Annotated in this window: 55 protein-coding genes (1 of these 55 running past the window's edge); 15 read left to right on the forward strand and 40 right to left on the reverse strand. The window is 39.6% G+C overall.

What is annotated here, in order from left to right; translation table 11 throughout:
- Nucleotides 1–125 precede the first annotated feature (125 nt).
- From acnA to M3Z76_RS01705, 3 genes are all read right to left on the reverse strand, one after another.
- A complete protein-coding gene (gene acnA / locus M3Z76_RS01695) occupies nucleotides 126–2831 on the reverse strand; it encodes an aconitate hydratase AcnA (protein WP_293920354.1) in 2706 nt (901 codons plus the stop codon).
- Nucleotides 2832–2975: 144 nt separating this feature from the next.
- A complete protein-coding gene (locus tag M3Z76_RS01700; protein WP_293920357.1) occupies nucleotides 2976–3593 on the reverse strand; it encodes a hypothetical protein in 618 nt (205 codons plus the stop codon).
- Nucleotides 3594–3634: 41 nt separating this feature from the next.
- A complete protein-coding gene (locus M3Z76_RS01705; RefSeq protein ID WP_293920360.1) occupies nucleotides 3635–4465 on the reverse strand; it encodes a DUF2785 domain-containing protein in 831 nt (276 codons plus the stop codon).
- 254 nt (nucleotides 4466–4719) lie between these two features.
- Here M3Z76_RS01705 and M3Z76_RS01710 point away from each other — a divergent pair, with 254 nt between their 5' ends.
- Entirely contained in the window at nucleotides 4720–6591 is a 1872-nt protein-coding gene (locus tag M3Z76_RS01710; RefSeq protein WP_293920363.1) for a right-handed parallel beta-helix repeat-containing protein, read from the forward strand.
- A 93-nt stretch (nucleotides 6592–6684) separates the two neighbouring features.
- Here the strand turns inward: M3Z76_RS01710 and M3Z76_RS01715 are convergent, their stop codons facing one another.
- The 14 genes from M3Z76_RS01715 to M3Z76_RS01780 all read right to left on the reverse strand — a co-directional run bounded on the left by M3Z76_RS01715 (nucleotide 6685) and on the right by M3Z76_RS01780 (nucleotide 22702).
- A complete protein-coding gene (locus M3Z76_RS01715) occupies nucleotides 6685–7032 on the reverse strand; it encodes a hypothetical protein (RefSeq protein WP_293920365.1) in 348 nt (115 codons plus the stop codon).
- 146 nt (nucleotides 7033–7178) lie between these two features.
- On the reverse strand, nucleotides 7179–8621 hold the full coding sequence (locus tag M3Z76_RS01720; protein WP_293920366.1) for a DHA2 family efflux MFS transporter permease subunit: 1443 nt from the start codon (nucleotides 8619–8621) through the stop codon (nucleotides 7179–7181).
- A gap of 376 nt (nucleotides 8622–8997) precedes the next feature.
- A complete protein-coding gene (locus M3Z76_RS01725) occupies nucleotides 8998–10677 on the reverse strand; it encodes a DUF6138 family protein (RefSeq protein ID WP_293920367.1) in 1680 nt (559 codons plus the stop codon).
- Between the two features lie 97 nt (nucleotides 10678–10774).
- Nucleotides 10775–11632, reverse strand: a complete 858-nt coding sequence (locus M3Z76_RS01730) for a YwqG family protein (protein ID WP_293920369.1) — start codon at nucleotides 11630–11632, stop codon at nucleotides 10775–10777.
- A gap of 21 nt (nucleotides 11633–11653) precedes the next feature.
- Nucleotides 11654–12490: a CbrC family protein gene (locus tag M3Z76_RS01735; protein WP_293920372.1), complete on the reverse strand. Its 837-nt coding sequence runs from the start codon at nucleotides 12488–12490 to the stop codon at nucleotides 11654–11656.
- The gene (locus M3Z76_RS01740) at nucleotides 12487–13227 is read right to left on the reverse strand and encodes a WGR domain-containing protein (RefSeq protein WP_293920374.1); all 741 of its coding nucleotides are present in this window, start codon (nucleotides 13225–13227) and stop codon (nucleotides 12487–12489) included. The genes M3Z76_RS01735 and M3Z76_RS01740 overlap by 4 nt, the downstream gene beginning before the upstream one ends.
- Before the next feature lie 134 nt (nucleotides 13228–13361).
- Nucleotides 13362–13796, reverse strand: a complete 435-nt coding sequence (locus tag M3Z76_RS01745) for a hypothetical protein (protein WP_293920375.1) — start codon at nucleotides 13794–13796, stop codon at nucleotides 13362–13364.
- 84 nt (nucleotides 13797–13880) lie between these two features.
- A complete protein-coding gene (locus tag M3Z76_RS01750) occupies nucleotides 13881–14273 on the reverse strand; it encodes a nucleoside deaminase (protein WP_293920376.1) in 393 nt (130 codons plus the stop codon).
- Nucleotides 14266–15387 (reverse strand): radical SAM/CxCxxxxC motif protein YfkAB, encoded by a 1122-nt coding sequence (gene yfkAB, locus M3Z76_RS01755; protein ID WP_293920378.1) that lies wholly within the window; start codon nucleotides 15385–15387, stop codon nucleotides 14266–14268. The genes M3Z76_RS01750 and yfkAB overlap by 8 nt, the downstream gene beginning before the upstream one ends.
- Before the next feature lie 62 nt (nucleotides 15388–15449).
- Complete coding sequence (locus M3Z76_RS01760) at nucleotides 15450–17249, reverse strand: dynamin family protein (RefSeq protein WP_293920380.1); 1800 nt, start codon at nucleotides 17247–17249, stop codon at nucleotides 15450–15452.
- A gap of 225 nt (nucleotides 17250–17474) precedes the next feature.
- Entirely contained in the window at nucleotides 17475–19139 is a 1665-nt protein-coding gene (locus M3Z76_RS01765) for a sensor domain-containing protein (RefSeq protein ID WP_293920383.1), read from the reverse strand.
- Nucleotides 19140–19460: 321 nt separating this feature from the next.
- Nucleotides 19461–20453: a cyclophilin-like fold protein gene (locus M3Z76_RS01770; RefSeq protein WP_293920386.1), complete on the reverse strand. Its 993-nt coding sequence runs from the start codon at nucleotides 20451–20453 to the stop codon at nucleotides 19461–19463.
- An 11-nt stretch (nucleotides 20454–20464) separates the two neighbouring features.
- The gene (locus M3Z76_RS01775; protein WP_293920389.1) at nucleotides 20465–21529 is read right to left on the reverse strand and encodes a PQQ-dependent sugar dehydrogenase; all 1065 of its coding nucleotides are present in this window, start codon (nucleotides 21527–21529) and stop codon (nucleotides 20465–20467) included.
- A gap of 12 nt (nucleotides 21530–21541) precedes the next feature.
- The gene (locus M3Z76_RS01780) at nucleotides 21542–22702 is read right to left on the reverse strand and encodes an MFS transporter (RefSeq protein ID WP_293920392.1); all 1161 of its coding nucleotides are present in this window, start codon (nucleotides 22700–22702) and stop codon (nucleotides 21542–21544) included.
- Nucleotides 22703–22821: 119 nt separating this feature from the next.
- Between M3Z76_RS01780 and M3Z76_RS01785 the strand changes: the two genes are divergently transcribed.
- Nucleotides 22822–23697 (forward strand): LysR family transcriptional regulator, encoded by an 876-nt coding sequence (locus M3Z76_RS01785; protein ID WP_293920395.1) that lies wholly within the window; start codon nucleotides 22822–22824, stop codon nucleotides 23695–23697.
- 193 nt (nucleotides 23698–23890) lie between these two features.
- Nucleotides 23891–24163: a DUF1450 domain-containing protein gene (locus tag M3Z76_RS01790; RefSeq protein WP_293920397.1), complete on the forward strand. Its 273-nt coding sequence runs from the start codon at nucleotides 23891–23893 to the stop codon at nucleotides 24161–24163.
- Nucleotides 24164–24307: 144 nt separating this feature from the next.
- Here M3Z76_RS01790 and M3Z76_RS01795 read toward each other — a convergent pair whose 3' ends face one another.
- Nucleotides 24308–25297, reverse strand: a complete 990-nt coding sequence (locus M3Z76_RS01795; protein WP_293920400.1) for a YhdH/YhfP family quinone oxidoreductase — start codon at nucleotides 25295–25297, stop codon at nucleotides 24308–24310.
- 106 nt (nucleotides 25298–25403) lie between these two features.
- Between M3Z76_RS01795 and M3Z76_RS01800 the strand changes: the two genes are divergently transcribed.
- The 5 genes from M3Z76_RS01800 (at nucleotide 25404) to M3Z76_RS01820 (ending at nucleotide 31126) form a co-directional block, all read left to right on the forward strand.
- Nucleotides 25404–25826: a MarR family winged helix-turn-helix transcriptional regulator gene (locus M3Z76_RS01800; RefSeq protein WP_293920403.1), complete on the forward strand. Its 423-nt coding sequence runs from the start codon at nucleotides 25404–25406 to the stop codon at nucleotides 25824–25826.
- 4 nt (nucleotides 25827–25830) lie between these two features.
- Nucleotides 25831–26067, forward strand: a complete 237-nt coding sequence (locus tag M3Z76_RS01805) for a hypothetical protein (RefSeq protein ID WP_293920404.1) — start codon at nucleotides 25831–25833, stop codon at nucleotides 26065–26067.
- A 213-nt stretch (nucleotides 26068–26280) separates the two neighbouring features.
- A complete protein-coding gene (locus tag M3Z76_RS01810; protein WP_293920406.1) occupies nucleotides 26281–27867 on the forward strand; it encodes a catalase in 1587 nt (528 codons plus the stop codon).
- A 442-nt stretch (nucleotides 27868–28309) separates the two neighbouring features.
- Nucleotides 28310–30136 carry an asparagine synthase (glutamine-hydrolyzing) gene (gene asnB / locus M3Z76_RS01815; protein ID WP_293920409.1) on the forward strand — a complete coding sequence of 609 codons (1827 nt, stop codon included), beginning with the start codon at nucleotides 28310–28312 and terminating at the stop codon, nucleotides 30134–30136.
- A 24-nt stretch (nucleotides 30137–30160) separates the two neighbouring features.
- Nucleotides 30161–31126 carry a C39 family peptidase gene (locus M3Z76_RS01820; protein ID WP_293920412.1) on the forward strand — a complete coding sequence of 322 codons (966 nt, stop codon included), beginning with the start codon at nucleotides 30161–30163 and terminating at the stop codon, nucleotides 31124–31126.
- A 47-nt stretch (nucleotides 31127–31173) separates the two neighbouring features.
- Here M3Z76_RS01820 and M3Z76_RS01825 read toward each other — a convergent pair whose 3' ends face one another.
- The 11 genes from M3Z76_RS01825 to M3Z76_RS01875 form a co-directional block, all read right to left on the reverse strand.
- On the reverse strand, nucleotides 31174–31806 hold the full coding sequence (locus tag M3Z76_RS01825; RefSeq protein ID WP_293920415.1) for a GNAT family N-acetyltransferase: 633 nt from the start codon (nucleotides 31804–31806) through the stop codon (nucleotides 31174–31176).
- A gap of 247 nt (nucleotides 31807–32053) precedes the next feature.
- Nucleotides 32054–32644, reverse strand: a complete 591-nt coding sequence (gene leuD, locus M3Z76_RS01830; RefSeq protein WP_293920417.1) for a 3-isopropylmalate dehydratase small subunit — start codon at nucleotides 32642–32644, stop codon at nucleotides 32054–32056.
- Nucleotides 32645–32657: 13 nt separating this feature from the next.
- Nucleotides 32658–34064 (reverse strand): 3-isopropylmalate dehydratase large subunit, encoded by a 1407-nt coding sequence (leuC, locus tag M3Z76_RS01835; protein ID WP_293920419.1) that lies wholly within the window; start codon nucleotides 34062–34064, stop codon nucleotides 32658–32660.
- Between the two features lie 15 nt (nucleotides 34065–34079).
- Nucleotides 34080–35180, reverse strand: coding sequence for a 3-isopropylmalate dehydrogenase (gene leuB / locus M3Z76_RS01840; RefSeq protein WP_293920420.1), 1101 nt, complete (start codon nucleotides 35178–35180; stop codon nucleotides 34080–34082).
- Between the two features lie 138 nt (nucleotides 35181–35318).
- Complete coding sequence (locus M3Z76_RS01845) at nucleotides 35319–36860, reverse strand: 2-isopropylmalate synthase (protein WP_293920421.1); 1542 nt, start codon at nucleotides 36858–36860, stop codon at nucleotides 35319–35321.
- A gap of 2 nt (nucleotides 36861–36862) precedes the next feature.
- The gene (ilvC, locus tag M3Z76_RS01850; protein ID WP_293920422.1) at nucleotides 36863–37876 is read right to left on the reverse strand and encodes a ketol-acid reductoisomerase; all 1014 of its coding nucleotides are present in this window, start codon (nucleotides 37874–37876) and stop codon (nucleotides 36863–36865) included.
- 50 nt (nucleotides 37877–37926) lie between these two features.
- Nucleotides 37927–38442 carry an acetolactate synthase small subunit gene (gene ilvN / locus M3Z76_RS01855; RefSeq protein ID WP_293920424.1) on the reverse strand — a complete coding sequence of 172 codons (516 nt, stop codon included), beginning with the start codon at nucleotides 38440–38442 and terminating at the stop codon, nucleotides 37927–37929.
- Complete coding sequence (gene ilvB, locus M3Z76_RS01860; RefSeq protein WP_293920425.1) at nucleotides 38439–40193, reverse strand: biosynthetic-type acetolactate synthase large subunit; 1755 nt, start codon at nucleotides 40191–40193, stop codon at nucleotides 38439–38441. Before ilvB ends, ilvN begins: the two co-directional genes overlap by 4 nt.
- Before the next feature lie 391 nt (nucleotides 40194–40584).
- On the reverse strand, nucleotides 40585–42255 hold the full coding sequence (ilvD, locus tag M3Z76_RS01865; protein WP_293920426.1) for a dihydroxy-acid dehydratase: 1671 nt from the start codon (nucleotides 42253–42255) through the stop codon (nucleotides 40585–40587).
- A 261-nt stretch (nucleotides 42256–42516) separates the two neighbouring features.
- On the reverse strand, nucleotides 42517–43833 hold the full coding sequence (locus M3Z76_RS01870; protein ID WP_293920428.1) for a D-arabinono-1,4-lactone oxidase: 1317 nt from the start codon (nucleotides 43831–43833) through the stop codon (nucleotides 42517–42519).
- Nucleotides 43821–44999: an alanine racemase gene (locus M3Z76_RS01875; protein ID WP_293920430.1), complete on the reverse strand. Its 1179-nt coding sequence runs from the start codon at nucleotides 44997–44999 to the stop codon at nucleotides 43821–43823. Before M3Z76_RS01875 ends, M3Z76_RS01870 begins: the two co-directional genes overlap by 13 nt.
- A 378-nt stretch (nucleotides 45000–45377) precedes the next feature.
- Here M3Z76_RS01875 and M3Z76_RS01880 point away from each other — a divergent pair, with 378 nt between their 5' ends.
- Both M3Z76_RS01880 and M3Z76_RS01885 read left to right on the forward strand, forming a co-directional pair.
- Complete coding sequence (locus M3Z76_RS01880) at nucleotides 45378–45920, forward strand: cysteine hydrolase family protein (protein ID WP_293920431.1); 543 nt, start codon at nucleotides 45378–45380, stop codon at nucleotides 45918–45920.
- 85 nt (nucleotides 45921–46005) lie between these two features.
- Nucleotides 46006–46263, forward strand: coding sequence for a GlsB/YeaQ/YmgE family stress response membrane protein (locus M3Z76_RS01885; protein WP_293920432.1), 258 nt, complete (start codon nucleotides 46006–46008; stop codon nucleotides 46261–46263).
- A 44-nt stretch (nucleotides 46264–46307) separates the two neighbouring features.
- Here the strand turns inward: M3Z76_RS01885 and M3Z76_RS01890 are convergent, their stop codons facing one another.
- The gene (locus M3Z76_RS01890) at nucleotides 46308–47018 is read right to left on the reverse strand and encodes a lytic transglycosylase domain-containing protein (protein ID WP_293920433.1); all 711 of its coding nucleotides are present in this window, start codon (nucleotides 47016–47018) and stop codon (nucleotides 46308–46310) included.
- Nucleotides 47019–47182: 164 nt separating this feature from the next.
- On the opposite strand from M3Z76_RS01890, the gene mscL reads away from it, so the two are divergent.
- The 4 genes from mscL to M3Z76_RS01910 all read left to right on the forward strand — a co-directional run bounded on the left by mscL (nucleotide 47183) and on the right by M3Z76_RS01910 (nucleotide 50862).
- Complete coding sequence (mscL, locus tag M3Z76_RS01895; protein WP_293920435.1) at nucleotides 47183–47563, forward strand: large conductance mechanosensitive channel protein MscL; 381 nt, start codon at nucleotides 47183–47185, stop codon at nucleotides 47561–47563.
- A 154-nt stretch (nucleotides 47564–47717) separates the two neighbouring features.
- A complete protein-coding gene (locus tag M3Z76_RS01900; protein WP_293920436.1) occupies nucleotides 47718–48833 on the forward strand; it encodes a methionine biosynthesis PLP-dependent protein in 1116 nt (371 codons plus the stop codon).
- Nucleotides 48833–49990 (forward strand): aminotransferase class I/II-fold pyridoxal phosphate-dependent enzyme, encoded by a 1158-nt coding sequence (locus tag M3Z76_RS01905; RefSeq protein ID WP_293920437.1) that lies wholly within the window; start codon nucleotides 48833–48835, stop codon nucleotides 49988–49990. The genes M3Z76_RS01900 and M3Z76_RS01905 overlap by 1 nt, the downstream gene beginning before the upstream one ends.
- A 62-nt stretch (nucleotides 49991–50052) precedes the next feature.
- Nucleotides 50053–50862 carry a nuclease-related domain-containing protein gene (locus M3Z76_RS01910; protein ID WP_293920439.1) on the forward strand — a complete coding sequence of 270 codons (810 nt, stop codon included), beginning with the start codon at nucleotides 50053–50055 and terminating at the stop codon, nucleotides 50860–50862.
- Between the two features lie 126 nt (nucleotides 50863–50988).
- On the opposite strand, the gene M3Z76_RS01915 is transcribed toward M3Z76_RS01910, so the two are convergent.
- The 4 genes from M3Z76_RS01915 to M3Z76_RS01930 form a co-directional block, all read right to left on the reverse strand.
- Nucleotides 50989–51597: an SCO family protein gene (locus tag M3Z76_RS01915; protein WP_293920441.1), complete on the reverse strand. Its 609-nt coding sequence runs from the start codon at nucleotides 51595–51597 to the stop codon at nucleotides 50989–50991.
- Nucleotides 51598–51707: 110 nt separating this feature from the next.
- Entirely contained in the window at nucleotides 51708–51836 is a 129-nt protein-coding gene (locus M3Z76_RS01920; RefSeq protein WP_293920442.1) for a YvrJ family protein, read from the reverse strand.
- 67 nt (nucleotides 51837–51903) lie between these two features.
- Nucleotides 51904–52122, reverse strand: a complete 219-nt coding sequence (locus M3Z76_RS01925) for a DUF2922 domain-containing protein (RefSeq protein WP_293920443.1) — start codon at nucleotides 52120–52122, stop codon at nucleotides 51904–51906.
- Nucleotides 52123–52142: 20 nt separating this feature from the next.
- On the reverse strand, nucleotides 52143–52361 hold the full coding sequence (locus tag M3Z76_RS01930) for a DUF1659 domain-containing protein (RefSeq protein ID WP_293920444.1): 219 nt from the start codon (nucleotides 52359–52361) through the stop codon (nucleotides 52143–52145).
- A 131-nt stretch (nucleotides 52362–52492) separates the two neighbouring features.
- On the opposite strand from M3Z76_RS01930, the gene M3Z76_RS01935 reads away from it, so the two are divergent.
- Nucleotides 52493–52918 carry a DUF2621 domain-containing protein gene (locus M3Z76_RS01935; RefSeq protein ID WP_293920445.1) on the forward strand — a complete coding sequence of 142 codons (426 nt, stop codon included), beginning with the start codon at nucleotides 52493–52495 and terminating at the stop codon, nucleotides 52916–52918.
- A gap of 40 nt (nucleotides 52919–52958) precedes the next feature.
- On the opposite strand, the gene M3Z76_RS01940 is transcribed toward M3Z76_RS01935, so the two are convergent.
- The 6 genes from M3Z76_RS01940 to M3Z76_RS01965 all read right to left on the reverse strand — a co-directional run.
- A complete protein-coding gene (locus tag M3Z76_RS01940; protein ID WP_293920447.1) occupies nucleotides 52959–53441 on the reverse strand; it encodes a CcdC family protein in 483 nt (160 codons plus the stop codon).
- A gap of 23 nt (nucleotides 53442–53464) precedes the next feature.
- Nucleotides 53465–53824: a response regulator gene (locus M3Z76_RS01945; RefSeq protein ID WP_293920450.1), complete on the reverse strand. Its 360-nt coding sequence runs from the start codon at nucleotides 53822–53824 to the stop codon at nucleotides 53465–53467.
- An 18-nt stretch (nucleotides 53825–53842) separates the two neighbouring features.
- Nucleotides 53843–54553, reverse strand: a complete 711-nt coding sequence (locus M3Z76_RS01950; RefSeq protein WP_293920453.1) for a cytochrome c biogenesis CcdA family protein — start codon at nucleotides 54551–54553, stop codon at nucleotides 53843–53845.
- A 112-nt stretch (nucleotides 54554–54665) separates the two neighbouring features.
- The gene (rarD, locus tag M3Z76_RS01955) at nucleotides 54666–55571 is read right to left on the reverse strand and encodes an EamA family transporter RarD (protein ID WP_293920454.1); all 906 of its coding nucleotides are present in this window, start codon (nucleotides 55569–55571) and stop codon (nucleotides 54666–54668) included.
- Nucleotides 55572–55604: 33 nt separating this feature from the next.
- Nucleotides 55605–56168 (reverse strand): GNAT family N-acetyltransferase, encoded by a 564-nt coding sequence (locus tag M3Z76_RS01960; RefSeq protein ID WP_293920456.1) that lies wholly within the window; start codon nucleotides 56166–56168, stop codon nucleotides 55605–55607.
- Nucleotides 56169–56336: 168 nt separating this feature from the next.
- Nucleotides 56337–57671, reverse strand: the 3' portion of a protein-coding gene (locus tag M3Z76_RS01965; protein WP_293920457.1) for an ABC transporter ATP-binding protein. Its footprint extends 438 nt past the window's final position; only the last 1335 of its 1773 coding nucleotides appear in the window; its start codon lies off the right edge, out of view — the gene reads right to left on this strand; its stop codon occupies nucleotides 56337–56339.

Raw genomic sequence — 57671 nt, forward strand, 5'->3', positions numbered from 1 at the left:
CTCTTGGCTAACCTCTACTTCTGTCTTCGGGGTTCGGGACTTGCACCCTATAGTTCATGCGCATGCTGGGCGCACATGAAAAAGTGTGCCTCCAACATATTGGAGACACACTTTTAATTTTGCTATTATTCAGCTGCTTTCGCACGTAATACCATTTGTAGGATACCACCGTGACGGTAGTAATCTACTTCTACTTCTGAATCAAAGCGAGCTAATACGTCGAATGTTTTCACAGTGCCATCTGGAGATGTCGCTGTCACTGTTAAAATATCACGTGGTTTTACCGCGTCTGTAATGTTAACAGAGATTGTTTCTTCACCAGTTAAGCCTAATGAATCAGCAGACTCACCATTTAAATATTGTAATGGTAATACGCCCATCATTACTAAGTTTGAACGGTGAATACGCTCATAGCTTTGTGCGATAACTGTTTTCACGCCAAGTAAGAATGTACCTTTCGCTGCCCAGTCACGAGAAGAACCCATACCGTAGTCATTACCAGCAAGTACGACTAAGCCAGTACCTTGCTCTTGGTATTTCATACATGCATCATAAATGTATTCCACTTCGCCTGTTGGCCAGTAAGTAGTGAAGCCACCTTCTGTACCTGGAGCGATTTGGTTACGGATACGGATGTTTGCAAACGTACCACGCATCATTACTTCATGGTTACCACGACGAGAGCCGTAAGAGTTGAAGTCGCGAATTGCCACACCGTTTTCGATTAAATATTTACCTGCTGGTGTATCTTTACCGATTGCACCTGCTGGAGAAATATGGTCAGTTGTAATTGAATCACCGAATTTCGCCATCACACGTAAGTTATCAAGACCTTGGATTGCACCTGGCTCTTTCGATAAACCTGTGAAGAATGGTGGGTTTTGAATATACGTTGATTTGTCATCAAATGTATATAATGATTCAGTTGAAGTTTCAATTGCATTCCAAGCTTCATTCGCTGTGAACACTGTTTCGTATTCTTTTTGGAATAGTTCACGTGTTACAACTTGGCTTAATACTGCATTTACTTCTTCAGTTGATGGCCAGATATCTGCGAAGAATACATCATTGCCGTTTTTGTCTGTTGCAATTGCATCTTTTTGTAAGTCGATATCAACTGTACCAGCTAATGCATAAGCAACTACTAATGGTGGTGACGCTAGGAAGTTCGCTTTTACTAATGGATGTACACGACCTTCAAAGTTACGGTTACCAGAAAGTACAGATGTTACGAATAAATCATTGTCTTTAATTGCATCTTCGATTTCTGGTAATAATGGACCAGAGTTACCGATACATGTTGTACAGCCATAACCAACTGTGTTAAAGCCAATTTCATCAAAGTACTTTTGTAAGCCAGAAGCTTCTAAGTAACCTGTTACTACTTTAGAACCTGGTGCTAAAGATGTTTTTACCCATTTCGCAGGCTTGATGCCTTTTTCTACCGCTTTTTTCGCTACTAAACCAGCTGCGATTAAAACGTATGGATTTGATGTATTCGTACAAGATGTGATCGCAGCGATTGCTACAGCACCTGTTGGAATTTCTACATCGCCTTCTGCAAATTTCGCTACAGAAGTTTTAGCAAACTCGTCTTCTGTTAAACCGAAGCCTTGTGTACCTTGTGGTGCTACAACAGAACCACGGTATGTTTCCTTCATTTTTGATAAAGGAATTAAATCTTGTGGACGTTTAGGACCTGATAGGTTTGGCTCGATATCTGCTAAGTTTAGCTCGATTACATCTGTGTAAACTGGCTCTAACTCAGGTTTGAACCACATATCATTCGCTTTTAAGTAGCCTTCAACAACCGCGATATGTTCTTCATCACGACCTGTTAAACGCATATAGTTTAATGATTCGTCATCGATTGCGAAGAAACCACATGTTGCACCGTATTCTGGTGCCATGTTTGAAATTGTTGCACGGTCAGCTAATGGTAATTTCGTAATACCAGGGCCGAAGAACTCAACGAATTTCCCTACTACGCCGCGTTGACGTAATACTTGTGTTACTTTTAATGCTAAGTCAGTTGCTGTTGCACCGTTTGGTAGCTCCCCAACTAATTTCACACCGATAACTTCTGGAATTGGGAAGTATGACGGTTGACCAAGCATACCTGCTTCTGCTTCAATACCACCTACACCCCATCCAAGAACGCCAAGACCGTTGATCATTGTTGTATGAGAGTCAGTACCTACTACTGAATCTGGGTATGTTTCGAATGTGCCATCTGCATTTTCTTTCACGTGCACAACTGGCGCCAAGTACTCTAAGTTTACTTGGTGAACAATCCCTGTTGCTGGTGGTACAGCACGGAAGTTGTCATATGCAGTTTGTGCCCATTTTAAGAAATTGTAACGCTCAGCATTACGCTCGAATTCTAAATCCATGTTTGCTTGTAATGCAGCAGCATTACCGTATTTGTCAACTTGTACTGAGTGGTCAATTACAAGGTCAACTGGAATCGCTGGGTTAATTTTAGCTGGATCGCCGCCCATTTCTTTCATCGCTGAACGTAATGAAGCTAAATCAACTACTACAGGTACACCAGTGAAGTCTTGTAATACTACACGTGATGGCTTGAATGGTACTTCAGCTTCTGTATTAGCATCTTTACCCCATTTAGCTAATTCATTTACGTGCTCTTCTTTAATTACATAGTTGTCATATTGACGTAAAACAGATTCTAATAATACTTTAATTGAATAAGGAAGGCGTGAAACGTTTGCAATACCGGCTTCTTCAATTGCAGCTAAACGGTAGTAGTTATATGTCTTACCATTTACTTCAAATGAAGCGCGGCTGTTGTGTAAATTCTCTTGTGCCATTTTTATTCCCCCTATATTTTCTTTTGAAAAGATTATTTATGGTAAAGCTTCTTTTCTCCAATTCTTATGATAGCTTACTTTGATACATAAGTAAATTACATTAATATTATGTTTTGCGATAAGTTTTTTTTATGACTATAGCCATTAGCATAATTTCATATAATGCATTTCTAAATAATTACAGGAATCTTCCACATCATAAAAAAGCTTAAAAAGCTGCTTTGCTTTCCCCATAGCATTTGTTAGACAGTAATCAAGCTCTAATGCTAAATCTGAGTTATTGGTCATTTGCTCTAACAAGACAGATTTCATCTTTACAAGCATATACTCTTGTCCTTGTTGTATACTCGTCAATAACATGGAAATGATTTGAAACTCATCTTTTTTTATATAAATATTTTGCTTATACCAATCAAGTACTTCCAATGTGATGGTCACTGCAGCAATAAAAGTGTACATTTCATTATGCATAACTTCATACTTATAGTGCTTCATGAGCGGGCGCTTCAGTAATTCTTGAAAAAGTACACTTGTCGGATTAGAAACCTTGCTTTTGTTAGGACAAACATGCAGTTTTGTGTTTTCTGTCGAGAAAAATAGCCAATTATTGAATATCATGCGCCATTCCACATTCTCTGTAGGTTGATGTTCTAATAAAGGTAATAAATATTGAAAGGTATCATATACTTGAAAAAACTGATCGATTTGTCCCTCTTCAATCGAAAAAATTGTATGATATTTTTGAATAGATTTACGTTCCATCTGGCACATCCTTTCTCTTTCGAAATATGCTTGTTTTCGCATTATAGTTTTGTCCATTTCCCAATAAAAATCGAAACAACGCCTTGTAATTGCGGCATTTTATGCGAAAACTTCAATGTGAAGTACAATGCACGCATAAAACGTAAAACATTCATTCTTGCATCAAAAAACTGCATCGTATAGCCTTCATTCTCACGCTGTAAAGCTAGCTTATCAAACACCTGTTCAACCCATTCAATACATACTTCTTCTGGGAAGTCAGTTTTTACTAGCTGCTCAAAAATTTGTGCTAAGCGATCTTCCTCTTCATTTGCATAAACGGTTCCTTTCCAAAATGTCACTTTGATGCCTTGTAAAAGAACAGGTACTAATTGTGGTTGGAAATGCGGATGAGTTATCATCATTGCAAATAAATCTGCTCCATGTGCGACACTGTGTGCCCAGCCTTGCCCCTCAACAAAGCCACGTACATCCTGTTCCCTCTCTAAATAACGGCTTGCTTCTGTCATAACAAATTGCGCCTCCTCAGGCGTTAAAAAGGAAAGTTGGCCATCGTAATACAATAAATAAACAAGCCAAAGCGCTGAAAATGAACGTGTAAACACACTATCTGCATCGCCATTTGCAATGTTTTTAAATAGGTAGTCTTTCGTTGGCAACAGGAGTGCTGTACGTGCAAGTTGTTCCGTTAAAAAAAGCCCCTCTGTCATCAGTTCACCAAAAAGGCGATAAACAATTTTGTCGTGATGCTCTTCGTTTGCACTGCCAATATGCTGCAATAACTCCGTTAGTACTTCCTCCCTATGCGTTTGCATATATTGTTCTCTCTGCAAGGAATCCATTTGCAGCAATGCTTCATAGATTGTTGTCATATTGCGCCTCCATGTATATCTACTTCTATTTTAATAGATACCTAATTATTTTCATAGTTCAAATTAAATAAATTTTTGAATTTTTAGATTTTTATCCACTATTTCCCTTAGTTCAATAATGTTTTTTTATTACGAAAGTAATGTGTACTTAACAAGCAGGTATATTGAAATATTTTTCGTCATTCATATGAAAAATTTTTACTATTTTTGGTTACACTAACAAGGAAAATATATTGAAATGAGGTTTCCTTGCTATGCTACATAAAGTATCTGCTTCTAAATTTTCTTTTTATCAAACATTATCAACTGCATTAAAAAGAGCACAACATAACGATTGTCTTCAGTTAATGCCTGGTCAATACCATATGCCTTTATTCTTTCAGCAATCACTAAGATTGAAAGGGAAAAAAGCAACAATTACTGGCTCTATAACGGTTCCCAAAGGCGTAATAGTGCATTTTGAACATATAACGTTTCAGCAAAACAGCCAAATTCTAATTGAGGGAACTGCCCTATTTCATCAATGCCACTTTATAGAAACTGAAACAATCACAGCTAATTGCGGGCAGCTAAAAATGACTGCCTGTACCATTACAAATGCACCTATTTCCATAACAAATAACAGCGATGCCATGCTAAACAATTGTCACTTTTCAACATGTCACACGTCATCTATTATAATAACTCATGCACAAATCGAACTTGTTGATTGCCATTTTGAAGATGCCTTACATGCTGTTGTGTTAAAAGAGCATGCGAAAGCAAACATTATACAGTGCCATTTTACGAAGCAACGCCATATCCAATTGCTAGTTCAAAATAATAGCGAATTATTTATACGTGATAGCACAATTGAAAATGGTTATACTAGTGCGCTACGCGGCGAAATGCACTGTCGAATCAAACTCCAAAACACCCTTATCCAGCATCACCTAATGACACAAATCATTCTACAGTGCTGTGCACTTCATATAGAAAAATGCAAAATTCAACATGGTAGAAAATGTGGCTTACAGCTTGTCCAATATGCAGAGGCTACAATTGACCAATGTTATTTTTTGCAAAATCACGATGCGCATATTGATAGTGCTATTCAATGCGCGTTATTTATGACAAACAGCACATTGCACGGTCCTACAAAAATTGGCATTCAGCTACAAGAAAAGTCTGTCGCCCATTTTTCTAATACAATATTCAAGCACCAGCAAGAAATTCAGCTATTGTTATCTGAAAGCGCCTATGCTTCCATTGAGCAATGTACATTTTGCACTGGACAACAAGGAATTGTCGTACAGCAACGTTCATACTGCACATTGCTTGATAGCACCGTTAGCAATCACCAGCAAGCTGCCATCGCGATTTATGATAGTGAATTTATTGCACTTAACAACCAAATTATAAGAAATAATGGATATGGCTTAACTGCACAGCACGAAGCGGCGGTTATGTTAGAAAACAACCGCTTTTCAGACAATGAGCTATCTCATATTATGGCAACAGAAAAAACAAATATTACAATTCACAAAAGTAAATTCATTCGTGGCAAAGGTATGTATATTGCGGACTCCTCTTTATTATATATGACCGAAAGTGCAATTTATGACGGAAATGATGCACAAATTACAGGAAATAATTCGACAAAAATTTATATTGTCGAATCAAAGCTATATAACGGGCGCTGTGAGTCCATTAAAGCAAGCAATAATTGCTTCATTCATATAATGCGTAGCACTATATCCGCACATCCTTTACAACAAATTGTGATGAATCACAGTTCGCTTGTTCTATTGGATAGCCTTGTTGAAAAGGGGCTACAAAATGCGATTGCTCTTAGTAATTATTGCGATGCACGTATTGAGAAATGTCAAATATTGCAACATCGAGATACACAGTTAATAGCTACTTTATATTCAGCAATTACTCTACTTAACACACAATTAACTGGTGGACATACGGTGAATGTTGATATTTCGCACCATTCAAAGGCAACTATTGAACATTGTACCTTTACAAACAATAAACAAGCTCCAAATGCACAAGCAACACAATTTTCTGAAATGTCCATTGAACAATCCACAATGAATAATTATTTACAAATTGATGAAAAGAAAGAACGAGGTTGCTAATAAAGCATGCTAGGAACAATGGTCGAGAGTATGGCAGAACCTTGTCATGACAACACAGCTACCCAGAAATATAATATTTTTCGGACTACTATATTATTCAACATGCTTCAATCGATTAATAGCACGCTCATGTGCATTTGTTTTTTGAAGGACTAAATCAAAATCAGATTCCAGTAAACGAAGGTTGCGATCTATTTGGCTGAAATGCTTGATAGTGGTCTGTTCAAATTTATTGAGTTTCGTATTTGTTGTTCCTACGAGTTGAATCAACTGTTGAATATGATTTCCATGACGCTGTTGCTCTGTTTCAATATTCGTTATGCGGTTGTCAATTATTGTCATGCGCTCATTCATTGTTGTTGCATGGTCATCAATCATTGTTACGCGGTCATTTACCTTTTGTAACTCAGCTAAAATCAAATCCAATTTTTGTTCACTCAATTGCAAGCCCTTCTTACTAAAATGAATTATTGTAATCAGTATAGCATGCCTTTACTTATTTGTTAACATAAAAAGAACAAATGTTCTTAAAAATAGGTTTTCAGCAATAACAAAGGCGCTACGATGCAATATCGTAACGCCTTTGGCTATAACTGCGATTTTGATTTTGTTGCGATAAAAAATGAAAAAATAAATGTGCAGACAGCAAAAATGAATGCTGCTATGTAAATATAGCTAATGCCACTTGCAATCGTTTCCTTCAAGAAACCTACTTCTTCTATACTAAAGCCGCCCTTCGCAAATTCGCCGTTTAGTTGAATCTCACCTTTTCCTAATGATGCCATTTTTTCACTTGTTACCAAATTGAAAATCATTCCGAAAAATGCAGCACCAACAGCTTGGCTAAATGTATTTGTAAAGGAATTTAGCCCAATAGAGGTACCGAGTTGCTTCGGATCTGCTACCTTTTGAATGGAAATCATAAGCATTGGCATAATAAAGCCCATACCTAAACCAATTAAAGAGGAGCCAATGTAAACATTGAAATCACTCGAGCTATCCGATAAGCTTGCAAGCAACACCGTTCCTGTAATTAAGAGGATTGTCCCCATTTGAATAATACGCTTATTCGTTAAGCGACCAATTAAATGACCTGCCATAATCGAATTCACTGTCCAAAAAATAGACATCGGTGTTAATAATAACCCTGCTTGTGTTGCATTTTTGCCGAGCACGCTCTGTGCGAATATCGGAATATAAACCGTTACACCAATAACAATGGACATCGCACATAATGTTAAACCGTTAATAATCATTAAGCGACCGTTTTTAAACAATGTTAACGGAATAATTGGCTCCTCTGCCTTTAGCTCTACTCGAACAAAAATCGCTAAAAAGACAAGTGCTACTACATACATTATCAAGGATTGGCTTGATAACCACGCCTGCGTTTTACTGTTATCAATAATAACATATAGCAGCGCCACCATTCCGACTGTAAATAATACTGCACCTAAATAATCAATTTTTTGCTTTACTGCCTCCACTTGCTCGCTATAATGCTTCGCAATTAAATAAATAGAAGCTAAGCCGAATGGTACATTAATGAAGAAAATAAAATGCCATGATACTTGGTCAACGATAAAGCCACCACATAAAGGGCCAACTACACCTGATACGCCCCATACCATGCTTAAATAGCTTTGTCCTTTTGCTCGTTCTTTCTCTGTTTTGAATAGTTCCCCTACCATCGTCAAAGTGATAGGTAATATTGAACCTGCCCCGATTCCTTGAATCGCACGGAATACAATTAATTGCTCCATCGTTTGTGCTAGGCCACATAAAATCGAACCTACTAAGAAAATAATAATACCGATAATAATCATTCGTTTACGCCCGAATAAGTCAGCGAGCTTGCCAAAAATAATTGCTGCAATGGCGGATGCCAATAAATAGGCGGAATAAATCCAACTAATTAAATCAACGCCTAGCAAATCAGCAGTAATGCTTGGGATTGCGGTACTCACAATGGTCCCTTCAATCGCCGCAAGTGCTGTTACGAGCAGCAATGCAATAAATACTTTATTCATGTTGTCACCTTTACCTTTCCTGCATGTCATACATTAACAATTTTAAGATGAAAAGAAAAGAAAAGAGGAAAGATGGAATTTGGTGAAAAAATCGTTTTTGGATGAAAAAGAAGAGGCGATTTTAATAATTCACTTATTACTTCACCCTACCATTTTAACAATACTTGCACCTCATCTTTGATTATCCATTTTGAAAAGCAATTAAAATACTCTTCAAGTCAATAAGAATAAGGCTACAATAGTATTTTGTCTATCATATCATGCAAGAAAAACAAACTAACGACCACTCTAGAAGTCAATATAGCTATGTGAGGAATCTCTTTACCACTTGTGGAATAAATTTATATGCATCTCACTTCGCCTCATTATGAAAGCTTTAATCGTAGTCCTCCATCCATTCTGCTAATTTTTCCAGCATTTCTTTGATGGGAGATAACGCTTGCTCAATATGCTGTGCTAGCTCTCTTGAACTACCAAAAATTTGATAAAGTACATATCCACGTTCATAGTCCTCTTTTTGCTCTAGCTGATGAATCAATTCAGCTAGTAGCTCTAGCTCATCAAACACCAAGCCTATTAATGGCTCAAGCTCTCCTTCATTAGCACTCAACAAAATATCTAGCAGTACAGGCAATGTGTCTAATGATAAGTTATGCGCTGCAAGAAATGCTTCTGCATAGCCATTTTGCACAAGCTGATGCTCACAATCAACAAGTGACATATAACGCTGCACGAGTGAGAAATACGCATCACTGTATAGCCCTAGGCCAAAGACTGCATACGTTCCAGGCATAGCCGATAACTCGCTAGGCTCTACATCCTCATACCATGCATATTCCTCCATCGCAATTTGTGCGTAGTCTGCTATCAATGGATACAAATTAGGATATGCAAGGCAATTTGCAAAAAACTGATGTAGCTCAGTTTTCGCAAGTCCCTGCATAGGTAAATAATTTTCTTGCTCACTCTCAAGCTGCAAATTATAGCCTTTGACAAAGCCCTCTTGTAGCAAACCAATGATATACTGCAGCGCTTCACGATAAGCTTCTTCCTTCTCCATAAGGATTTGGATTGTAATGATTTTCAAAATATCATTGGCTACACCTTGAAAATGTACAGTTTTGCTTGCATGCTTACAAATGCCATGCTGTAAGTAAATCGCTGCCTCTTGTGAACCAAGCTGCTGTGCCAATTCAATATATTGTTTACGTGTGTCAGGCTCTTTTGCTCCGATTTGCAGCGCAATGTAAACAAAGAATGTCAACTCCTCCTGTGTTGGCCTAAGCTCTGAATTCAATCTCCATCCTGTTGTATATTCCCCCTCCGATTCAAAGTAAATCGATAAAATATTTTTCTCCGCCCAATCTTTAAATGCCATTGTATAATCATACATCCATTGATTGAGGCGCTCTTCATTTCCACAATACTTGTCCGCTATGCGTTGCCTCAACGGTTCAATCACCACCTCATGCTGCACAAAAAAGTCTGGATTGATTAGGTGACGCGCAAAGAAAAACCCATCTTTTTCAGCAGGACGTACAGGTAAATCAGCCATTATTTTTGTTTCAATAAAAGCAGCAATTGCTTGTTTCGCTGCTGCAAGCTTCTCTTGATTGATCAGCTCTTTTTGATAGCTAATCTCACGCCCCTCATGCTCAAATTCCAATATTATTTGAAATCGATAATCAAAAAGCTTCGCATGAAATTTATTTGATTGGAAAACTCCATCCATTTTCTTACATAATGTTGAAAATAATGCTTCTATGTGGCTTATATCAGTTATCTCCCGTATGTAATCGCCCGCAGCAATCTTATACGCATCATCACTCCAGCTAAATGGCTCATGTGTATCAATCAAAATCGTACCATAGTGAGGTGTTCCCCATTGTAATTTATTCAATTTTTTCGATGTCCATTTCACTTTTACATAATGATGAACACCTAGATGAAGCTGACTCCAATCTTTTATCTGACTAATTCTATCGTTTTCCTGCTGGTAAAAATGTTCTAGCTGCTGCCATACCTCTGTCCAAAACCGTGCTATATATTGCGACAAATTCATGTCCTCCTTTTCTTCATCAAAAGCAGTTTTACATATGGATTGCCTTGCTATCCCCTATCCAAACATACCTTTAGACGTCATGACTACTAGCCTAGTAACATTGCAAGATTGTCCACACTTTATCGAAGGCTTTATTTTGGCAGTCTTGCTCGCGGATCCAGAAATAAAGCTTACCACTGTCGCCCCACATATAACCGAGATCATCCTCAGAATCAAGCTGTAATAGTAAGCGCCAATCTTTTGCTTGTGGCTCTAGCTCCTTGCGTAAAGGATGCTCGTAGCCCGTTGAATCACCACAGTATAAACCGTTTGTGACAAGTTGGCATTGTAAATACATATCCCCTTGAATCGTATTCGGGTGACCATCAATGCGATGCGTTGTCTGCTCGGTCTCCTCTTCGTCCACCCAATCAAATAAGAAGTCATTGTAGGCTTCTTCTTGCTCCTCTGTTAAAAGGTCAGTTAATATTTGACCATCAGGAGATTCCCAATCTGGTAATGTCCATTCGTTTTTAAAATGCAATATCGCGCTATCAATGCGCTCCCTTAAAATGCTAGGTTGTTCCATACGTTGGAGCTTCTCTTCGGTAAAGTGAACAACTCGAAAGCCGTCGTAGTTATTCGGGTCATAGCCCCATGGTTGCCTCTCCGCATCATAGAAAAAGGATAAGAGTCCTTTTGCAGGCAGTAAATTGCTCGAATCAAATGGCTTTATCTCTGCTAAATTCAATTGACATAAAAAATATAATGGGTGTTGATCATTTGTCTGCGGCCATATAAAATCTGTTGGTACATCTGGTGCACCACCGATTTTCGATTGACCAATTTGAATTTCATTCTCTATGGTTGGCGTGGCAATCGCCCGTATTGAATTTTTAGCGAATTGTAGGATTCGGTCTGTCACCTCACCAAGCTCAAAATCTTGCAATGCTGCACGCAGTTTTTCCATCGTCCTTATCCCCTTTACGAGTTAATCAAAATCTGAATAAAGCACGTATTGCTGGCATTCTAAACATTGGAATAAATAGCCTTGATGCGAACCATTATTGCGCAAACTAGCAGCTAGTTCTTCATGGCTGTAGTCATCATAATGTGTTAACTCCTCTGTAATGCCCATCGCTACAAGCTCATCCCAGCCAACATAGTTAATAAATGCACAGTAATCTGTGCAATGGGCAAGCCAATTATTACCTTGCCAGCTAGAATAGCCTGGTGTGCGGTGCAATACCTCATTTGTATAGTCAGCATTGTTAACAAGCTCTGGATTGAGTAAATCTTGCTGAAATTCGCCATCAAATTTTTTAGCTGCACGTCCACTATGAATACAGCTTGGGCATAAATATTCAACTTCCTCAATTGCGTATATCCCACCTTTATAATAAATATCGACTTCCTGTTCACAGCAATCACAAACAACGATTTCACCTGTTTCGAAAATATTTGCTTGCATTGGGTTTGGCATATATTTAAACATTGGTAAAGGGGTATTCAGCTTAGCTTCCTCTCGAATGACACGCGGTAATAAAGGTGTCACATTTTGTGGGTTGTCAATCCAATAGCGAATGGCACCATATTTTTTCTGATCTTTTTTATTGTGCAAGTCCATAATCGATGTAAAAATTTTGTATGCCTCATCATACATGCGCAACAGGCAATAGATTTCTACAAGCATGCGTAAATTAACCTCAGTTGGTTCGGCTTGTTTCACTTGCTCCTTTAATTCATGCATAGCATTAATCTTTTCAGCATTTGTTGCATTAAAGGATTTCCTTTGCTCTTGCCATTGTGCTATAAGATATTGTGTCATAATGATTCCTCCACAGTTGCTTCAAATGCCAATAAACCCTCATACATTGTTTGCTGTGTTTCAGTGAAAGCACTAGCTGTATACATTATCGCAAAGCGTTTTAGTGCCAATAAGGCTTTATTCTTTAATTTTGGGTCTAGCTGCCCTGTAATTTTAATTTGTGCAAACGCAGAGGAATAGGTCACCATATCACTTTGTTGCATATCTATTTCCTGTTTTTGCTTCATTTGCTCGACTTCTTCTTTATCTAATGTCGTGACAGCTATATATTGCATTCCCCATAGTTGCTCAACAATATATTGTGGAAGTGTTGAAAAGGCAATGGGGCGCTTTTTTCTAATCATTTCTTCTACTTCTGATAAAGTGTCTGAGCCTTCGTCACTACCAAAAGGAGCTTCCTCATCTCCACAATCATAATAAAAATCCTCTGTAAAATGAGCTACAAAGCGTGGATGAGATGTTTTTGGATGTGGTCCATACTCCACTGTGTCTATATAAAAACAACTTTCAAAATCAAAGGTTTCTGCTTCTTTATAGCCTTTTTTTACTTTGTTTGCAATCAGCTTTTTGGCTTCCTTTTCACAAGCTTCTAGTGAGGCATACTCCTTGACTTCATATTTCCCTATTGTTCCACTCTTGCCATAATGCACGCCGATTGCAATGTCACTGTAATCAATTGTCCAAAATTTATGTGACTTTTCATCTTGGTAAATAAAAGCTCTTCTGATTGGACTCACCCTCTCTTTAGTTTTACCCCTAAACCGAAAGTATGTTCTTTTTTAATTATAACATGTAGGTAATTTTTTGAAAACTCAATTTCCTTATGACTTTCGTACGAAAATTTATCACTGCTATATCCCTATTTTCATGCTTATTCTTCCTTGAGAAAAAGCCACATATTTTTCTCATCAAAGCCCGAAATGACACCACTTATTTCGCTATGAATAGATTGAGACGTTGACCTATTACTACAGCCTTGAATCCTACCTACCGAAAAAATCGCTCCATGTGGGTAAAAATATTGGATAACACCTGATATACGTTGACCGATAGCGTATTTTTCCTTTTCTATCTCCCATATTCGGCGAAATGGTTTCGTTGTATTGTGCCACATATGCTCAAATTGTTGAGCCGTTATTTGTTGACAATAATCATCGATATCCACTATTCCTTCCGCTAGGCAGTTATCCCTGCAGGATATTTGGACACAATCATTCACTTTTGTTATTTGACGTAATGCAAAGCCATGTTGATTTACTTCTATCCAATATTGAAAGCCTTCAAACTCTACAAAAATATATTTCATAATATACCCCTCTTTATCGTTTTTAATATTAAAAAATAACTGTTGAAAACAGCATAATAAATCATGCTCTTTCAACAGCTACTATTACAATTGTTTAATTTGCATCAATTTTCGTTCGGCTTGTGGCAGCTTTAATTCCGCATAAATCGCAGCAGATAAACCTTCTGGATGACAAGCATTTGCATAATATACTTCCGCAATATTTGTTAAGTACATTGTGCCTAAACACATTGGACAAGGCTCACCGCTTGCATACATCACCATACCTGATAGATTAAACGTTTGTAGCTTTTGGCATGCCTCCTTCACTGCAAGCGTTTCTGCATGTGCCGTTGGGTCGAATGTCGCTTCGACATTATTCACCGCAGTTGCGACCACCTCTCCATCCTTAACAAGCACCGCGCCAAAAGGCTGTTTACCTTGTGCCGCATTCTCCTCCGCTAGCTTAATTGCTTGCGCCATAAATTGCTTATGCATGTGAATAGTCTCCCTTCACTGTACCACTTGTAAATTTTTGCGTTGGGTAATACATATTTTTTACGATAATGTTGGGACCTAAGCATTTGACAGCTGGGCAATGACAGTTAATGCTTGATGAAATATTAGTGCTTAGCCATTTTGTATAAATCTCTTCTAAAGAAGCAGTTTTAATATTACCAAGCGCTGCCCCATCATCTGTAAAATCGGAAACGGATACATCGCCAGTAAAAATATTTAAATTCATACGTGATCGGCCATCTACATCATTGCGAATCGTAATATTAGATGCTTCATAAATGCGGCTTAATAGCGCTTTGTCACGCTCATCTGTACTGCATGGATAAAACGGCAATGTACCGAATAGAATCCAAATATCCTCATTGCGGAAATCTAAAATTTGATTCACTACATCACGATATTCATCCAAATTGATTACATCTAAGGCACTTGCAAAATCACTTGCGTACATCGGATGGATTTCATGACGCTTACAGAGCATTTCATTGGCAACTTCATGATGAATTTTCTCAATGAATGGTACTGTGTTACGATTGAGCATCGTTTCAGCAGATACGAACATACCGCCCTTTGATAGCTCACGTGCATTATCTAAAATATTGCGATACAGTAACGCTCTTTTTTCAATCGAAGGCTTCTGCTCCATCATCGCAAATCCTGTTTCTACAAATTCCTTTTCATCACACCAGTTATGCGAAATATGCATGACGTCTAAATAAGGTGCTACGAGCTCATAATGCGACATTGGCAATGTTAAATTAGAATTGATTTGTGTCTTTATGCCACGGCTTTTGGCGTATTTTAACAACGGCAACAGATTGTCACGAATGCCTCGCTTTGTTAACAGCGGCTCGCCTCCTGTAAAGCTCATTACACGCAACGTTTCAACGCTATCCAAGCGCTTAATAATTTCCTCGCTCGGTATTGCTGCTGCTTCCTTTGTTTGCAATGTATAACCAACTGCACAGTGGGCACAGCGCATATTACATAAGTTCGTCGTTGTGAACTCGATATTGGATAATGTTAATTTGCCATAACGGTCAATGTCATGATAGCTTTCCCATTGATCATAAGGTTTTGTCATTGTGCTCATAAAAAAACTCCCTTTCTACGTATACGATTTTCGCATATGTAAGGGAGTTTATCAATGTATTGTTATGACATCAGCTTTGCAGGCAGCTCCGGTAGCTCTGCTGATACAACGTCTGCTTCTGTTAAATGGAGCGGCTGTAATTTATATTTTGAATCGAAGTCACATTTAATAATCGTATGCTCATTTAATAAAGATGGCATTTGTTCATTTAAATGCTCATGCGGCAATAATAATGTCGAAATTGCATCAATTGCTGTGAGCGTTTCTTCTAGCTGCTCTGATGCTAGCAACGTATTCTCTGCCTGTAAAAATGGACGAATCGCATCGCGTACAAAGTTTTGTGCCTCAATAATGCACGTAAATTCGTTTAATTTATCGGAGTATGATTGCATAAATGTGCGCTCTTTTTGTTGCTGTCTGCTTATATCATTTACTTGCTGTAAAATCGCCTTTAAACGAGCCGCTGCAAGCTCTGTAATATGATTTTGCACCGCATAAAGCTGATTAAAAATATCGTTTTCCTTTTCTTTAATCATCGCAAATAGCTCTGCACAACGCTGTTGCAATGCATCAAGTCGCTCAATTTGCTCCTTGAAAAGGTCGGATAATTCCACGCCATTTCGCAAGCCTTCCCTTAAATCGATAGCGTATGTTTTTTCGAACTGCTTCTCAACTTGTGACAGTAGCTGCATATATTCTGTATGCCCTTTGCGATAATCGCGCACCGCCTCTTGATAAGCAATCGCCTGCGCTTCAAATTGCTCAATCGTTTCATCGCGTAAATAAAGCTCCGTCGCTAAAACTTGTAATAGCTGATACAATGTCTGAACAGATTTCAATACTTGGCTTGCTTGCTTATAGTCCTCTTCGAATGCAGCTAATATAGCTTTATCACGTTGCTGTAATGAAAATTCTACATTAGCTTCCTCCACATATTTTTTCACATTCGTCAATGCAGATAAATAAGGATCACGTTCTGGAATCATTTGTAATTCACTTAAAAAGCGGCTTAACCACTTGCTAAAGCGTTCAGCGGTGTGCTGCGATTTTTTAGCAGGGTCGTTACCTACTTCCTTTATAAGTTGTGTAAGCTGCGTTATATTGGAATCAATGAGTAGCTGTGTATTATTTGTTTTTTTCGCTTCAATTGCTTGTATTGCGGAAACACTAATCATTTTTTTACATAGTTCGCCGTATCTTGCAAGCTCTCCCTTGACAAAGTCACTTGCTGCGATGCCACGTTGATCAGTAGCATTAACCACGAAGTATGGCTTAATATTTTGCTGATTCATGTTTACTAATAAATTATATTCCTCTTCCGTTGCTGGTGAGCCATTGCGCAATACCCAAAAAACCTCCTGTACACGCTCTAATATAATGCTTGAAAAATAAGCAGTATTTTCCGCCCCTGCCTGCAGGCAAATCGTGTCCACAATTGTAGCATGCTGCAATAATTCATGCTGAATATAAATCTCAATATAATCTAAATGCTCACGAATAATTTGCGCACTAAATGTATCCCCAGTTGTCAATAGCTCAATCTTATCGAGATCAAATGTAGCAATCATTCCATCTAAAAAATAGGCCTTCATACATTCACGTTCACCATATTTAATAAATGTATTGACACTTGTTGGATTTTTTGTGCTGACAGACAGTAGCTCTCTCCCCAATAAGGCATTAATTAATGTCGTTTTCCCTACGCGTTCCTTCCCTAAAAAAAGAATCGCCTCTTTTTCCTGCGCATCTTCAATAATTAGCTTTAGACGCTTCGTTGTGTCCATTATATATGTATTTTGCTCTAGCATAACATGCAATGGCTTCATGCGCTCAATCAGTTGATGTAATGAATTTTGTTCCACTTCTCCATTCCTCTCTATCATGGTGACGCAACCCCCATAGTAAATCTTATTTATTTCTACCTTTAATGATAAGTCTATTTTGCTTAAAGATAAAAAAGCAAAAAGACCTAAATATTTACTTCACACGCTATAACAGTATGATTTTTATAGTAAAATATACATATAATAATGGTAGGGAGGATTTTTTTGAGAGTTAGTTGTCTGAAAAAACGCTTTTTCAGACAACTAAGTGCGGAATGTTAATTTATGTGTTTCATAATAGCTAGCAGGTTGCGGCTTACCTAGCAAGTAGCCCTGAAAGTTGTCACAGCCCTGCTCAATTAAATAGTGCATCTGCTCTTCCGTCTCCACGCCTTCTGCAATCGTTGTGAAGCCTAGCTCATGCGCAACATGAATAATGCTTTTAATAATTGTCTTGTTTTTATCTGATGTAAGACATTTATCAACAAAGCTTTTATCGATTTTAATGCAATTAATCGGAAAATTGGTCAAATATTTCAGGCTTGAAAACCCTGTTCCGTAATCATCTAATTCTACTTCCATCTCAATATCTCGCAATTTTTGAATGATGGCTATAACATGCTCGATATTAGAGCTAGCAACCCTTTCGGTAATCTCAACTTTCACAAAATAGGGAGGAACTTGATAAAGCTCACATAATTCTAGTAAACGAGCGATAAGCTTTGTATCAAAAAATTGGCGCAATGATAAATTAAATGAAACTTTAATCGACTCATTTACCGCTTGCTGTAGCCGAGCAAAATCATTTAGCATTAGCTCAAATAAAACGTAGCCTAATGATGTAATCAAACCTGTCCGCTCTGCTAATGGAATAAATTCCGATGGTGAAATAAAGCCTAACTCCTTATCTTCCCAACGAACTAGCGCCTCAAAGCCGATTAGCTCACCTTGTCCCGTCCATTGTGGCTGATAATACATCATAAAAGATTTTAAGCGAATTGCTTCAAACAATTTGTTTTTTAATTGCAGACTTTTACGTGAATTTTCTAGCATATCCTGATGGAAAAAAGCATATGTATTTTTTCCATTCTTTTTCGCTTGCTCAATCGCCATGCTAACAGCATGAATCAAATCATAAAACGTGTGGGCATTTTCAGGGTAACAGGCAACACCGACACAAAATGTAATATAATAACCACCATCTAAATAAGCAATTGGCATTTCAAAAGCTTGAAATAGTGCTTGGACATGCCTTGCCATTTGCTGGGGCCCCACTGAGCATAATAAAATGAATTCATCTCCGTATGTTTTCGTTAAGGTGATTGGCTTATCTTCACAAAATGCTAGTAAACGTTCTCCTATTGCCTTTAAAATATCATTAGCACAGTCCGTTCCTAAGCTTTCATTAAAGCTTTTAAAATCATCGATATTAATTTTCACTAAATAAAACGGCTCATTTTGCTGAATTTTGTGCTCCGCCATTTTCTTCAAAAAGACATGGTTTGGTAAGCCTGTTACCTCATCATAAATTAATCGATTTTCTAGCTCTAATGCTAACAGCTTTTTGTCTGTAATATCATGACGAATCGCTATATATTGATATGGCTTGCCATGTTCATTACAGGAGGGCACAATCGTTGTATCAACCCAGTAAATAGAACCGTCTTTCGCTCGATTGCATATCTCGCCTTGCCATGTTTCACCAGTCTTAATTGTGTTCCACATATTTTTAAAAAACGATGAAGGGTGGTAACCAGAATTAATGACACGATGTGTCTTGCCAACAAGCTCTTCCTCTGGATACTTGGATATATCGCAAAATTTTTGATTCGCATATGTAATACGTCCAGCAGCATCTGTTATGGCTAATATTGTTGTCGAATTTAATGCCATTTGGATATCATATACTTGCTTCAGCATCTTCTCCATCGTTCTCACCTCGATATTTTATCAATTCCTTATAAGAACTAATATAGTAATCATTTCGATATTTATCGTCAATAAGGCTTTTGCCTTAAAATAAGTTATGCCTTCAAGCAAAGGGGAAAACTCGATTTTTCTTTCTATATTATCATGCTTTCATGCCCTCCTTTTAGATTATTTGCATTTCCGATAAAAATTTTTTCTTCCTTGAGCATGACTTTGGTGGCAACTTTACAAAATTGGCACAATATCGCGATAGCTTGAGGGACTAATACATAAAATGAGGGCTGTTCACTTTGAACGCCCCCTTTAGTCAATATACTATTTTTATTTTTCCTCCACTCGCTCAATTGTCACGGTAAATTCCCCTTGCATTTTGGCGAATTTTTCTAAGCCTGCCTCTACTTCTCCAAGCTTAATTAGCCCACTGGAGTAACCAAAATCTTGATAAAACAATGCTAAATTCCCCCAAGGTGCATAATAGGCTAAATCCCCTATTGCTGGGTCTATCCCTGCCCCTGTTGCTGCTGTCGATAATTTTTTCGGCAAGTAGCTAATTTTTTCAGTTCCTGCATAATCTGCAAATGTTAATGTAAGCGGGAGCGCTGCAATCAAATCTTGCGTTGCGGCATTTTGCTCTAATTTAACGAGGACTTCCTCATTGTTAAAGCGCAGCTTGATTTTAGAAGCACTCGCCTCCTGTATGTAAACAGGCGGGTCGATTTCAATTGGCGCTGGAATTAACGACGGTGTTTCCTCTTGTTCTATATTTAATATGCGATACAGCCAGATTGCGTAATGTGCTCTCGTGACCGTTGCATCACGCTGCCAATCACCTGTCATAATACCGCGTGCATATAATGTTGCGACATAATCCTTCGACCAATGCGTACCTTCGCCTTGCACTAACTCAAACTGAAATGCCAAACATAAAATTTTCGCAATTTGTGCATGTGTCAACGCACCTGTTGGATTAAATTTCCCTTCAAAGCCATCGATAATGCCTGCACGATAAAGGCGTTGAATATCGTTATAATATGGGTGATTGGTCGGCACATCTGTAAAGGTAGCTGCTGGTCTGATTGGCTCCAATGGCAGTACATGTGCTAGTAATTTTGCTACATGCTGGCGTGAAATGCCTTGCTCTGGCTTAAATGTACCATCTAAATAACCATTAATAATGCCTTCCTTTTTCATTGCCATAATTTCATTGTAGCCAGCATGTGTTTTCGGCACATCCTGAAAGGCGTGTGCTTGTATTGGAACAATGAGTGCTGGTGTTGCGATTGCAAGTGTAGCCATTAATAATTTATTACGCATATATATCCTCCTTATTTTAGCTCGATACGATATAGCTTATCGTCATTTTCTAATGGATTACCACGACCATCCGAGTTATTGCTAATGAAATAAAGGGTAGCCCCTTCAATCAATACATCGCGAATGCGCCCTAAATCTGTCACGACTTCACGTGTTTCATTTGTTGCTAAATTAAATTGCAATAGCGCTGTGCCTCTTAACGCAGCTACATATAAAGAGTCATGGTAGTAGCCCATACCCGATGGCGCCCATGTAGTATCACTACCAGAGGTGAAAAGAGGTGATACTAAGCCATCTTGTGTTTCATTTCCTTCAATAATTGGCCAGCCATAATTTTGCCCTGCTTCAATTCGATTGATTTCATCATTAGCGCTATTACCATGCTCACTTGCATACATCGTGCCGTCTGGCGCCCAAGTGATACCTTGTGGGTTGCGATGACCATAGCTGTAAACATAAGAGTTATCGAATGGATTATCTGCTGGAATCGAGCCATCGAAGTTTAGCCTTAAAATTTTTCCTCCTAATGAATTGACATCTTGCGCAATATCGCGGTTAGAAGCATCACCTGTTGTGGCATATAGCTTGTCGTCTGGACCAATTTGCAAGCGTCCACCATGATGATAGGTGCCACTTGGAATTTCATCCAGCAGTAGAGTTGTCTCCTTCCATACATCTCCGCCTAATTGCAGTACAACAATTCGATTAAACTGCTCCCCTTCATTTTCGTACGTATAGTAGGCATACGCTTCATTGGATTGTGCAAAGTCGGGCGCGAGCACAAAGCCAAGCAGCCCTGCCTCAGATGCGGTTGAACGCTCCTTTTCTAGCTCCACACGCTGTGTCACCATCTCATCTTTTGTAATTTTAATAATATTTCCCGCTCTCTCCGTTATAAAAAAAGTATCATCAATTTTGCTTATTGCCCACGGTGCAGCTAAATTTTCCGCAACAATCTCAATTTTTTGAGCCGTGTCTGGTAGTTGCTGCTCAACCGCCGTATTTTGCGGCTTGTCAGCTGAGCAGCCAACAAGTAAAGCCGATGTAATGAAATAGGATGCTAGCCATTTTTTCATCTTCATTCCCCCTTATGCTTCTGTTGTTTTGTACAATGTATTGCGCAATACAATACAAATAAATCCGATAATTAATGCAAGCATACCTACAAATAAAATATAATGCATACCGAATTGCGCAATAATAATGCCTGCAATGCTTGCGCCAATCGTTGTTCCTAAATTACACGATGTTAAAAATAAACCATTCGCAAAATCTGGTGCTTTTGGCGCTGAGGACATCATCCAATATTGATTAATATTGCCACCAACACCACCTAAAATGCCCCAAATTAAAATGATAATCGCTGTTGGAATGACCAAGTCCACTGCAAAGAAGAAAACGATATATAGCCCAAATAGTATGACAGGATATAGCACAACCGTCCGAATTGGATTAATCGTTAGCAATTTCCCTGCCCACACATTACCGACAATGTTCGCCAGCCCATAAACGAACAGCATCACGCTAATGATATACGGCGACATATGTGTCACCACATCTAAATATTCTGCTAAATAACTATAAATGCCAAATACTGCGCCATTTAAAAACGTTACAGCGAGAATTGACAACCAGGTAATGCCCTTTGTTAAAATTTTTAGCTGTGAGCCGTAAGAAAGTCTTTCCTGCACAGGCATTGAAGGCACGAACAGTAGCGTCATAATTAGTGCAAAAATGTTCACAACTGCAAAAAATGCTAGCGCAATTTCCAATGTAAACGTATTAGCTAAAAAATTCGATACCGGCACGCCAAGCACCATCCCTGCAGACACTCCTATAAATACTTTCGCCACCGCCTTCGGTGCTTCCTTCACCGAAACTGAAGTTGCTGCTACAGATAAAGCCATTGATACATAAACGGGGTGGAAAAAAGCGGGAAGCACACGCGCAACTAAAGCAACCGTGAAATTTGTTGTAAAAATGGAAATGATATTACCTATAATAAAAATAACAAGGACAGCCACCATCACCGTCTTGCGATTAATACCTGAAAACACTAAAGGTAATGTTGGACCTGCAATCGCAATTGCCAATGCGAAAAGGCTCACCGTTAGCCCTGCCTGCGACACGTTAACATCGAAATGCTCTGACAGCGCTGGCAAAATACCGATATAGCCCATCTCGGTATTTAAAATGCCGAACACACCGACCGCTAATATAAAAATTAATAATTTTTTAGAACCCTTCATCGAATCAATCATCTCTTTCTTTTTTGTTAAATTCATTATAAAATGCTAGCATAAAAATAACCAATGCCTATATTGAATGATTTCATATAACAAAAAGGCATATAAAGGAGATGTTGTTTTTGGATATACGTGTCTTGCGCTATTTTATCGCAGTAGCTACACAGGAAAATATATCGGCTGCTGCTGAGGCGCTACATTTATCACAGCCTACATTATCGAGACAATTAACCAATTTAGAGGAAGAGCTAGGCACTACGCTGTTCATACGAGGCAATCGCAAAATTTCATTAACAGATGAAGGTATGTTTTTACTTGAACGCGCAAAGGAAATTGTTGATTTAGTTGATAAAACTGAAGCCAATTTTAATCACCCCTCTGACATTGTCAGTGGAGAAATTTATATTGGTAGCGGTGAAACAGAGGCGATGCATTTCATTGCAAAAACCATCAAAAAAGTTGTCACACATCATCCAAATATTAAATTTCATTTATATAGCGGAAACGCAGACGACATTACAGTGAAACTGGATAACGGCTTGCTGGATTTTGGCGTTGTCATCGAGCCAGCAGATAAGCAAAAATATGATTATGTGCGCCTACCTGCTACAGATACATGGGGCGTGCTAATGCGCAAGGACAATCCACTTGCTAACAAAACGGTCATACAGCCAAAGGATTTATTAGATAAACCGTTGATTATTTCAAAGCAAAGTGCAGTGAGCAACGTCCTCTCAGGCTGGTTTGGCGCAGCAGTTGAAAATCTGCATATTATCGGCACATACAATCTACTGTATAACGCCTCTGTCATGGTAAAGGAGGATATCGGCTATGCGATTTGCTTAGACAAGCTAATGGATACTTCCGAGGAGAGCGACCTTTGCTTCCGCCCACTTCAGCCGAAGCTTGAGGCGAGGCTCGATATCATTTGGAAAAAGCATCAAGCGTTCTCAAATGCTACGAAAGTATTTTTGAAATATTTAAGGGAGAGTCTTTAAATCTAGGTGAGTTCACCTGTAAAGTGCAAAAGATTTTGTGACTGCTACAATACATCAAGAAGCTCACCCAATAATATGAGTAGCTTTTTGTCCAGATTGTGAAAACGTAGGCAATAATTCATTCATTAGTTGTATAGCCTCTTGTAACAAAGTAGTCTTAAAATGAAGATAACTAACAAAAAGAGGTATACCAATGTTTAAAAAACTTTTCCAACGATCAAAGCCGCAGCAGCTAAAAAATCAAGTTGAGCTCTGCGTATCAAATCGCATTTATGACAGTGAAGAAATCGATACACTATTAGCCCGTGAGGATATTGATATTCACGAGGTAGGCTGCAACTCGCAATGTGAAACGTGTGACCATCACTATTATGCCATCGTGAACGGTGAGACTTTAGCAGCAGATAGCGCATCTGAATTATTGCAGCAAATTGACGAGGAATTAACGCACAATTCGGTTGTCTAGCGTTTATTCTACGTTTTCAAGTTTTTATTCTACCTTTTCAGAAATTTATTCTACGTTTAGCTTAAGGCGCCCTGCTTTAGGCTTTTTTAATAACTTTAAGGCATAGAAAAAACAGCCAACATTTCAAGCTGGCTGCTCCTTTAACTATCTCATTTTAATAATCGTTCTTCCTAAATGCTGTCCATTTTTCACTGCTTCAATCGTTTCTGGCACTTCCTCAAGGGGAATTTCTCGCGTTAATGTTGTCGCACTAATATTCCAGTCTTGCGCAATTTTTTCCCAAATTGGTGCACGCTTTTCAATCGGCACATTGACGGAATCAATGCCTAACAGATTAATGCCTCTTAAGATAAATGGTAGCACATTTGTTGCTAATTGTGCCCCTCCTGCATGCCCACACATTGTCATGCTTCCACCATAGTGAATTTGAGGAATAAGTGCTGCTGCAACCTGACCACCAACCGTATCTAATACATAATGATATTTCGCTGTATTTAATGACTTTTGAGAGTCTCCTATGTCTGCTGCAAAAATAACCTCTGTAGCCCCTAAAGCTTTGGCTACATCTACTTGATGCTCTTTACGAACAACTGCTGTAATATTTGTATAGCCAATTTTTGATAAAATTTGCAGAGCGACACTGCCTACGCCACCCGTTGAGCCTGTCACTACAATTTGCGGGCTACTGCCAACAGACATGCCATGCTTTTCCAATGCCATAATAGATAATGCTGCAGTAAAACCAGCCGTTCCGAAAACCATCGCATCCTTTAACGTCAGCCCATCTGGTATAGGCACAATCCAATCAGCAGGAATGCGCGCATATTGTGCAAATCCTCCAGTATGCCTTACTCCAGTGTCAAAGCCTGTCACAAGCACCGCTTGCCCTTCGAAAAAGCGTTCATCTGTAGAATGAACAATCGTTCCACTTAAATCAATCCCTGGAATCATCGGGTAATCTCGCACTACGCCACCGCTTGCTTGCACAGCTAACATATCCTTAAAGTTCACTGAGGAATACGCAATCTCGATGACTACCTCCCCAGCAGATAAATCGGAAAGCGATACATCCTCTAGCTTATACGTCACTTCATCGTTCATTTTTCTTACAACAATAGCTTTAAATAATTCCATAATAACCCTCCTTAATTCTCACTCAGAATAATTCTGTAACAAAAATATTTTCATACCGAAGATACCATGCTATGATAAATACTGTCAAGTGATGGAGGTGAATGACTTGAAATTAGATGAATGTATTAACTTTTTATTGAGTGTAGCCCAGCATAAAGTACACAAGCATTTTAACCATCAGTTAGAAAAATTCGACATTACACCAGCCCAATATGCCGTATTAAATTGCTTATGGACGGAAGGGAAAATTACCCCTAAAAGAATTGGTGAGTTACTTTATTTAGAAGCACCTACTGTTTCAGGCATATTAGATAAAATGCAAAAGATGAATTTAATTGAGCGTGAAATCGACCCCACTAATCGCAGAAACGTGTTCGTCACAAGCACAGAAAAAGCAAATCAACTGCGCAGTAACATTGAGGCAACTAGCATAGAAATGAATGAAAATGTACTACAAAAGCTGAGCGAGGAAGAAATAGCCGCTTTGAAAAAGGGGTTGGCTGCGGTCATTAAGGCTGAATTGATTTAAGAGATTGCTTTTCTATTCTAATCCCGAAGAATATTCATACCGCGATTCCCAAAATGCTTGGGTAGGTGGAGATGCTTACAATTACATCATTAATGCAGCCCAAGCCACCGCCTTCTTTGTATTATTTGCTGCCTTTTTCTTAGCATTTATCCTCATAAGAATTGGCTTAAAATTGCAAAGCGTTGACAAGCCTGCTGCCAACATTAATTTTGAAAATAAATATGATACACTTGATAAATAGTAGACCTCATTATTACTTAGATAATTACCATTTTACTTAGGACTAGCCTCCTAGTATTTATGAAGCTAGTCTTTTGGCATGATAAGGTCCCCTATATACTGCGAAAGCAAGCCCCTCACTTTCTTTAAAATAACATCGCTCCTTTTTATTTAAATGTCTAGTTTGTGCCAATAATGGACAATATAAAGTTATCTACTAGAAAGGAGTTATACGATGACAAAGCAAAACGATTCGACAAATCCAGAGGATATGACTTTAACCAATCGGCAAGGGCATCCGATTACGAACAATCAAAATTTACGAACTGTTGGTAATCGTGGTCCTGCGACACTTGAAAATTACGATTTTTTAGAGAAGCTTAGTCACTTTGACCGCGAAAGAATTTCTGAGCGTGTCGTGCATGCTCGTGGTGCTGGTGCGCATGGTTATTTTGAAACATACGGCGTTGTTGGTGACGAGCCCATTTCTAACTATACACGTGCAAAAGTCTTTCAAGATAAGGGCAAGCAAACACCCGTATTTGTGCGTTTCTCTACGGTAATTCATGGAGGTCATTCCCCTGAAACACTGCGAGATCCACGAGGCTTTGCAGTAAAGTTTTATACAGAGGATGGCAACTGGGATTTAGTCGGCAATAATTTAAAAATCTTCTTTATTCGTGATGCCATTAAGTTTCCAGATATGATTCATGCCTTTAAGCCTGATCCTATTACAAATATTCAAAGTGTGGAACGCTTTTTTGATTTTTGTGCGAGCTCCCCAGAAACTTTCCATATGGTGACATTAGTCTACTCACCTTGGGGTATTCCAGCGAACTATCGCATGATGCAGGGCTCTGGTGTCAACACGTATAAATGGGTAAATCATGAAGGCAAGGCGGTGCTTGTGAAATATCATTGGGAGCCACTACAAGGCATTAAAAATTTAACACAAAAAGAAGCGGAAGAAATTCAAAAGGACAATTTCAATCATGCCACACAGGATTTATATGATGCGATTGAACGGGGAGAATATCCTGAATGGGAGCTCTATGTTCAAATTATGGAGGATGGTCCACATCCTGAGCTTGATTTTGACCCATTGGATGATACAAAGCTTTGGCCAAATGATCAGTTTCCGTGGCATCTTGTTGGCAAAATGGTATTGAATAAAAATCCTGAGGATTATTTTGCTGAGGTGGAGCAGGCAACGTTCGGCACTGGTGTACTTGTCGATGGCTTAGATTTTTCTGATGATAAAATGTTACAAGGTCGCACGTTCTCCTATTCTGATACACAGCGTCATCGCGTAGGGGCAAACTATTTGCAGCTTCCAATTAATGCGCCGAAAAAGCATGTTGCCACAAATCAAAGCGGCGGGCAAATGATGTATAAACGTGATTTAGCACCTGGGCAAAATCCACATGTTAATTATGAGCCTTCCATGTTAAATGGCTTAAAGGAAGCCACACAAAGCGGCAAAGAGTATACGCCATATGTCGAAGGAAATCTTGTACGTGAATCAATTGATCGTCAAAGTAATACAAAGCAAGCTGGCGAAACTTATCGCAATTTTGAGCAATGGGAACGCGACGAGCTGCTTGCCAATTTAATACGTGATCTATCGACTTGTCATATTGATATTCAAAAAGCCATGATTGCTTTAGCAGAAGAAGCGGATGAGGAATACGGTCGCTTACTGAAGGAAGGCTTACAAAAAGCTCAAAGCGATGCTAATGCTTCCAAACCGCTTGGTAATACGAAGGGTGATAAAGCCCCACAAGATGCGATTAATAAAGGGCATGAGGCAGAGCCTTATTAAAGGCCATCTTATTATGAAAAATATACTAAAAAACGACGCAACTATCCGATACTAGATAGTTGCGTCGTTTTTTTTGCTGTCTATTTGATAGGAGCATGTGTATAGCTAATCTAGTGTGTTGATCGGTTATTAAAAGTTTAAATGTACGGCATCAGCAAATTGTTATCTATACCTTCCCGAAAAAGATCTAATGATGAAAATAAAGCTAATACTTCATAAAAGTAGTTTCCCCTTTCAAATCAAGCAGTTGACCAACAGCATAGTTTTTAGGCATAATACTACAGTAAGGATTAAAATAAGTACTGCGTATGGATGATTCCATTATTTATGTTTTTAAATGAACAGAAGCAATTGCTTCTGTCTAAAGTAGCCTGACTATTATTATTTGACATATAATCGAAGTACACATTTAAATAGAGATTTTTAAGGGAGATTAATAAATATGTGTGGATTTACTGGATTTATCGGCGAGGTGGACAATTCACCAGCCGTTTTAGAAAATATGATGAATCAAATTATTCATCGTGGACCTGATAGTGGTGGACAATTTAATGAAGGGATTGCCAATCTTGGCTTCCGTCGTTTGAGCATTATCGACTTGGCACATGGCTCACAGCCTTTATTTAATGAAGATAATTCGCTTGTGTTGATTTTTAATGGGGAAATTTACAATTTCCAAACGATTCGTGAGGATTTAATTGAAAAGGGGCATGTCTTTACAACACAGACAGATAGCGAGATTTTATTGCATGGTTATGAGGAGTATGGACCAAAGCTTGTGCAAAAGCTGCGCGGGATGTTTGCGTTCGTTATTTGGGATCGCAATAACCAAAAATTATTTGCGGCACGTGACCATTTCGGGATTAAGCCGTTTTACTACGGGCAAATGAATGGTACGCTGTTTTTTGGCTCGGAAATTAAGAGCTTTTTACCGCATCCACATTTTACGAAAGAGCTTAATAAACAGGCATTAAAGCCTTATTTAACGTTCCAATACCCTGTTTTGAATGAAACGTTTTTCAAAGGCATTTTCAAATTGCCTGCTGCTCATTATATGACATATGAAAATGGACAGCTTACAATTGAGCGCTACTGGGAGCCAAGCTATGCGCCTGAGGAGCGCCCATTAGATAAAATTATCGAGGATATTGATGATGCGGTGCGTGAGTCTGTTGCGGCACACACGATTGCAGATGTAAAGGTCGGTTCATTTTTATCAAGTGGTGTGGATTCAAGCTATGTGGCAAGCGTGCTACGCCCTGATAAAACGTTTACGGTTGGCTTTAGCGCTGAGAACTTCTCTGAAATTGATAATGCAGTTGAATTATCAAAAGAGCTTGGTATCGAAAATGTCAATGAAACATTGAATCCAGATGAGTGCTTTGCTGATTTAGGTAAAATTCAATATATGATGGACGAGCCACATTCGAATCCGTCGATTGTACCCCTTTACTATTTGGCACGCTTAGCACGTCAGCATGTAACTGTTGTTTTATCTGGTGAAGGTGCAGACGAATTATTCGGTGGCTATGATGAATATACAGACACACCAAATATGAAAAAATTCAAAAGCCTCCCTTCTCCAATTCGTGCTTTAGCAAATATTGCCGGGGCAATTATGCCAAACAGCAAAATTGGTGGCTTAGCAAGACGTGCAAAATTGCCTGTTGAGCAAACATTTATCGGACAAGCGCGCATTTTTGAGGAGCATGAATCTGCAGCAATTTTAACAGATGATTTCAATAATGCTCCTTCTGTTCAAGATATCGTTAGCCCTTACTATAAAAAATTCCAAGGGCAGGATGATGTAACGAAGAAGCAGCTGTTAGATTTAAATTTATGGATTGTTGATGATATTTTACTGAAGGCGGATAAAATGTCGATGGCGCATTCGATTGAATTGCGTGTACCCCTTCTTGACCGTGAAATGATGGATGTAGCGGCATCTGTGCCAACACGCTATCGTGTCAATGAAGAAAATACGAAATATGCATTCCGTCAAGCAGCGCGTGAGGCACTGCCAGAAGCGTGGGCAAATCGTAAAAAAATCGGCTTCCCTGTACCAATTCGCCACTGGTTGCGCGATGAGAAATATGTCAAGGAAGTACGTGCACTGTTTAGCAGTGATATTGCTGCACAATTTTTCGATCGTGATAAAATTTTAGCATTGCTGGATTCACATATTGCAGGAACAACAAATAGCCAGCGTAAAATTTGGTCCATTTACATGTTCCTTGTTTGGTATAACGAATACTTTGTAAAGCAATAATTTTTTAGAAAGGATGACTGCGAATTGAGACGACTATTTTTGATGACGTTACTTTTCGCAATAGTCATCCTTTCGAGCTGTCAAAGTTCAAAGCTTTTGCCAGTAAATCATGAGGCTGCTAATTTTTCTGATGAGCTAACGATTTATACAGTAGAATTTTATAGTCGTGTTGCTGTACCACATGTGGAGGTTGCAATTGAGCAGCAAGGCACAGAGGTCGCACGTGCCACATCGTCAGTGGATGGCATTGCTAAATTTGCACAGCTGCTAGAAAAGGAGCAGTATGAGGCAGTTATATACCATGCGAATGGGCAGGAGCAATCACGCACTCCCTTTACCTTTGATAAAAGCAAACCAAACTTGTTTATTGAAACCATCTACCCTAACGCGCAAGCTGGATTAGCTGTGCCTATTGTGTTGCAAAATCCAGAGCTACCAAATGGCTGTGAAATTACATCACTCACTGCGATGCTCAACTATTTTAGTATCGACACAGATAAAATGACGATGAAGCGCAACTATTTGCCGAGACAAGCAACAGAAATTCGTGGCGGGATACGCTACGGTCCTGATCCAGAGCTTGCCTATGCTGGCAATCCTGCAAGTGCAACAGATGGCTTCTATGTCTTTGCGAACCCTATTGCGCAGGCGGCAAATACCATTTTAGAGGAACAAGCCTCTCCATTGCGTGCCTCAAATATTACAGGTGCTTCACAGCAGGAAATTCTTGCATATGTTGAGCAAGGCTACCCTGTTTTAACATGGGTCACAATTGATTGGCAAGCACCGCGAACGAATCGCTTTTGGATTGTTGGGGAAACAGGTGAAAAGCATCCTATTTATAGCAATTTGCATGCGGTTGTGCTGACAGGGGCAAGCAAAAATAGCGTCACAATTATGAATCCATTGCATGGCGATGAAATCGTCGATATCAATACATTTTTCTCAAGCTATCAAGCACTTGGTTCACATGCGGTTGTCATACAGTAAAAAGCGCCCTTTTATAAGGACGCTTTTTATTTATTAGCTATCAGCAACTATTTTATTCGCTTAAAATAGCCATATGACACATGGTAGCGCTCGTAGTCAATTTCCTCTAATGCTGCTTTGTCAAATACCTCATAGTAAATGGCGCCACCAATTAAATAGTGGCACGGCTTACTATTAGCATCTTTCACTTTAAACTTTTTGTTTTCAATGCCTTCAACGGTAATTTCCTTCATCAGCTTCTTTTCCGTGCCATAGACATCATATGTTTCAAGCCCAATTTCAAAGCCGAGCTTTTGATAGAAGTTATTCGCTTGCACATCATCCCTTGTATAAAGCTCAATAAATTCAATCGCTGTCTTTTCAAGCTCCTGTAACGCTGCCTTATACATCTTCATGCCGATGCCTCTTGATTGATGGTCAGGATGCACCGCAATTACTGGTAAAAATGCACCTAAGCCTTCTGATAAAATGGTTGTTTTTTGTTCCTCCGTATCAAGAACTAAATCAATTAATCCTATGACTGCGTCATCTTCCACTGCAATCAATTCAATCGCTGGGCGTCCATCGAATGTTGGCTTTTTTGTCACAACATCCTCATACATCGCTGTATGTAAATAGGCTAAAACTCTGCAGCGTAGCCAGCTTTCCTCGTATTGTGGTGCATATGGTATAATTTTCATCCGTGTACTCCTCTTTCATGAAAAATATGCTACTGCTATTTTTCTTCATTATAGCAATTATTTCCTTATGGTGGCATAATAACACTGATGATATCAGCGGGTTTTAATGATATATCAGCGCTTTTCCGATTATATCAGCGACTTTCTACAATATATCGGCGATTTCTGCAATATATCAGCGACTTTGCCTATTTTATAAAAAAGATGAGCCTAGTGTATCACTAAGCTCATCTTTTTCCTCATTATTCTATTCAAAAACAACTCGTTTTGCCTCATAGGCAGCAATTTCGTCCTCATATTTGAATGTCAAAGCGATTTCGTCCCAGCCGTTTAATAGCATTTCTTTATAGTATGGGTCGATGTTGAAGCTGTACACTTTTGATGCTGCTGTAACTGTTTGTGCCTCCAAGTTGACTTCGATTTCTTGTGCCTGCTGTAAGCCTTGTGCTAATAGCTCGTCACATTCTGCTTCTGTTAGCTTGATTGGCAAAATGCCATTTTTGAAGCAGTTGTTATGGAAAATGTCGGCGAAGCTTGGCGCGATGACGACGTGGAAGCCGTAATCTAAAATTGCCCATGGTGCATGCTCACGTGAGGAGCCACAGCCGAAATTGTCTTGTGCGACTAAAATTTCTGCTTCCTTGTATTCAGGCTTGTTTAGCACGAAGCCTTCGATTTCATTGCCCTCTTTATCAAAACGCCAGTGGTAAAATAAAAATTCACCAAAGCCTGTGCGTTCAATGCGCTTTAAAAATTCCTTTGAAATGATTTGGTCTGTATCTACGTTTTTTCGATCAAGCGGTGCATATACGCTTTTCACAATATTAATTGGTTCCATCGTCTTCTCTCCCCTACGCTTCTTGCTTCTCTAGTTGTCGCACATCTACGAAATGGCCATAGATGCCTGCCGCTGCTGCCATTGCAGGGCTGACTAAATGCGTGCGTGCACCAGCGCCTTGACGCCCTTCAAAGTTACGATTTGATGTAGATGCACAGCGCTCACCAAATGGAATGACATCCTCGTTCATTCCTAGACACGCTGAGCAGCCTGATTCGCGCCATTCAAAGCCTGCTTCGATAAAGACTTTGTCTAAGCCTTCTGCCTCTGCAGCGATTTTCGTTGAGTGAGATCCTGGCACTACAATACCTGTTACATTTGGATGTAGCTTATTGCCTTTAACAACACTTGCAGCCGCACGTAAATCGGATAGACGTGAGTTTGTACAAGAGCCGATAAAGACATGCTGAATTTCGATTGATGTAATCGGCTGTCCTTCCTCTAGACCCATGTAAGCAAGCGCTTTTTGTAGCGCTTGTTTATCTGATTCGTTGTCATAATCGGTTGCTGTTGGTACAGTTTTCGATACACCTGTACCCATCGCTGGGTTTGTTCCCCATGTTACGACAGGCTCGATTTCATTTGCATCAATTTCTAAGACAACATCATAGCTAGCACCTTCATCTGATGCAAGGCTTAGCCAGTAGGCTGCTGCCTCATCAAATTGCTTTTGTGGTGCAAAGCGGCGACCGCGTAAAAATTCAACTGTCGTTTCGTCAGGGGAAATTAAGCCTGCTTTCGCTCCTGCTTCAATGGACATATTACAAATCGTCATGCGCTCTTCCATCGTTAAATTGCGAATCACCTCACCTGTATATTCCACGATATGTCCTGTGCCGACACCGATGCCCCATTTCGCGATAATCGCCAAAATGATATCCTTTGCTGTTACGCCAGCGCCAAGCTTACCGTTTACGCGAATTTCCATTGTTGGTGGCTTCGTTTGCCATAGTGTTTGCGTCGAAAGTACATGCTCTACTTCCGATGTACCAATACCGAATGCGATTGCGCCAAATGCACCGTGTGTTGATGTGTGCGAGTCACCGCAAACGATTGTTTTCCCTGGCTGTGTTAAGCCAAGCTCTGGACCGATAACGTGGACAATTCCTTGATCTGGATGCCCCATATCTGCAAGCTGTACGCCAAATTCCTTGGCGTTGTCTGCTAATGTCGTAATTTGCTTTTTCGCGATGGGGTCATTGATTGTCGGTAAATTTTTCGTTGGTACGTTATGATCCATTGTCGCAAAGCATAGGTCTGTGCGGCGCACTTTGCGGTTATTTAAGCGCAAGCCTTCAAATGCTTGCGGGCTTGTTACCTCATGAATTAAATGCAGGTCGATATATAGTAGGTCGGGCTTGCCTGCTTCTTGATGTACGATATGTGATGCCCAAATTTTTTCAATAATATTTTTTGCCATTGTACTCACCAATCCTTAAATGTATGAAATCATAATACTGTCTGAAACAAAGCTCGTATCAATTTCATTAATTACTTTATCTGTCCATTCATCTGTAGATAAAACGCGCGTTCCATCCTGTGCTAAGTCTGCTGTGAAGTAACCATCATCGAATACAGCACTCACCGCACGCTCAATTTCTGCCGCCTCTTCTTTTAAGCCGAATGAATATTGCAGCATCATCGCCACCGATAAAATCGTTGCGGCTGGATTTGCAATGCCTTGACCTGCAATTTCTGGTGCTGAACCATGCACTGGCTCATATAAGCCGAAGTTATCACCGCGAATTGAAGCGGATGGTAATACACCTAAAGAGCCTGTAATAACAGAGGCTTCATCGCTTAAAATATCACCAAACATGTTTTCCGTTACTACGACATCATAATGACCTGGGTTTGTAATCAGCTTCATGGCAACAGAATCGACTAAATTATGCTCCACTTGCACATCAGGATAGCTTTTCTTCTTTTCTTCTACCACTTCACGCCATAAACGTGATGTATCTAACACATTCGCTTTATCTACAGAGCAAAGCTTACCTCGGCGTAATCTCGCTAGTTCAAAGGCATTGTCTACAATGCGCTCAATTTCCTCACGTGAATATACGCATGTATCAACAGCTGCTTGTGCTGTTTTTTTACGTGGTTCACCGAAATAAATGCCGCCTGTTAATTCACGTACAATCATTAAATCAACGTTTTCTGCCACCTCGCGCTTTAATGGAGAAGAAGCAAGTAAACTTGGGAATGCCTTCACTGGACGGAGGTTCGCAAATAAATCAAAGTGCTTACGAATTTGTAGCAAGCCTTTTTCTGGGCGTAAATGCGTTGGGTTGTTATCCCACTTCGGTCCACCTACAGCACCTAATAAAATTGCGTCACTTTGCTCACACATTTGAATCGTTTCATTTGGCAGTGGGTTATTGAATTGGTCGATTGCTGCACCACCAATCGCAGCGTAGCCTAAATGAAATGTATGATTGAAACGTTTGCCAATCACTTGTAATACTCGAACTGCTGAAGCAATTACTTCAGGTCCAATGCCATCTCCAGGTAATACTGTAATTTTCTTTTCCATAAAAAACACCTATCCTTCTTCGCGTTATTCTTTGAAGTAATGCGAGGCATTTACATAGCCCCGCATTCATTTCTATCCCGTATTCACGGGCAGTAATTGCTTTGCTATTGATCACAACTGCCCGCAAAAGTTTTCGCTTTATACGGTTGGTTGTTGTGCGCGAATGCTTGCTTGAATTAGTTGGCGATTAATTGCATTTAAATATGCTTTGGCAGATGCTTCTAACACATCCTGCGCTGCATCACGGCCTGTTGTTGTATAGCCGTTGTAGCGTAAATTAATAACTGCTTCCCCTAAAGCATCGCGCCCTTTGCCAACAGATGTGACACGATAATCTAAAATATTGACTGTCCCACCGACTAATTGCTCCAATGTATTGAAAATTGCCTCCACTGAACCTGCTCCTGTTGAAGCAGCTGTTGCAATATCACCAGCTGGTGTAGCGACAACAGCAGTGGCTGTTGGTATATTTTCCGTGCCATATTGCACTTGTACACTTTTTAGCTCATATAGCGGTACATCTTCAATCAACACTTGTTGCTCTGTTAATAACGTCACTAAATCGTCTTCTGTAATTTCTTTTTTACGATCAGCTAATTTTTTGAACTCAGCGAATGCCTTGTTTAGCTTTTCATCTGATAAATCATAGCCCATTTTCACTGCACGGTCGCGGAATGCTGCGCGCCCTGAGTGCTTGCCTAATACTAACGGCACTTCATCCTCACCGATTAATGCTGGTGAAATGATTTCGTATGTTTCAGGGTTTTTCAGTACACCGTCTTGGTGAATGCCTGATTCATGTGCAAAGGCATTGCGACCTACAATAGCTTTATTTGGCTGAATGACAACGCCTGTTAAACGGCTTACGAGCTGTGAGGTACGTTTAATTTCTTTTAAATTCAAGCCTGTTTCGAATGGATAAATATCTTTGCGAATATGTAGCGCTACGCCGATTTCCTCTAATGAAGCGTTACCTGCACGCTCCCCGATACCATTAATCGTACATTCCACTTGATCTGCACCGTTTTCTACCGCCGCAATCGAATTGGCTGTTGCCATTCCTAAATCATCATGGCAATGTGCAGAGAATTTGACTTGATCTGCGCCGCGCACATTTTCGCGTAAATATTTGAATAATGCTCCATACTCTTGTGGCGATGCATAGCCAACCGTATCAGGCACGTTGATTGTAGTTGCACCTGCTGCGATGACTTCACCGATAATTTTCACAAGGAAATCTCGATCGGAGCGGAAGCCATCCTCTGCTGACCATTGCACAAGCGGGAAAAGCTTCTTAGCATATTTCACTGCTTCCACCGCTTGTTCTACTACTTGCTCAGGAGATTTTTTTAACTTGTATTCCATATGAATTGGCGATGTTGCTAAAAACACATGGATATGTGGTTGCTCTGCTACTTTGATTGCTTCCCATGTCGCGTCAATATCTTTTTGCACACAGCGCGCCAAACCTGTTACAATCGAATTTTTTACCGTTTTAGCAATGCGGTTGACCGCATCAAAGTCACCGGGAGAAGAAGCAGGAAAGCCTGCTTCTATAATTGTGACCCCTAAACGCTCTAATTGTTTCGCAATTTCAATTTTTTCCGCTGTGTTTAAGTTAATTCCTGCTGACTGCTCTCCATCTCGCAGCGTCGTATCAAAAATATCAATTTTGCGCACGATTATTTCACCACTACCTTCTCTTTACCTGCTTGAATGAATGGCATCATCGCACGCAGCTTGCGACCTACTTCTTCGATTTGGTGGTTGGCACCAGCTTCTTTATATTTTGTATAGCGTGGACGACCTGTTTCGTTTTCTTTAATCCAGTCTTTTGCGAATGTGCCATCTTGAATATCTGTTAATACAGCTTTCATGTTGGCTTTTACATCATCAGTAATTATGCGTGGACCTGTTACATAGTCACCCCACTCCGCTGTATCAGATACTGAATAGCGCATTGTTTCCATACCGCCTTCAAACATTAGATCAACGATTAGCTTTAATTCGTGCAATGTTTCGAAGTAAGCTAATTCCGGTTGGTAGCCCGCTTCCACTAATGTTTCAAAGCCTGCTTGCACTAACGCTGTTGCGCCACCGCAAAGAACTGCTTGCTCACCGAATAAGTCTGTTACTGTTTCTTCAGCAAATGTTGTTTCTAGTAAACCGCCACGCGCAGAGCCGATCCCTTTACCGTATGCAAGTGCTAAATCTTTCGCTTGACCTGTTGCATCTTGGTGAATAGCGAATAAGCCTGGTACACCAGCACCTTCTGTATATTGACGACGCACTAAGTGACCTGGGCCCTTTGGTGCTACTAAGAATACGTCTACATCAGCAGGCGGTGTAATTTGACCGAAGTGGATGTTGAAGCCATGTGCGAACATTAGCGCCTTACCAGCTGTTAAATGTGGTGCGATTTCTGCTTCATATACCGCTTTTTGACGCTCATCTGGTAATAAAATTTGGATGATATCAGCTGCTTCTGCTGCTTCTGCAACTGACATTACTGCTATGCCATCTTCCTTTGCTTGGTCGAATGATTTACCTGGACGAACGCCTACAACTACATCGAAACCAGATTCCTTTAAGTTTAACGCGTGTGCATGACCTTGTGAGCCATAGCCGATAATTGCGATTTTTTTACCTTTTAATACTGAATCATTGATATCTTGCTCATAATACATTTTTGACATGGGAAATTCCTCCTGAAAGTTGAATGTTTTTTATATGCTAAACTATTTTGTTATTTCAAAATAGAGAGCTGCGGTACTTCTGTTTTTTGAATTTCACGTACTGCGGCTGTTGCCCCTGTACGCGTTAGCTCTTTAATGCCATATGGGCGAATTAGCTCGATAAAGGCATCGATTTTTTCTGGATGGCCAATGACTTGATATGTCACAACATTTTTTGCTGTATCTACTACTTGCGGACGGAATGGCTCAACAATTGCATTTAATTCTGCCCGCAAATTGGCTGGTGAAATGACCTTTACTAATGCAAGCTCACGTACGATAATCGATTTATCTGTAATGTCATTTACTTTTAAAACATCGATTTGCTTTGATAGCTGCTTAATAAGCTGTTCGATTTTATTTTCGTCCTCTACATGTACAACAAATGTCATTTTCGAAAAGTTTGGCTGCTCTGTATGCCCTACTGTAATGGACTCAATATTGAATTGGCGCTTCATCAAAAGTCCTGTGATGCGATTTAACACGCCACTTTGGTTAATTACTGTTACCGTGATAACACGTCTCATGCCTTCTTCACTCCAATCATTTCATGCAGCCCTGTTCCTGGTGCTACCATCGGGTATACATTTTCAATTTGCTTGACGCGACAATCAATAAGTGCTGGCGCATCTGAGTTAATCGCCTCTGTGAAAATACGCTCAGCTTCCTCTAGCGTGTCAATGCGATAGCCTTGAATGCCATAAGCATCTGCTAGCTTAACGAAATCTGGCTGGATAGGCATTAATGAAGAAGAATAGCGCTCCTCATAAAATGTTTGCTGCCACTGACGCACCATGCCTAAGCAGCTATTATTTAAAATGACAATTTTTACAGGCAAATCGAATTCTTTTAATAGTGAAAGCTCCTGTGCTGTCATTTGGAAGCCTGCATCGCCACAAATAGCAATAACCTTTTTGTCAGGCTTCGCAAACTGTGCCCCAATTGCTGCCGGGAAGCCAAAGCCCATCGTTCCAAGTCCACCAGATGTAATCCAGCTATGCCCATTGTTTAAAGCATAATATTGTGCTGCCCACATTTGATGCTGTCCAACATCTGTTGTAACAATGGCATCGCCATCTGTAATGCGGTGAATCATTTCAATTGCTTGCTGTGGCAATACTTCCTCGCCAGCTTCCTCGTACCATAATGGATATTCTTTTCTATTGTTGTTTAAATACGCAATCCATTGTGCTGTGTCTGGTGCGTCAAAATCCTTTTTCAATAATGCCTTCAATGCTTCCTTTGCATCCGCTACAATCGGAATGTCTGTTGGTACATTTTTACCGATTTCAGCAGGGTCGATGTCAATATGGATAATCGTTGCATTCGGTGCAAATGTCGCTAAGTTTCCTGTTAGTCGATCATCGAAGCGAGCACCGATATTAATTAATAAATCGGCATTTGTAATCGCATCGTTCGCCGTAAATGTACCGTGCATCCCAGCCATTCCATAAAATAGCTCATGCTGACCGTGAATGCTGCCTAAGCCAAGCAATGTATTAATAATTGGCAAATTATACTTTTCTATAAATTCAGTTAATTGTTCGCGTGCATCTGCAAAAAGTACACCCGCCCCAGCTAATACGATGGGCTTTTTCGCCTGTGAAATTGCTTGAATAGCCTTTTGAATTTGTAAATAATTTGGCTGGTATGTCGGTTGATAACCTGGTAAATAAATTTCTTTTGGCGCTTCTGGCATATCACCCTCTGTAAAAATAGCCTGTGATACATTTTTCGGGAAGTCGATAACAACCGGCCCTTTGCGTCCTGTATTGGCGATATGGAACGCCTCTTTGACGATGCGCGGAATATCGCGAATATCCTGCACTTGGTAATTATGCTTGGTAATCGGTGTTGTAATGCCCATAATGTCCGCTTCTTGGAAGGCGTCTGTACCGATAACAGATGTCGCAACTTGCCCTGTGAAAATAACAAGGGGCAATGAATCAATCATTGCATCTGCAATGCCTGTCACTAAGTTTGTTGCGCCTGGTCCGCTCGTTGCGATAACAACGCCTGGTCGATTCGTGACACGTGCATAGCCTTCTGCTGCATGAATTGCACCTTGCTCATGTCGTGTTAAAATATGACGAATCGGGTTGCGATACATCGCATCATAAATTTGTAATACGGCACCACCTGGATAGCCAAAGACGATCTCAACGCCTTGGTCATGTAATGCTTGAATTAAGATGTCTGCACCATCTTTTGGTTTTTTGATTTGTTCAACTTGCGTTTCTTGCTGCCCCATGTCGCTTACCGAAACATTTGCTGTCATCCTCAACGCCTCCTAATTTTTGTCTCTTTACTTCAACATTCTTTTGAAATATAAAAAAGCCTTTTCCTCCGCACGCAAAAGAACACCTCTTGCGTAGGGATGAAAAAGACTTTCCATGGTACCACCCTTATTTATAGCATGCTGAAACATGCTACCTCAAGAATAGTGTAAATCCCTCGCATTCCACAAAAATTGTGTGCAACTAAATGCTAGGACACTATTCATTAATAACGAGCACTTTGACTATGCCCGGAGCTATCTAATGGCAATTTTCTGCGTTTAATAGCTCACTCCGAGGGGATGTCAGAATTAGTTGTATCGTCGGCTTCCAGCAATACCGACTCTCTGGTAGATACAAATCTCTAATTCCTTTAACCTCATCAACGATTTATCATATTTTCATAACGCCGCCTTGAGAAGCATTTGTTACTAATGCTGAATAACGTGCTAACCAGCCGCGCTTAATTTTTGGTTCAAATGGTTGTAATGTTTGTTGGCGCTCCGCTAACACTTCGTCCGACACTTGTAAATTAATTGTACGATTCGGTAAATCAATGACGATAATATCGCCATTTTCTACTAAAGCAATCGGTCCGCCTTCTGCAGCCTCTGGCGAAATATGTCCGATGGAAATACCGCGCGATGCACCTGAGAAACGCCCGTCTGTAATTAACGCGACTTTCGTTCCTAAGCCCCTACCTTGAATCGCAGAAGTTGGTGCAAGCATTTCTGGCATTCCTGGACCGCCTTTTGGTCCTTCATAGCGAATCACTACAACATGCCCTTCTCGGACTGTGCCGTTATCGATTGCGGCTTGTGCTTCTTCCTGTGAATTAAAGACGATTGCTTCACCAGTAAATTCTTTAATAGATGGGTCTACCGCACCTACTTTAATAACAGAGCCCTCTGGCGCAATATTGCCGAATAAGACAGATAGGCCTCCGACAGGTGAATATGGATTATCTTTTGTGCGAATGATTTGATCATTTGTGATATGGTCATTTTTCACAAGCTCACCCATTGTGACACCTGCAATTGTTGGACGATTTGGATGAATCGCACCTGGAATTTTCGTCAATTCATTAATAATTGCTTGTACTCCACCTGCACGATTTATATCATCCATTGAAAGGTCGCTTGCAGGCATAATTTTTGCTAAATACGGTACGCGCTCTGCGACTTTATTAATATCTTCAATGTTGTAGTCGATTTCTGCTTCATTTGCAATCGCTAATGTGTGTAATACTGTATTTGTTGAGCCACCCATTGCCATGTCGAGTGCAAATGCATCGTCAATCGCTTCTTTTGTAATGATATCGCGTGGCTTGATATCTTCTTTTATCATTCGCACTAAATGGTGCGCTGCTTCCTTAATTAAACGGTGACGCTCTTCGCTTGTTGCAACGATTGTTCCGTTCCCTGGTAATGCGACACCGAGCATTTCCATTAAACAGTTCATTGAGTTCGCTGTAAACATGCCTGAGCATGAGCCGCATGTTGGACATGCATTGTTTTCGATATCGAGCAACTCTTCCGCTGACATTTTGCCAGATTTATGTGCGCCAACTCCCTCGAAAACAGATGTTAAAGAAAGTTGTTTGCCGCTGGATGAAGTACCAGCCTCCATCGGTCCACCTGATACGAAAACAGATGGGACGTTTGTGCGAACAGCTGCCATTAACATGCCTGGTGTAATTTTATCACAGTTTGGAATGTAGAAAACTCCATCAAACCAATGGGCATTAATGACTGTTTCTGCAGCATCTGCAATAATTTCTCGGCTTGGCAGCGAATAACGCATACCGATATGTCCCATTGCAATGCCATCATCTACACCAATTGTATTAAATTCAAATGGAATGCCACCTGCTTCGATAATTGCTTCCTTGACGACATCTGCAAACTGTCGCAAATGCACATGTCCTGGAATAATATCAATATAGGAATTACAAACACCGATAAAAGGCTTATCTAAATCTTTCGCCTTCACTTTTCCCGTAGCATATAGCAAACTACGATGAGGAGCTCGGTCGACTCCTAGCTTAATCATATCACTTCTCATTTTTAAACGCCCCTCACGTTTTTCCATTTCAACTTGGTTATTTATTTGATTGTCGCTATCATAGTACGAAAAACAGGGCGCGTCAACAGTATTTCACTAATTTTTTAACAATTTAAAAAAATCAAATAATTAGAAAGCGTTTTCATTGCGGTAGCAATGCGATTTATTGTATTTAAATAATTTTTTCGAAATTATGACAAAATAGAGACAATTGTATTTCCACAAAGCTTCTCAAACAATTTCTATATTAAAATATGCTTTTTATTGAAAAATACGACGAAAATAAGATGTGACAAATAGATTGTTTGGATCGTGTTCCTCTCGGATTGCTGCAAATTGATCAAATTTCGGATAGTATTGACGGATGTTGTCCGCATGATAATCGTTGACTTTGCCCCAATGCGGTCGCCCATTATATTTTTTCATCAATGTACGCACCCATTCAAAATACGGTGTTTCGTTCATGCCTTTATACATATGGAAGGCTAAAAAGGCACTCTCCTCACCTTGCGTTGGGCTAAGCATTCCCTCTTCGCCTTTTGTCGTACGGCATTCAATTGGGAAATGCACATCAAATAGCCCTTGCTTTAACACTGCATGTATTTCCTCCATGCATGCCTCAAATTGCTGCAATGGGATTGCATATTCCGTTTCAACAAATTTTACACTGCGTGGTGATGGAAACATGCGATAGCTTAAATCTGTACGCTGTCCTTCTGAGACAAGCTTTGCACTTAGCTTGCTAACAGATGCACTTGCCTTTGGCTGCCATTTACAAAGCTCCGAAATAACGTAAAATAAGCCGTTTTCAACAAGCTGCAAATTCGCCTCATTTAAGCGCCGCTCCCATTTATTTTGTTCCACAGGCGCAACAGCATCCATTTTTTTCACTTGAATCAAATCACTTCCCGGAAAATAAAACCACTCCACGTGCCGATGTGCGTGGATTGTTTGTTGAAAGCTTTGTAAGGCATCCATTAAATTTACTTTTTCCGATATGTAATGCAGGCTATAGAGCGGCATTACCTTAATTGTGACAGTGACTAAAATACCGAGTAAGCCAACCGATACATGCAGCGCTTCAGACAAAGTATCTGCGCCTTTTTCATGTTCAATATATTCCCCTAAACCATTTATAAAGCCCCATTTTGTCACCATGGATGAAAAGGAGCCAAGCGTCACACCTGTGCCATGCGTGCCTGTCGCAATAACTCCAGCTAATGTTTGTGCTTGAATATCGCCCATATTAATTAATGCTAAATTATGTGCTGCTAATAACGGGCCAATTTCATGCAAGTAAGTCCCCGCATAAAATGTTGCAGTTAAATTTTTTTGGTCAACTGCCAGTAAGCCTCGTAAATGATGCAATGTTAAGGCTGTCTCCTCAGGCATTGCCACAGGGCTAAAGGAGTGCGCCGCTCCCGTTACACGCAATGTTTGATTTTTTTTCATATTTAGAATTACTTGCTGAATTTCCTCGATGGATGTTGGTGCATAATAAGTTGATGGATAGGAAGTAATTTGTTGCGACCAATTCGTCCATTTTTCTCCTTGCTGCCAATTGTTTATAGAAAACATTGTTGCTCACCTCGATATGTTAATATAGGGCCTTCATATGTGTCGCCACGTGTAGTATGCAGAACAGAGAATCGCTCACATAACTCACCAGCCTTTGCATGGCGCAAATAAACTGTGTCTCCAATTTTTAACGAACCAGTTGGATCGATAAAAGGCGTTTGTACTTCACCTGCCCCTTCTAATGGGAGCAATTGATACTGTACATTTAAAAATACAGGTGCACGATCTTCCCCAATGGCACCTGATGCAATATAGCCACCACCTTGACAAACGAATGTATGGTCGTCAAATTGACGCGTGACACGTAGCGCAAAACCAACTGCTGGCTGCAATTGTAAGCTATCATAATGATCGAAAAGCGCAGAGGCAAAAAAGGCAGAGCCTATTGTCACCTCCGTAATTTCCTTCTGGGCACATGTATATGCAATGCTTCCTGAGCCCCCGCCATTAACAAAAGCAAGCGGTGCTACTGATTTCACATGCGCTACTGCTAGCCGGCGAAAGGACGTTATTTTATTAACCGATTGCTTTTTCAAGCGACGAATAAACATCCCTTTTGTGCGTACCTTTGCAGAAGTTGCATGCGTTAAATCAGGAACGCCCGCTAATTGTGCCTCATAGCCCATCACCGCATGGATGCGAACGTTCGGCAATTGAGCAATGGCGTCCGTTAAGTTTTTTAATTTTTGTAGCGTATCAAGCGGCGAACGCTTTGAACCGAAATAAATCCATTTATAATCTGTTGACACATTGATATCAATGCAAATATTGGCGGTCGTTTGCAAGGCTGCCGCATAGCTTTGTAATAGCTGTGCTTGCTCAATGGCATCGACCATAAATGTAATATCTTTACCTTCCTTATTATAAGTGAGCAGTTTTTTAATTGAATTTTCTTCAACTGTTGGATAGCCGAGCAAAATGTTGTCTAAACCTTGCTCGATTAAATATACGCTTTCCGCAGCAGTAAATGTCATAAAACCAGCACAATGGTGCAACTTTTCTTGCACGTATTTTAATACACCTACAGAACGAATTGACTTTGTTGCAATTCTAACAGGCTTTGTTGCAAGACGATTAACAAAATCGATATTTTGATCAAGCGCATCAAAGTCTAGCCAAGCAAATGGGCGCTCCATGTGCTGAAAAGCCTTTTCAAATTTCTCCATTAAATTCAGCCCCCTTCTCCACTTACATTCTATTTTAATGGAGAAAATTCCTACTAAATAAAAAAGATGATGAAAAGCTACAATAATTATCGCTTTTCATCAACCTTTTTATCATCTGAAGAATACAAAATCAGCCGCTACATTTAACAGTATTACTGTATGAACGAATGCAAATAATAATCCTTGACGATCTAATTTTTTCATTAATTTTACATCCATTTTCATCACTCCGTTACTTTTCTTTTATTATACATCAAACATATTAAGTTAGCAAAATATTTAGAATAATCTAAATACAATTATCTCCTGTTATAAAATTTACATCTGTCATGACAGATGGCATAATAATAGAAAAGTATTTTGGGGAGGCTATTCAAATTGACAAAAGCATTGCTAGTAATTGATTATACGTACGATTTTGTTGCCGCTGATGGCAAGCTTACATGTGGTGAGCCAGGGCAACAAATTGAAGGAAAAATCGTTGAACTTATCGAGCTTTTTTTAACAAATGGGGATGTCGTTATTTTTGCAAATGATATTCATTATGAGGGCGATACATTCCATCCTGAAACGAAGCTATTTCCCCCACATAATATTGCGGGAACCGTGGGACGTGAGCTTTACGGTGAAGTGAAAGCCATCTATGAAGCAAATCAAGAAAAATGCATTTCATTTGATAAAACGCGTTATAGTGCCTTTGCAGGAACAAATTTAGCAATTTTACTGCGCGAGCGCAACATCCAAGAAGTTCATTTAACTGGGGTTTGCACAGATATTTGTGTGCTGCACACAGCAGTTGATGCATACAATCTTGGCTTTGACATTGTTGTCCATCAAGAGGCGGTCGCTAGCTTCAATCCAGACGGGCATGTATGGGCATTACAGCATTTCAAAAATTCGCTTGGCGCAAAACTTTTATAAATTAAATGTTTAAATCCTGTGGAATTTGGTTATAACTAAGTAGGCGCTATTATAACTTTAATGATCACAAAGGAGATGAACATCTATGATTAGCTTTATTTGGTTTCTGATTATTGGCGGTCTGTTAGGATGGCTCGCAGGGGTTATTTTAGGAAAAGACGTCCCTGGAGGCGTGATTGGTAATATTATTGCAGGTATTATTGGTTCTTGGATTGGCAGTATGGTTCTCGGTAATTGGGGTTGGAAAGTTTCTGACTTCTATGTTTTCCCAGCGCTCATCGGGGCCATTATTTTAATATTTATTGTAAGCTTTATCATGAAATCTATGCGTAAAGCAACATAAATAAAAGTCGCTGTTCGAAAAGATATTATCTTTTCGGACAGCTTTTACTTTTTAGCATTTGCCTCCTGTAGTGCAACTCGCTCTAGCTCCTCGCTATGCTCGCGGTATTGCTTATAATAAAATAAAATATCCTCTACGTATTGTGCACTATGATTATATTGGTAAATCGCTTTTTTTAATTCCCCTTTTGCCACGCCCGCCCTTGCTAAAAAGTTTGCAGCGGAGTAAATCGCATCCTCGATGTCATATGGATCTGCAATGCCATCATTATTGGCATCAACACCGTAGCCACCATATTTTTTAATCATTTTCGGATTCATTTTCTCTTCTTTTGTTATTTCTCCTTGTCCTAAGCCTGTACAAGTTGGGTGCTTCCAGCCGACAAAGGTACAAGGCATAAATTGCATATGTCCTTCTGCACCGACTGGAGATACAAGTGTTGACATCGTTGAAAAACGTGTTTCTACGCGATGATGTGCAGCAAGCAATGTCCAAGGAACACCATATTTTTCCTCAGCAGCTAAGTAGATTGGAATATACTCCATAGGAATATCTAAGTCGAAATTTGGTGGTACTTGAGATGCTTCCTCTTCTTCAACCGTTGCTTGAAAAGTTGGGATTAGCTGCAGCTCTTTCCATGCTAAATAGACAAAAAAATAAACTGTTATCGCAACAGGTACTAACAGCACAATAATCCATATTTGAATTTTTTGAGAAAGAAGTGGATCTTTCTTGCCCTTGTTCTTTTTTGCCATATGCGCACCCCATTATTTCAATCGTTTAATTACCATATATTTATTATCGAAATAAAATAGATTTTGTTTAATCAATGATATTATCCTATTTCATTTATCACTTTTGTCCGCTACAATAAAAAAGTAGAGCACAAACTTATATATTTTAAAAGGAGCATTATATTATGTGGAAAGACTTTAAAGAATTCGCGATGCGCGGCAATGTGATTGATTTAGCAGTTGCTGTAGTTATCGGTGCAGCATTTGGGAAAATCGTTTCATCATTAGTTGATGATATTATTATGCCATTAATCGGTATATTAACAGGCGGTATTGACCTTTCAAAAAGCTTTGCATTCGGTATTGGTGATGCACAAATAAAAATTGGTGCGTTTTTACAATCAATTATCGATTTCACATTAATTGCCTTTGCTATTTTCATGGCAATTCGTATCATGAATAAGCTAAGCAAGAAAAAAGAAGAGGCTATTGAGGAAAAAGCACCAGAAGTGGATTCAAAGGAAGAACTTTTAAAAGAAATTCGCGATTTATTAAAAGAGAAATAAGGATAGACAGAAATGACGAAAACAGCTTTGTTTTCGTTTTTTTGTTGCTTAATTCAGAGAAAAGCTATTGATACGATAGAATATAAATGATAAATTTGTTTAATAGTCAAAACATTCTTGTTTTGCGAAATATAATGATAGAAAGAGTGAGTTTATGACAAAGCAGCGTATTGAAACAACGTTAGTACAATTAGGAAATCATAGCGATCCAAAAACAGGGGCTGTCAACCCACCTGTTCATTTTTCTACTGCCTATAAACATGATGGCATCGGTAAATCAACAGGCTACGATTATACACGTACTAAAAACCCAACCCGCACGATTTTAGAAGAAGGTATCGCAAAGCTTGAAGGTGGCGATGCAGGCTTTGCTTGTAGCTCAGGTATGGCAGCGATTCAGCTCGTATTATCATTATTTAAGCCAAATGATGAACTCATTTTACCAGAAGATTTATACGGTGGCACATACCGCCTATTAAAAACGTATTCAGATAATTATAATATTAAACCGGTCTATTCAACATTTACATCTGTTGAGGAAGTCAAAGCATTAATCACTGACAACACTCGTGCATTATTTATTGAAACACCAACAAATCCATTAATGCAGGAAATTGATTTAGTGGCATACGCAGCCGTTGCAAAGGAGCATAGCTTACTATTAATCGTAGACAATACATTCTACACACCTTATTTCCAACGTCCAATTGAGCTTGGCGCAGATATTGTCCTTCATAGTGCGACAAAATATATCGGTGGACATAATGACGTATTAGCTGGGCTTGTTGTTGCAAAAGGACAGGAGCTATGCGAACGCTTAGGCTTTATCCATAATGGTGTCGGTATGACATTAGGACCGCTTGATGCATGGCTATTAATTCGTGGTTTAAAAACATTGCATTTACGCTTAAAGCAGCACGATGCCAATGCAAAGCAAGTTGCAGCATATTTAGAGCAGGAGCCTCTTGTAACCGATGTATTATATACAGGAAAAGGCGGCATGCTGTCATTCCGTGTCAAGGATGAAGCAATGGTTGACCCATTCCTACAAAATATTAAGCTCATTACATTTGCGGAAAGCCTTGGTGGTGTAGAGAGCTTTATCACCTACCCTGCAACGCAAACACATGCGGATATTCCATATGAAGAGCGCGTAGCACGCGGTGTTTGTAATCGATTGCTCCGCTTCTCTGTTGGTGTAGAGGAAGCCGAAGATTTAATCGAGGATTTACAACAAGTATTTGACTTGCTGCGAAAGGAAGGGTTTTAATGACAAACCTTGAAACAGCGCTTATCCATGGCGCAATTCGTGAAGGCTATGCGGATAAAAAAGGTGCAGTCAATGTGCCGATGTATTTATCCTCTACCTTCCATCAAGAATCGATTGATGAATTTGGCGAATTCGATTATGCACGTTCAGGCAACCCAACACGTAATGCGTTAGAGCGTGCGATTGCTGAGCTTGAGGGTGGTGACCGTGGATTTGCCTTCGCAACAGGGATGGCAGCTGTCACTGCTTGTTTAATGCTATTGTCAAAAGGCGACCATATCGTTATTACAGAGGATGTGTATGGTGGCACATATCGCTTTGTCACAAAGGTGCTACCACGCTTTGGCATTACGCATACATTCGTTGATTTTTCCAATTTAGAAGCGGTACGTGCGGCGGTTAAACCTGAAACGAAGCTACTCTATATCGAAACGCCCTCTAACCCAACGCTCGGTATTACAGATATTCGTGCAGTTGCAGCTATCGCAAAGGAACATGGTGCATTATCATTTTTAGATAATACGTTTATGACACCGTTGCACCAACGTCCATTAGAATTAGGTGTGGATATCGTCATCCATAGTGCGACGAAGTTTTTATCGGGACATTCTGATATTGTCGCAGGCCTTGCAGTAACAAAAACGCCTGAATTAAGCGACCAGCTATACTTTATCCAAAACTCGTTCGGCTCTGTACTGGGCGTGCAAGATAGCTATACATTAATTCAAAATATGAAAACGACAGCGGTGCGCTTTAATGAATCAAGTCGTGTCGCTATGAAAATTGCACAATATTTACAAGCACACCCACTTGTTGAAAAAGTGTACTATCCAGGGTTAGAAACGCATCCAGGCTACGCTATTCATGCGGCACAAAGCACATCTGCTGGTGCAGTGTTATCGTTCACATTGCCTAACTACGAAGTAGCAAAAAAATTCGCTAGTGCGATGCAAATTCCGGTCTTTGCAGTCAGCCTTGGTGGTGTGGAATCGATTTTATCGTACCCAGCAAAAATGAGCCATGCTGCTATGGAGCCTGAGGAACGCATTAAGCGCGGCATTACAGACGGACTATTCCGCTTCTCTGTTGGCTTAGAAAATGAAGACGATTTACTTGCAGATTTTGCACAGGCTTTAGAAAAAGCAGGACAAGAATAAGATGAAAAGGCATGCTTTTGCGGTATGCCTTTTTGTTATACTAGAAGTGGAGGTGATTTTATTTGAAGCTTCAACAGCTTGAAGCCATTATGAGAAGGCTGGATGAGCTGCATCCAGATTATTTGCATTTGAAGGAGCAGCTAGCCATGATGAATGCTGGCATTGCTGGTGAGAACGAGGTGCAATTCTATTTACGGGAGCTTGCTATGCCGCATCGGGTTATTCGCAATTTTTCCTTTCTGAATGCACAGCAACAACGCCATGAAATTGATTTTATTATCATTTTTCCATCGTTGATTGTATGCTTTGAAGTGAAAAATATGGCGGATACCTTGCAGTTTGATATGGAAACTTCACAATTGTTACGTATACGTGCCGGCGTGACAGAGCGCTTTCCAAACCCGATTGAGCAATTAAAGCGCCATTTGCGCGCGCTCTCCTTTTTATTCCCCACTACTCCTATTTGCGGTGCTGTTGTCATTGCGAATCGCCGGGCTATTATTACAAGCAAGCCTCACGATTTTCCTATTTTTCACGCAGATTATGTAACAAGCTTTATTGCGAAAAAATTAATGCAGTACCAAGAACCTGTAATGGATATCGAGGACATTTACAATAATCTGATGTCCCTACATTCCCCTAAAAAAGAGCAATATACTTTTACATTCATGCAATTAAAACGTGATATTTTTTGTGAAAGATGCACTTTACACATGGTAAATTCCTTTGTTTGCGCTGCCGTTTTCAAGATAAATACGCTTATTTTCAAGCATTGTATGATTTCCGTTTACTTGTTGACACGACCATTACCAGTCAGCAGTTCTCTTGGCTGTGCGATATTTCATCGAGATATGCAGCGAAACGGCTATTAAAGATTTTACCTATGCTGAAAAAGGGAGGACATTCTTATTATGAAATTCCTGAGCAGATTTTTACTATGAAACCCGACTAAAGTAGTTTCGCCCATTAAAAAACTATCGGGACGAATCCCGACAGTTTTATTTCGCTTGCTCTTCAATTAGTGTTTCTAAATCAATTGCAATTGTGTCATAAGAAACACCTTCTTCTGTTTCTGTGTAGCCTGAGTAGTTTTTCACGGCTGTTCCTGTTGCGTCTACTAAATAAAATGTATTCATATGTGTGATTTGGTCTTCTCCTTCAACTTTTTTAATGAATGTTTTAAAGGAATTTAAACCAAATTGTTCGATGAATTTTTGGTCGTAGCCTGTGACAAGCTGCCATTTTGATTCATCTGCTACACCATAGCGATCTAAATATGCCCCTAATACTTCAGGTGTATCATTTTCAGGGTCAACAGAAAAAGCGACGATATTATAATCTTCTACTCCCTGCTCAACTAAGCGATCTTGGATTTCAGCCATATTGTTTGTCATTGGTGAACAAATTGTTTTACAGTTTGTGAAAATAAACATTGCAAGCCATGGTTTGCCTTTTAAATCTGCTAAAGATAGTTCTTCACCATGCTGGTTTGTTGCTGTAAAATCATTTACTTCATAAGATATTGTCGGTTTAAATTTATAATTGCTACATGCTCCTAAAATCACCGTAAATAGCATTAGCAATATCAACAAATTTCTTTTTTTCATTCTATATCTCGCTCCACTCTGTTATCATTAAGTCCATCTTAACGAATTCGGAAAGCGAATACAATAGCTCTAGCTATGAAGACTTTCTGACGAATTTGTGAAGCCTTTTTTCACAAGTGTTTAATGGTTGTTAGCACCTCATGAATTGCATCGAGCTTGCTTTCAATGCGAGACAATAAATAAAATGAGACAAGGATTGGAAAGCCTATATCTTGAATCAAAGTTACCCATTGCTCCATTTGTAGTCCCCCCTCCTTGATAAAAAAATTACCCAGAAAGCATATGCTCACTGGGCAATTTGCCATATTACATAATGTTAAATTCTTTTACATTACGGCTAATGAGGCGTGCCGCTTTTTTTGCGACAATGCTTGCTTCATCGCGTTTAAAGACATTTTGTGTAACAATGGTCTCCATCACTGTTGCAACTTCAGCGTCTGTCAAATTTTCTCGCGGTTCCATAACAGATAAAGTCAATGATTTTTCATTCGCTAATTGAAAAATTAGCTGCAATGTGTTTGTCATCCACATCCTCCCCCTTTCGTTTATTGTTGAATGCGTTGCTTATCCAAGCGTGTAATCGCTGCTAAAGGATAAACAGTTAAACTTGCTAATGCTGATGCAACAGCTGCCAGTTGCGCTGGCGTAGCAGCTGCTTCAATATTGCGATATGAAGCAGCTTTATAAAGTTTTTTCCCTTCTGCGCTTCTACCAACTTCAAACTGGAGCGTCATTGTTGCTTGCTCAAATTCGTATGCTGCCATCTTCCTTCCCCCCTTTCACTTACTTATATAGTGCTGACAAAGAAGAAAAGGGACAGTGTGAAAACATTTCGAGTGCTAAATATATGAAAAGCTTTTATAATAGAAAAAGAGATTGTAAAGAGGTGAATGATTTGCTGAATAGCTGGTTTTTATTATTTATCGTTTTTTGGGTCGTTGTCATGATAAGCTTGCTTGCAATTGGCGGCTTTTTCATGTTCCGCAAATTTTTAAAGCGCATGCCTAAAAATGACGGTAAATCCGACTTAGATTGGCAAGAATATTATTTAGATAAAACAATTCATTTGTGGGGAGATGAGGCAAAGGCTTTATTGAACGAGCTAACATCCCCTGTTCCTGAGCTTTTCCGTCAAGTTGCAAAGGAAAAAATTGCTGGGAAAATTGGTGAGCTTGCTCTCAAGGAGCATGCCACAGCCATTGACCAAGACATCCTTATTCGTGGCTATATTATCGCTACCCCAAAACGTGATCATAAATTTTTGCGTAAAAAGCTAGATGAATTGAAAATTGATATCACACCTTATGAACACTTGTTTTAATACAGAAAAAGGCTATGGAGCGCATCTCCATAGCCTTTTCTTATACTGTCTTCTCCAATTTTTTAAACTGCCATAGCATTGCGATGCGCCACGGTACAAGCATGGCGAATGCTAAAATCCAGAACATGCCGCCTAATTCACCAATGTCTAAGCTGTTCGAAAAAATCAATTTTAAAACAATTCGAAATACAAGCAAACCAACTAAAATAAAGAAAAATGCCTTTGAACGTTTTAGAAAAATAGCGCCCTCTCGCACTTCAAATTTCGATGTGGCGATTAAGACAGTTGAAAAAATTAAACCGATAGCTGTTGCCTCTACAATTTGTAAGGGGGCAACACGAAATTCCTCAAAAATAAACATTAGTGCTCCTGTTGACATAGCAATCGGTGGAATAATGATTTTCCGTGCATTCACGGGTTTTTTTTGTGCACGCATACGGACAAACATGACAAATGTCCCCATAATAATTGCCATAACAGTTGAACCGATTAATAAATATTGAGAGGGGATAGTATTAAGCATTGTGTCCCTCCTGCTTTCTTCAATTAACTAAATAATGTATCCACAATTCGCTTTAATTCCTCTGGTTTAAAAGGCTTTACAATGAAATCCTTTACGCCATAGGTTAGCGCCTCTTTAATATGCCGCTGTTGTCCTAATGCGGTAATCATCACTATTTTTGCATTGGGAAACTCGCTCATAATGTGCTTTGACGCCTCTAAACCTGTCATCACAGGCATCGTTAAATCCATCGTTACGATATCTGGCTGCAATTCTCGAAAAAGTGCTACCGCCTTTTTGCCATTCGAAGCTTGGGCAACAACGGTAAAGCCCCACTCTTCAAACAATTTACTAATAAATGCACGCATAAACAAAGCGTCATCTACGACCATAACTGTTGGCATAGCACTCCTCCTCTCTACTTAAAATCCTGTGAATCCGCCAAATAGCCCTGAGAAGATACGAATAATGTAATCTAAACCATTAAAGAACAATAAAATTCCGACAACAATCATAATATAGCCGCCAACTTTGACGATTTTTTGGCTATTGCGGCGAATCCAAGTTAATCTTGTTACAAAGAATGATAACACAAAGAACGGGATTGCAAAACCAAAATAATAGGCGAGCATATACCACATGCTAGATCCAGGCTGTGTGCTAGCTAATGCGACAATCGCCGCTAAAATTGGCCCTGAGCATGGTGTCCACCCTGCTGCAAAGGCTAAACCGATAACAGCTGAACCAAAATAGCCGGATGGGCGATTTTTAAATTTAACTTTGTGATCTTTCATTAAAAAATCAATTTGTAGCCAGCCAACAATCAGCAAACCGAATAAGACAATTAAAATGGCTCCAATTTGACGTAATAAATCTCGATATTGATGGAAAAATTCCTCCACGAATGATATCCCGAAGCCAAGTACAATAAATATAATCGAGAAGCCGACTAAAAAGCTTAACGTATGTAAAATGGCTCTTCGTTGCATCATTCCTTTTTCTTTTGTCAATTCATCAAAGCTCATGCCCGTTATGTACGATAAAAATGCTGGATACAGCGGCAACGTACATGGCGAAATAAAGCTTAAAAAGCCTGCCCCAAAGGCTAACAATATATTTATATCTGTATTCATATTCCTTTTCGCTCCCTTACTGTCATACATTCATCCTATCAAATTGTACGGGAAAATGCGCTTGTTTCAACTGTGAAAGTTTTATGGCAAAAAGGTGAAATCATTTTTCATCTTATGCTAATTTCTGCTTCCTCACGAGCTGTTCGCGCAATGTTGAAATGGAGAAAATGGCAAGTGCCAACCAAATAATTGAAAATGCTAGTAGCTCTACTTTCGTAAACGGCTCTTTATATAAAATAACACCTATAATGAGCATCATTGTTGGTGCAATATATTGTAAAAAACCGATTAAATAAAGTGGAATGCGCTGCGCACCTTTTGCAAAACAAATTAACGGAATGGCTGTGGCAATCCCACTTGCCATTAATAACAAATTTGTCGACCAATTGACATGTAAAAAGGAAGCATTCCCTTGCTGGAATAAATAGGCATAAACAACAATCGCAATGGGCAATGTAAATAATGTTTCAATTGTTAATCCACGCAGTGCATCCAACACAATTCTTTTTTTCAGCACACCATAAATAGCAAAAGTCAAAGCTAAGCATAGGGCAATCCACGGTAAGCGTCCGTAATTGAGCGTCATGACCATTACTCCAATGAAAGCAATCACAACGGCAAATAGCTGTATACGAGACAATCTTTCCTTGAAAAAAAGCACCCCAAACAACACAGAAAATAGTGGATTAATATAATAGCCAAGGCTCGTTTCTAGCATTTGATTGCTATTCACTGCATAAATAAATATGTACCAATTGACTGCAATCATAAATGATGCTGCAATCAATGAAATGAATTGCTTCTTATGCTGCCATAAATAATGTAAATCTTGAAAAAGCGCTTTCCTCTGTCCGATAAATAAAATCGCCAACATAGTAAAAATAAATGACCACATCACACGTCCTACTAATACTTCCATGCTATTTACATGCTCTAGTAACTTCCAAAAAAGCGGTAAAACCCCCCACATCGCATACGATAAAAATGTATAAAGTATGCCTTTTCTCTCTTCGCTCATCTCAAGCATCTCCTCTTCCCTAACCTATACATATCATAGCATAAAGCGAGACGATAAATTGAAAAAATGCTGTGGCGACGACCAAAACTCATCTATTTTTGCGTGTAAAAATTCTATGTTTTTCATTGCCTTGTTATTGTAAAGTACCTCATCCATTTTATGTATTGTGTAGCCTTGTGCCAGCAACGGCTCTAGATTAGGCTGATAATCTTCTTCCTGTAAAATGTATACCCTTTGCAGCCAGCTTCCAACTTCACGCTGCGCCAATAACGATTCAATCATAGGATTCCATTCCTCATGATTGCCTACCCCTTCAAAGCAAGCCAACCCCACTTCTTTGGCTTCAGGGGCAATGACATCGTCAAGAAACGCATTGATCTCTTGATTAAATTGCTCATTATTCTCATCTCCAATAAAAATAAAACCATCATTATTGCCTAACCAAATAAGCCCTGTTGTTGGTGTACTCACATCATCGACAAAGACGCGCCCTGGATTAATGCCCGCAATAATGGCTTTTGCCTCTATTTGCCCTTGTTCATTTAAAATGCTGGCACATTTATGAAAATCACTTTGCTGTAATTCTGTAATCATCATTTTTCCCCTCTTGCCATCCCTATATTAAATAATATAACAAATAAAATCCATAAATGGTAAAACAGATTATGCTATTCGAGCGATTTTAGCTTCTATTTGATCACTTTTATCAGCTATTCGATCACTTCATAAAAAAACACCAAGGCAGCTACCTTGGTGTCCTCTCCTCTATAAACTCGCTATGCCATTTTGCAATAAATACATTTTGTAATACAAGCCTTGCTGTGCAAGGAGCTCTTGGTGTGTGCCACGCTCCTTGATTTCTCCTTGGTGTAGCACCAAAATTTGCTCAGCATCTTGAATCGTCGATAAACGGTGCGCAATGGCAATCGTTGTGCGACCTTTTCGCATCTTCTCTAAAGACTGCTGAATCGCCACTTCCGTTTCAGTATCGATTGCTGCCGTTGCCTCATCTAGCACTAAAACTTTTGGATTTGTCGCAATCGTTCGAGCGAAGGCTAAAAGCTGGCGTTGACCACTTGAAAACGTTGAGCCTCGCTCTGTCACCTTTTGCTTATATTTATCAGGTAGCGTATTGATAAAGCGATCTGCCTGTACAAATTCAGCAGCTTTTTCAACATCAATATCCGTTATTTCTTTATTATACAAGCGGATGTTGCTGTCGATTGTGCCGTAAAATAAAAATGGATCTTGCAGCACAAGCCCTAGCTTACGGCGAATTTCCTCTTGGCTGAATGCTTTAATGGACTCACCATCAATACAAATATCGCCTTGTTCAAATTCATAAAAGCGCATTAATAAATTAATAATCGAGCTTTTGCCGCTTCCTGTATGACCAACAAGTGCCACCGTTTCACCTGGATTGACCGTAAATGAAATATTTTTCAGCACATCCTTTTGCCCGTCATAGCTGAATGTTACATCTTTAAACTCAATGCGCCCATCGGTAATTTGCCCTGCCCTATTTTGCTGAACAGGCTCTAGCTCCTCTTCATCCAATAGCGCAAATACACGCGATGCCGCTACTAAAGCTTGCTGGAAAATCGCTAAACGCTCCATCACTTGATTAATTGGCTCAAAGAAGCGATTAATATATGTGATAAACGCGTAAACAACCCCAACCTCAACCGCTGTCGTTAACGATGTTTTACCGAAATACACTAGCAGCAATACAATTGCCGCAAAATACACTAAGTCAACTACAGGACGCAGCAATAAGCTATTTAGCTTTGTATTGTCCATCATCGCCTTAAAATGCTTGCCATTAATATCATCAAACTCATCATTAAAGCGCTTCTCTTGGCGGAATGCTTGCACAATGCTCATACCAGATAACGACTCTGATAGCTTTGCATTTAATTCACTTAGCTTTTCACGCATTTCCATATAGACAAGTGAGCTATATTTGCGATATAGATAAATGATGTAAATCACGATTGGCAGTAGCACAAGCGCAAACAATGCCAGCACAGGATTCAATAAAAACATTGCTACATAGACACCGATAATTAAAAATCCTGCCTGTACGAAGCTAATCAATAC

Source organism: Metasolibacillus sp. (assembly GCF_025291715.1).
Taxonomy (GTDB): domain Bacteria; phylum Bacillota; class Bacilli; order Bacillales_A; family Planococcaceae; genus Metasolibacillus; species Metasolibacillus louembei.

Coding starts and splice junctions, on each gene's coding strand:
- M3Z76_RS01710 (WP_293920363.1), top strand. CDS start 4,720: ATGCTACATAAAGTATCTGCTTCTAAATTTTCTTTTTATCAAACATTA.
- M3Z76_RS01915 (WP_293920441.1), bottom strand. CDS start 51,597: ATGAAAAAAAGAAATTTGTTGATATTGCTAATGCTATTTACGGTGATT.
- M3Z76_RS01900 (WP_293920436.1), top strand. CDS start 47,718: ATGACAAAGCAGCGTATTGAAACAACGTTAGTACAATTAGGAAATCAT.
- M3Z76_RS01885 (WP_293920432.1), top strand. CDS start 46,006: ATGATTAGCTTTATTTGGTTTCTGATTATTGGCGGTCTGTTAGGATGG.
- M3Z76_RS01810 (WP_293920406.1), top strand. CDS start 26,281: ATGACAAAGCAAAACGATTCGACAAATCCAGAGGATATGACTTTAACC.
- ilvN (WP_293920424.1), bottom strand. CDS start 38,442: ATGAGACGTGTTATCACGGTAACAGTAATTAACCAAAGTGGCGTGTTA.
- M3Z76_RS01745 (WP_293920375.1), bottom strand. CDS start 13,796: ATGAAATATATTTTTGTAGAGTTTGAAGGCTTTCAATATTGGATAGAA.
- M3Z76_RS01870 (WP_293920428.1), bottom strand. CDS start 43,833: ATGTTTTCTATAAACAATTGGCAGCAAGGAGAAAAATGGACGAATTGG.
- M3Z76_RS01920 (WP_293920442.1), bottom strand. CDS start 51,836: ATGGAGCAATGGGTAACTTTGATTCAAGATATAGGCTTTCCAATCCTT.
- M3Z76_RS01905 (WP_293920437.1), top strand. CDS start 48,833: ATGACAAACCTTGAAACAGCGCTTATCCATGGCGCAATTCGTGAAGGC.
- acnA (WP_293920354.1), bottom strand. CDS start 2,831: ATGGCACAAGAGAATTTACACAACAGCCGCGCTTCATTTGAAGTAAAT.
- M3Z76_RS01875 (WP_293920430.1), bottom strand. CDS start 44,999: ATGGAGAAATTTGAAAAGGCTTTTCAGCACATGGAGCGCCCATTTGCT.
- M3Z76_RS01930 (WP_293920444.1), bottom strand. CDS start 52,361: ATGGCAGCATACGAATTTGAGCAAGCAACAATGACGCTCCAGTTTGAA.
- mscL (WP_293920435.1), top strand. CDS start 47,183: ATGTGGAAAGACTTTAAAGAATTCGCGATGCGCGGCAATGTGATTGAT.
- M3Z76_RS01890 (WP_293920433.1), bottom strand. CDS start 47,018: ATGGCAAAAAAGAACAAGGGCAAGAAAGATCCACTTCTTTCTCAAAAA.
- M3Z76_RS01770 (WP_293920386.1), bottom strand. CDS start 20,453: ATGCGTAATAAATTATTAATGGCTACACTTGCAATCGCAACACCAGCA.
- M3Z76_RS01765 (WP_293920383.1), bottom strand. CDS start 19,139: ATGGAGAAGATGCTGAAGCAAGTATATGATATCCAAATGGCATTAAAT.
- M3Z76_RS01790 (WP_293920397.1), top strand. CDS start 23,891: ATGTTTAAAAAACTTTTCCAACGATCAAAGCCGCAGCAGCTAAAAAAT.
- M3Z76_RS01960 (WP_293920456.1), bottom strand. CDS start 56,168: ATGATGATTACAGAATTACAGCAAAGTGATTTTCATAAATGTGCCAGC.
- M3Z76_RS01795 (WP_293920400.1), bottom strand. CDS start 25,297: ATGGAATTATTTAAAGCTATTGTTGTAAGAAAAATGAACGATGAAGTG.
- ilvD (WP_293920426.1), bottom strand. CDS start 42,255: ATGAGAAGTGATATGATTAAGCTAGGAGTCGACCGAGCTCCTCATCGT.
- leuC (WP_293920419.1), bottom strand. CDS start 34,064: ATGGCAAAAAATATTATTGAAAAAATTTGGGCATCACATATCGTACAT.
- ilvB (WP_293920425.1), bottom strand. CDS start 40,193: ATGACAGCAAATGTTTCGGTAAGCGACATGGGGCAGCAAGAAACGCAA.
- M3Z76_RS01775 (WP_293920389.1), bottom strand. CDS start 21,529: ATGAAAAAATGGCTAGCATCCTATTTCATTACATCGGCTTTACTTGTT.
- M3Z76_RS01950 (WP_293920453.1), bottom strand. CDS start 54,553: ATGAATACAGATATAAATATATTGTTAGCCTTTGGGGCAGGCTTTTTA.
- leuB (WP_293920420.1), bottom strand. CDS start 35,180: ATGGAAAAGAAAATTACAGTATTACCTGGAGATGGCATTGGACCTGAA.
- asnB (WP_293920409.1), top strand. CDS start 28,310: ATGTGTGGATTTACTGGATTTATCGGCGAGGTGGACAATTCACCAGCC.
- M3Z76_RS01780 (WP_293920392.1), bottom strand. CDS start 22,702: ATGAAGGGTTCTAAAAAATTATTAATTTTTATATTAGCGGTCGGTGTG.
- M3Z76_RS01940 (WP_293920447.1), bottom strand. CDS start 53,441: ATGCTTAATACTATCCCCTCTCAATATTTATTAATCGGTTCAACTGTT.
- rarD (WP_293920454.1), bottom strand. CDS start 55,571: ATGAGCGAAGAGAGAAAAGGCATACTTTATACATTTTTATCGTATGCG.
- M3Z76_RS01750 (WP_293920376.1), bottom strand. CDS start 14,273: ATGCATAAGCAATTTATGGCGCAAGCAATTAAGCTAGCGGAGGAGAAT.
- M3Z76_RS01825 (WP_293920415.1), bottom strand. CDS start 31,806: ATGAAAATTATACCATATGCACCACAATACGAGGAAAGCTGGCTACGC.
- M3Z76_RS01700 (WP_293920357.1), bottom strand. CDS start 3,593: ATGGAACGTAAATCTATTCAAAAATATCATACAATTTTTTCGATTGAA.
- ilvC (WP_293920422.1), bottom strand. CDS start 37,876: ATGTCAAAAATGTATTATGAGCAAGATATCAATGATTCAGTATTAAAA.
- M3Z76_RS01705 (WP_293920360.1), bottom strand. CDS start 4,465: ATGACAACAATCTATGAAGCATTGCTGCAAATGGATTCCTTGCAGAGA.
- M3Z76_RS01735 (WP_293920372.1), bottom strand. CDS start 12,490: ATGACACAATATCTTATAGCACAATGGCAAGAGCAAAGGAAATCCTTT.
- leuD (WP_293920417.1), bottom strand. CDS start 32,644: ATGGAACCAATTAATATTGTGAAAAGCGTATATGCACCGCTTGATCGA.
- yfkAB (WP_293920378.1), bottom strand. CDS start 15,387: ATGAGCACAATGACAAAACCTTATGATCAATGGGAAAGCTATCATGAC.
- M3Z76_RS01945 (WP_293920450.1), bottom strand. CDS start 53,824: ATGCCAACAGTTATGGTCGTAGATGACGCTTTGTTTATGCGTGCATTT.
- M3Z76_RS01925 (WP_293920443.1), bottom strand. CDS start 52,122: ATGACAAACACATTGCAGCTAATTTTTCAATTAGCGAATGAAAAATCA.
- M3Z76_RS01730 (WP_293920369.1), bottom strand. CDS start 11,632: ATGGAAAAACTGCGTGCAGCATTGCAAGATTTTGAGCTTGGTGAGGTG.
- M3Z76_RS01720 (WP_293920366.1), bottom strand. CDS start 8,621: ATGAATAAAGTATTTATTGCATTGCTGCTCGTAACAGCACTTGCGGCG.